Source organism: Halomonas sp. TH-94 (assembly GCF_057473365.1).
Genome location: NZ_JBYCKL010000061.1, coordinates 1 through 42,420, shown reverse-complemented (window position 1 = coordinate 42,420; position 42,420 = coordinate 1). Strand labels below are relative to the sequence as shown.

General features: G+C 63.7%; 41 protein-coding genes and 2 tRNA genes. 22 read left to right on the top strand and 21 right to left on the bottom strand.

Features of this window, described 5'->3' with window-relative positions; all coding sequences use genetic code 11:
• On the top strand, positions 1 to 1,466 hold a 1,466-nt coding region (gene carB, locus AC2VNO_RS12225), incomplete at its 5' end, for a carbamoyl-phosphate synthase large subunit (RefSeq protein ID WP_486934370.1).
• Entirely contained in the window at positions 1,463 to 1,939 is a 477-nt protein-coding gene (gene greA / locus AC2VNO_RS12220) for a transcription elongation factor GreA (protein ID WP_486934369.1), read from the top strand. The genes carB and greA, both read left to right, overlap by 4 nt.
• Positions 1,940 to 2,033: 94 nt before the next feature.
• Here the strand turns inward: greA and yhbY are convergent, their stop codons facing one another.
• On the bottom strand, positions 2,034 to 2,360 hold the full coding sequence (gene yhbY, locus AC2VNO_RS12215; protein ID WP_228579198.1) for a ribosome assembly RNA-binding protein YhbY: 327 nt from the start codon (positions 2,358 to 2,360) through the stop codon (positions 2,034 to 2,036).
• Positions 2,361 to 2,524: 164 nt separating this feature from the next.
• Between yhbY and rlmE the strand changes: the two genes are divergently transcribed.
• From rlmE to pnp, 15 genes are all read left to right on the top strand, one after another.
• Entirely contained in the window at positions 2,525 to 3,202 is a 678-nt protein-coding gene (rlmE, locus tag AC2VNO_RS12210) for a 23S rRNA (uridine(2552)-2'-O)-methyltransferase RlmE (RefSeq protein ID WP_486934368.1), read from the top strand.
• Between the two features lie 222 nt (positions 3,203 to 3,424).
• Positions 3,425 to 5,452 carry an ATP-dependent zinc metalloprotease FtsH gene (gene ftsH / locus AC2VNO_RS12205; protein ID WP_486934367.1) on the top strand — a complete coding sequence of 676 codons (2,028 nt, stop codon included), beginning with the start codon at positions 3,425 to 3,427 and terminating at the stop codon, positions 5,450 to 5,452.
• An 85-nt stretch (positions 5,453 to 5,537) separates the two neighbouring features.
• Positions 5,538 to 6,404: a dihydropteroate synthase gene (folP, locus tag AC2VNO_RS12200; protein WP_486934366.1), complete on the top strand. Its 867-nt coding sequence runs from the start codon at positions 5,538 to 5,540 to the stop codon at positions 6,402 to 6,404.
• Positions 6,397 to 7,746: a phosphoglucosamine mutase gene (glmM, locus tag AC2VNO_RS12195; protein WP_486934365.1), complete on the top strand. Its 1,350-nt coding sequence runs from the start codon at positions 6,397 to 6,399 to the stop codon at positions 7,744 to 7,746. The genes folP and glmM overlap by 8 nt, the downstream gene beginning before the upstream one ends.
• A gap of 71 nt (positions 7,747 to 7,817) precedes the next feature.
• Positions 7,818 to 8,567, top strand: coding sequence for a triose-phosphate isomerase (tpiA, locus tag AC2VNO_RS12190; RefSeq protein ID WP_486934364.1), 750 nt, complete (start codon positions 7,818 to 7,820; stop codon positions 8,565 to 8,567).
• 4 nt (positions 8,568 to 8,571) lie between these two features.
• Positions 8,572 to 8,931: a preprotein translocase subunit SecG gene (secG, locus tag AC2VNO_RS12185; protein ID WP_486934363.1), complete on the top strand. Its 360-nt coding sequence runs from the start codon at positions 8,572 to 8,574 to the stop codon at positions 8,929 to 8,931.
• A 24-nt stretch (positions 8,932 to 8,955) separates the two neighbouring features.
• Positions 8,956 to 9,042 (top strand) — tRNA-Leu (locus tag AC2VNO_RS12180).
• A gap of 136 nt (positions 9,043 to 9,178) precedes the next feature.
• Positions 9,179 to 9,255, top strand: a tRNA-Met gene (locus AC2VNO_RS12175).
• Between the two features lie 212 nt (positions 9,256 to 9,467).
• Positions 9,468 to 9,929 (top strand): ribosome maturation factor RimP, encoded by a 462-nt coding sequence (gene rimP, locus AC2VNO_RS12170; protein WP_228579191.1) that lies wholly within the window; start codon positions 9,468 to 9,470, stop codon positions 9,927 to 9,929.
• 52 nt (positions 9,930 to 9,981) lie between these two features.
• Positions 9,982 to 11,475: a transcription termination factor NusA gene (nusA, locus tag AC2VNO_RS12165; RefSeq protein ID WP_228579190.1), complete on the top strand. Its 1,494-nt coding sequence runs from the start codon at positions 9,982 to 9,984 to the stop codon at positions 11,473 to 11,475.
• A 27-nt stretch (positions 11,476 to 11,502) separates the two neighbouring features.
• Positions 11,503 to 14,040 carry a translation initiation factor IF-2 gene (gene infB, locus AC2VNO_RS12160; protein ID WP_486934362.1) on the top strand — a complete coding sequence of 846 codons (2,538 nt, stop codon included), beginning with the start codon at positions 11,503 to 11,505 and terminating at the stop codon, positions 14,038 to 14,040.
• Between the two features lie 18 nt (positions 14,041 to 14,058).
• The gene (rbfA, locus tag AC2VNO_RS12155) at positions 14,059 to 14,472 is read left to right on the top strand and encodes a 30S ribosome-binding factor RbfA (RefSeq protein WP_486934361.1); all 414 of its coding nucleotides are present in this window, start codon (positions 14,059 to 14,061) and stop codon (positions 14,470 to 14,472) included.
• Complete coding sequence (gene truB / locus AC2VNO_RS12150; protein ID WP_486934360.1) at positions 14,472 to 15,389, top strand: tRNA pseudouridine(55) synthase TruB; 918 nt, start codon at positions 14,472 to 14,474, stop codon at positions 15,387 to 15,389. The genes rbfA and truB overlap by 1 nt, the downstream gene beginning before the upstream one ends.
• Before the next feature lie 100 nt (positions 15,390 to 15,489).
• Positions 15,490 to 15,759, top strand: coding sequence for a 30S ribosomal protein S15 (gene rpsO / locus AC2VNO_RS12145; RefSeq protein WP_228579186.1), 270 nt, complete (start codon positions 15,490 to 15,492; stop codon positions 15,757 to 15,759).
• A gap of 200 nt (positions 15,760 to 15,959) precedes the next feature.
• Positions 15,960 to 18,092, top strand: a complete 2,133-nt coding sequence (pnp, locus tag AC2VNO_RS12140; protein ID WP_486934359.1) for a polyribonucleotide nucleotidyltransferase — start codon at positions 15,960 to 15,962, stop codon at positions 18,090 to 18,092.
• Positions 18,093 to 18,201: 109 nt separating this feature from the next.
• Here the strand turns inward: pnp and AC2VNO_RS12135 are convergent, their stop codons facing one another.
• From AC2VNO_RS12135 to dksA, 11 genes are all read right to left on the bottom strand, one after another.
• A complete protein-coding gene (locus AC2VNO_RS12135; RefSeq protein WP_486934358.1) occupies positions 18,202 to 19,377 on the bottom strand; it encodes an acetyl-CoA C-acetyltransferase in 1,176 nt (391 codons plus the stop codon).
• Between the two features lie 116 nt (positions 19,378 to 19,493).
• Positions 19,494 to 19,874, bottom strand: coding sequence for an aspartate 1-decarboxylase (gene panD, locus AC2VNO_RS12130; protein ID WP_486934357.1), 381 nt, complete (start codon positions 19,872 to 19,874; stop codon positions 19,494 to 19,496).
• 37 nt (positions 19,875 to 19,911) lie between these two features.
• Positions 19,912 to 20,760 (bottom strand): pantoate--beta-alanine ligase, encoded by an 849-nt coding sequence (panC, locus tag AC2VNO_RS12125; protein ID WP_486934356.1) that lies wholly within the window; start codon positions 20,758 to 20,760, stop codon positions 19,912 to 19,914.
• A 29-nt stretch (positions 20,761 to 20,789) separates the two neighbouring features.
• A complete protein-coding gene (gene panB / locus AC2VNO_RS12120) occupies positions 20,790 to 21,581 on the bottom strand; it encodes a 3-methyl-2-oxobutanoate hydroxymethyltransferase (protein WP_228579181.1) in 792 nt (263 codons plus the stop codon).
• Positions 21,582 to 21,691: 110 nt separating this feature from the next.
• Entirely contained in the window at positions 21,692 to 22,195 is a 504-nt protein-coding gene (gene folK / locus AC2VNO_RS12115) for a 2-amino-4-hydroxy-6-hydroxymethyldihydropteridine diphosphokinase (protein ID WP_486934355.1), read from the bottom strand.
• Positions 22,192 to 23,589, bottom strand: coding sequence for a polynucleotide adenylyltransferase PcnB (pcnB, locus tag AC2VNO_RS12110; protein ID WP_486934354.1), 1,398 nt, complete (start codon positions 23,587 to 23,589; stop codon positions 22,192 to 22,194). The genes folK and pcnB overlap by 4 nt, the downstream gene beginning before the upstream one ends.
• 851 nt (positions 23,590 to 24,440) lie before the next feature.
• On the bottom strand, positions 24,441 to 25,832 hold the full coding sequence (locus tag AC2VNO_RS12105) for a sigma-54-dependent transcriptional regulator (protein WP_486934353.1): 1,392 nt from the start codon (positions 25,830 to 25,832) through the stop codon (positions 24,441 to 24,443).
• The gene (locus AC2VNO_RS12100) at positions 25,810 to 28,767 is read right to left on the bottom strand and encodes an ATP-binding protein (RefSeq protein WP_486934352.1); all 2,958 of its coding nucleotides are present in this window, start codon (positions 28,765 to 28,767) and stop codon (positions 25,810 to 25,812) included. The genes AC2VNO_RS12105 and AC2VNO_RS12100 overlap by 23 nt, the downstream gene beginning before the upstream one ends.
• Positions 28,757 to 28,933, bottom strand: a complete 177-nt coding sequence (locus tag AC2VNO_RS12095; RefSeq protein ID WP_197448823.1) for a hypothetical protein — start codon at positions 28,931 to 28,933, stop codon at positions 28,757 to 28,759. The genes AC2VNO_RS12100 and AC2VNO_RS12095 overlap by 11 nt, the downstream gene beginning before the upstream one ends.
• 9 nt (positions 28,934 to 28,942) lie before the next feature.
• Positions 28,943 to 29,821 carry a tRNA glutamyl-Q(34) synthetase GluQRS gene (gene gluQRS, locus AC2VNO_RS12090; RefSeq protein ID WP_486934351.1) on the bottom strand — a complete coding sequence of 293 codons (879 nt, stop codon included), beginning with the start codon at positions 29,819 to 29,821 and terminating at the stop codon, positions 28,943 to 28,945.
• 89 nt (positions 29,822 to 29,910) lie between these two features.
• Complete coding sequence (dksA, locus tag AC2VNO_RS12085) at positions 29,911 to 30,348, bottom strand: RNA polymerase-binding protein DksA (protein ID WP_228579175.1); 438 nt, start codon at positions 30,346 to 30,348, stop codon at positions 29,911 to 29,913.
• A gap of 229 nt (positions 30,349 to 30,577) precedes the next feature.
• Here dksA and AC2VNO_RS12080 point away from each other — a divergent pair, with 229 nt between their 5' ends.
• Together AC2VNO_RS12080 and sfsA are read left to right on the top strand one after the other, a co-directional pair.
• Positions 30,578 to 31,738: an aminotransferase class I/II-fold pyridoxal phosphate-dependent enzyme gene (locus tag AC2VNO_RS12080; protein WP_486934350.1), complete on the top strand. Its 1,161-nt coding sequence runs from the start codon at positions 30,578 to 30,580 to the stop codon at positions 31,736 to 31,738.
• A gap of 10 nt (positions 31,739 to 31,748) precedes the next feature.
• Positions 31,749 to 32,507: a DNA/RNA nuclease SfsA gene (gene sfsA, locus AC2VNO_RS12075; protein ID WP_486934349.1), complete on the top strand. Its 759-nt coding sequence runs from the start codon at positions 31,749 to 31,751 to the stop codon at positions 32,505 to 32,507.
• Here the strand turns inward: sfsA and AC2VNO_RS12070 are convergent.
• The 7 genes from AC2VNO_RS12070 to AC2VNO_RS12040 all read right to left on the bottom strand — a co-directional run bounded on the left by AC2VNO_RS12070 (position 32,466) and on the right by AC2VNO_RS12040 (position 37,409).
• Positions 32,466 to 32,795: a Rieske (2Fe-2S) protein gene (locus AC2VNO_RS12070; RefSeq protein WP_486934348.1), complete on the bottom strand. Its 330-nt coding sequence runs from the start codon at positions 32,793 to 32,795 to the stop codon at positions 32,466 to 32,468. The two genes, sfsA and AC2VNO_RS12070, sit on opposite strands and share 42 nt — an antisense overlap.
• 5 nt (positions 32,796 to 32,800) lie before the next feature.
• A complete protein-coding gene (locus tag AC2VNO_RS12065) occupies positions 32,801 to 33,268 on the bottom strand; it encodes a DUF4426 domain-containing protein (protein ID WP_486934347.1) in 468 nt (155 codons plus the stop codon).
• 82 nt (positions 33,269 to 33,350) lie between these two features.
• Positions 33,351 to 33,956, bottom strand: a complete 606-nt coding sequence (gene metW, locus AC2VNO_RS12060) for a methionine biosynthesis protein MetW (protein ID WP_486934372.1) — start codon at positions 33,954 to 33,956, stop codon at positions 33,351 to 33,353.
• On the bottom strand, positions 33,956 to 35,113 hold the full coding sequence (gene metX, locus AC2VNO_RS12055) for a homoserine O-succinyltransferase MetX (RefSeq protein ID WP_486934346.1): 1,158 nt from the start codon (positions 35,111 to 35,113) through the stop codon (positions 33,956 to 33,958). The genes metW and metX overlap by 1 nt, the downstream gene beginning before the upstream one ends.
• A 50-nt stretch (positions 35,114 to 35,163) precedes the next feature.
• Positions 35,164 to 35,754, bottom strand: a complete 591-nt coding sequence (locus AC2VNO_RS12050; protein ID WP_486934345.1) for a YggT family protein — start codon at positions 35,752 to 35,754, stop codon at positions 35,164 to 35,166.
• Between the two features lie 59 nt (positions 35,755 to 35,813).
• Positions 35,814 to 36,638, bottom strand: a complete 825-nt coding sequence (gene proC, locus AC2VNO_RS12045; protein ID WP_486934344.1) for a pyrroline-5-carboxylate reductase — start codon at positions 36,636 to 36,638, stop codon at positions 35,814 to 35,816.
• Between the two features lie 60 nt (positions 36,639 to 36,698).
• On the bottom strand, positions 36,699 to 37,409 hold the full coding sequence (locus AC2VNO_RS12040; RefSeq protein WP_486934371.1) for a YggS family pyridoxal phosphate-dependent enzyme: 711 nt from the start codon (positions 37,407 to 37,409) through the stop codon (positions 36,699 to 36,701).
• A 78-nt stretch (positions 37,410 to 37,487) separates the two neighbouring features.
• On the opposite strand from AC2VNO_RS12040, the gene AC2VNO_RS12035 reads away from it, so the two are divergent.
• Together AC2VNO_RS12035 and AC2VNO_RS12030 are read left to right on the top strand one after the other, a co-directional pair.
• Positions 37,488 to 38,522: a type IV pilus twitching motility protein PilT gene (locus AC2VNO_RS12035; RefSeq protein WP_228579168.1), complete on the top strand. Its 1,035-nt coding sequence runs from the start codon at positions 37,488 to 37,490 to the stop codon at positions 38,520 to 38,522.
• A gap of 34 nt (positions 38,523 to 38,556) precedes the next feature.
• Positions 38,557 to 39,699 carry a PilT/PilU family type 4a pilus ATPase gene (locus AC2VNO_RS12030; RefSeq protein ID WP_486934343.1) on the top strand — a complete coding sequence of 381 codons (1,143 nt, stop codon included), beginning with the start codon at positions 38,557 to 38,559 and terminating at the stop codon, positions 39,697 to 39,699.
• A 50-nt stretch (positions 39,700 to 39,749) separates the two neighbouring features.
• Here the strand turns inward: AC2VNO_RS12030 and AC2VNO_RS12025 are convergent, their stop codons facing one another.
• Positions 39,750 to 40,880 (bottom strand): anhydro-N-acetylmuramic acid kinase, encoded by a 1,131-nt coding sequence (locus AC2VNO_RS12025; protein ID WP_486934342.1) that lies wholly within the window; start codon positions 40,878 to 40,880, stop codon positions 39,750 to 39,752.
• 112 nt (positions 40,881 to 40,992) lie between these two features.
• Here AC2VNO_RS12025 and tyrS point away from each other — a divergent pair, with 112 nt between their 5' ends.
• Positions 40,993 to 42,192, top strand: coding sequence for a tyrosine--tRNA ligase (tyrS, locus tag AC2VNO_RS12020; RefSeq protein WP_486934341.1), 1,200 nt, complete (start codon positions 40,993 to 40,995; stop codon positions 42,190 to 42,192).
• A gap of 9 nt (positions 42,193 to 42,201) precedes the next feature.
• On the opposite strand, the gene AC2VNO_RS12015 is transcribed toward tyrS, so the two are convergent.
• The coding region (locus AC2VNO_RS12015) for a hypothetical protein (RefSeq protein ID WP_486934340.1) at positions 42,202 to 42,420 on the bottom strand (219 nt) is incomplete at its 5' end.

Sequence of the window (42,420 nt, the reverse complement as noted above, 5' to 3'; positions counted from 1 at the left end):
GCGACGACGGCTATGAAACCATCATGGTCAACTGCAACCCGGAAACCGTCTCCACCGACTACGACACCTCCGACCGCCTCTACTTCGAGCCGGTGACCCTGGAGGACGTGCTGGAGATCGCCGACAAGGAGCGGCCGGTCGGTGTCATCGTCCAGTTCGGCGGCCAGACTCCGCTCAAGCTCGCCCGCGAGCTCGAAGCTGCCGGCGTGCCGATCATTGGCACCACCCCGGACGCCATCGACCGCGCCGAAGACCGCGAGCGCTTCCAGCAGATGATCGACAAGCTGGGCCTCAAGCAGCCGCCCAACGCCACCGCGCGCAGCTTCGACGAGGCCTTTGCCAAGGCCGAGGCGATCGGTTACCCGCTGGTGGTGCGCCCGAGCTACGTGCTCGGTGGTCGCGCCATGGAGATCGTCTATTCCGCCGATGAGCTGGAAAACTACATGACCCACGCGGTCAAGGTTTCCAACGACTCGCCGGTGTTGCTCGACCACTTCCTGAATGCCGCCATCGAGATCGATATCGACGCCGTCTCCGACGGGCATGAGGTGGTGATCGGCGGCATCATGCAGCACATCGAGCAGGCCGGCGTGCACTCCGGCGACTCCGCTTGTGCGTTGCCGCCCTATTCGCTGCCTGCCGATGTGCAGGACGAGATGCGCGAGCAGGTCAAGCGCATGGCGGTCGAGCTGGGCGTGGTCGGTCTGATGAACGTGCAGCTGGCGTGGCAGGACGACGAGATCTACGTCATCGAGGTCAACCCGCGCGCCTCGCGTACCGCCCCCTTCGTCTCCAAGTGTATCGGTACCTCGCTGGCCCAGATCGCTGCCCGCTGCATGGCCGGCAAGACCCTGGCCGAGCAAGGCTTCACCCGCGAGATCGTGCCGCACTTCTACAGCGTCAAGGAGGCGGTGTTCCCGTTCAACAAGTTCCCCGGCGTCGATCCGATTCTGTCGCCTGAGATGAAGTCCACCGGCGAAGTGATGGGCTCTGGCGATACCTTCGCCGAAGCCTTCTACAAGGCGCAGCTGGGGGCCGGCGAGGCGATTCCCAAGCTCGAAGGGGAGCGCAAGGCGTTCCTCTCGGTGCGCGAGCCGGACAAGGCGGGTGTTATCGAGATCGCTCGTTCTCTGCTAGCATTGGGGTTCACCCTTTGCGCGACCCGCGGCACCGCCGCTGCCCTCGAAGCCTCTGGCCTCGAGGTGGAGGTCGTCAACAAGGTCTTTGAGGGTCGTCCGCATATCGTCGATCTACTCAAGAACGATGATATCGCCTATATCGTCAATACCACCGAAGGTCGCCAGGCGATCAATGACTCTTCGGTGATCCGTCGTACTGCGCTGGCTCGCAAGGTGCCCTATGCCACCACCCTGGCAGGGGCGAGTGCCGTTTGCATGGCACTGGAATACGGCAACGAGATCACGGTACGACGGCTTCAGGAACTGCATGCAGGAGCAACGCAATGAACAAGGTCCCGATGACCGTTGCCGGCGAGGCACGCCTGCGCAAGGAACTCGAGGAGCTCAAGGGCGAGGCTCGCCCCAGGGTGATTGCGGCAATCGCCGATGCCCGTGAGCATGGCGATCTCAAGGAGAACGCCGAATATCACGCTGCGCGAGAGGAGCAGGGCTTCATCGAGGGGCGGATCCAGGAGATCGAGAGCAAGCTCTCCAACGCCCAGGTGATCGACGTCCAGAAGCTGCCGCAGACCGGCAAGGTGATCTTCGGTGTCACGGTCGAGCTGATCAACCTCGGCAATGACGAAGAGGTCAGCTATCAGATCGTCGGTGAGGACGAAGCCGAGATCAAGGCCGGCAAGATCTCCGTCACTTCACCCATTGCCCGTGCCCTGATCGGCAAGGAGGAGGGCGACGTGGTGGTGGTCAGCACGCCCGGCGGCGAGGTGGAGTACGAGATTTCCAGCGTCGAGCATCGCTGAGCGCAGCATTGCCTCATGCATGAAAAAGCCCGCGACATGATGTCGCGGGCTTTGCGTTGGCCTCTCGGCGCCCGGCTTGGAGCTGCTGCCCGTATCAGTGCCGCCCGTGGTGATTCTCGAAGCGCTTGACGTTGGAGAGCTTCGGGTTCGCCTGGGGGTTCCTGCGATAGAGCAGCGCCATCTTGCCGATGGTCTGCACGCGCTCGGCGCCGCTGGCCGCGATCAGCTCGTCGAGCATGGCGGCGCGGTCATCGCGCTCCGGCAGGGCCAGCTTCACCTTGATCAGTTCGTGATCCGACAGCGCCCGGTCGAGCTCGGCCAGCACGCCCTCGGAAACGCCGTTCTCCGAAACCGTTACCACCGGATTCAGGTGGTGGCCGATGCTGCGAAATGCTTTCTTTTGTGCCTGTGACAAGCTCATGGTATCTTGCGTCTTCCCGGTTGCGCGTAACCTGTCATGGTACGGTGAAATGCTCGCCGGTGAAAGCATGGCAAGGCCCGTTCGGCCCACGTCCAGCTCCGCTTCATACCGAACCAGGCCGCCGAGCCTGAGCTCAGTTCGGCATCTTCAGTCAAGGTGATCGTGTGGCTCGATCCACTTCCTCCAACCATGACGGTGCGTCCGATAGCCCGCGGCGCCAGCGGGGCGCCAGCAAGACGAGTGCCGGCTGGCTCAAGGAGCATTTTGACGACCGCTTCGTGCAGCAGAGCTGGCAGGACGGCTACCGCAGTCGGGCCAGCTACAAGCTGTTGGCGCTCGACGAGAAGGACCGGCTGTTCAAGCGCGGGATGAGCGTGATCGACCTGGGGGCGGCCCCCGGCGGCTGGAGCCAGGTGGCGGCCGACCGCGTTGGCCCCGAAGGCCTGGTGATAGCCTCGGACATACTCGAGATGGATGCGCTGGCCGGGGTGGAGTTCATTCAGGGCGACTTCACCGAGGAGGCCGTGCTCGAGTCGATCCTGGCCGCTCTCGACGGCCGGCCCGTAGACCTTGTCATGTCGGACATGGCCCCCAATATGAGTGGTATGAGTGCCATCGATCAGCCCCAGGCCATGTATCTGGTGGAATTGGCGCTCGATCTGGCACGCCAGACACTGCCACCCGGCGGCCGGTTTCTGGCCAAGGTGTTTCAGGGCGAGGGCTTCGATGCCTACCTGAAGGAGCTGCGTGAGAGCTTTGCCAAGGTGGTGACACGCAAGCCGGAGGCGTCCCGCGCCCGTTCGCGTGAGGTCTACCTGCTGGCGGAAGGATATCGGGGCTGAGCCTTGGCTCGGCCCCAGCGACACGAGCCAGGGCGCGGCTGTCCCCGTCCTGGGCGATTGATGATAGCTTTAGACTAATAGCGCTATGGCCAGACATGGCCGTTCAACTGTGCCACAGTGTGGAATGGTGCGGCTTGTCTTCGAGGCGGAACATGGCCTCTCCTTTCGTGGTCTTAGAGCCAGGCATCGTTGGCCGGAGTAGCTTGCAATGAGGGTAGACCCTTGAATGATATGGCGAAGAACCTGATCCTCTGGTTGGTCATCGCAGCGGTGCTGCTGACGGTGTTCAACAACTTCACCGTCGACACGGCGCCGCAGACGATGAACTATTCCCAGTTCGTCCAGCAGGTGCAGAACCAGCAGATCCGCAGCGTGACCATCGATGGCTACCGTATTACCGGTGAGCGCGGCGACGGTTCGCAGTTCCAGACCATCCGGCCGGCGGCGGAGGATCCCAAGCTGATCGACGATCTGCTGACCAACAACGTCACCGTTGTCGGCAGGGAGCCGCAGGAGCAGAGCCTGTGGACCCGGTTGTTGATCGCCAGCTTCCCGATCCTGCTGATCCTCGCCATCTTCATGTTCTTCATGCGCCAGATGCAGGGCGGCGCAGGTGGCAAGGGCGGGCCGATGAGCTTCGGCAAGTCCAAGGCCAAGCTGCTCTCCCAGGATCAGATCAAGACCACCTTCGCCGACGTCGCCGGCTGCGACGAGGCCAAGGAGGAAGTCGAGGAGCTGGTCGACTTCCTGCGCGATCCTTCCAAGTTCCAGCGCCTGGGGGGCACCATTCCCCGTGGCGTGTTGATGGTGGGCCCTCCGGGTACCGGTAAGACGCTGCTGGCGAAATCCATCGCCGGCGAGGCCAAGGTACCGTTCTTCTCGATTTCCGGCTCCGACTTCGTCGAGATGTTCGTCGGCGTGGGTGCGTCCCGCGTACGCGACATGTTCGAACAGGCCAAGAAGCAGGCGCCCTGCATCATCTTCATCGACGAAATCGACGCCGTGGGCCGTTCGCGTGGCGCCGGCATGGGCGGCGGCAACGACGAGCGCGAGCAGACCTTGAACCAGCTGCTGGTTGAAATGGACGGCTTCGAGGCCAACGAAGGCATCATCGTCATCGCCGCCACCAACCGTCCCGACGTGCTCGACCCCGCGCTGCTGCGTCCGGGCCGCTTCGACCGCCAGGTAGTGGTGCCGCTGCCCGATATCCGCGGTCGTGAGCACATCCTCAACGTGCACCTGCGCAAGGTGCCGCTGGCCGACGACGTCAAGCCGTCGCTGATCGCTCGCGGTACCCCCGGTTTCTCCGGTGCCGACCTGGCCAACCTGGTCAACGAGGGGGCGCTGTTCGCTGCCCGCCGCAACAAGCGCCTGGTGGGCATGGAAGAGCTGGAGCTGGCCAAGGACAAGATCATGATGGGCGCCGAGCGCCGCTCCATGGTCATGACCGACAAGGAAAAGCTCAACACCGCGTATCACGAGTCGGGTCACGCCATCATCGGCCTGGTGATGCCGGAACACGACCCGGTCTACAAGGTCACCATCATCCCGCGTGGCCGCGCCTTGGGCGTCACCATGTTCCTGCCCGAGCAGGATCGCTACAGCCTGTCGCGTCAGCAGATCATCAGCCAGATCTGCTCACTGTTCGGTGGCCGTATCGCCGAGGAGATGACCCTGGGGCCGAACGGTGTCACCACCGGCGCTTCCAACGACATCAAGCGCGCCACCGAATTGGCCCACAACATGGTCGCCAAGTGGGGTCTCTCCGAGGAGATGGGGCCGATCATGTACGACGAGGACGAGTCGCACCAGTTCCTCGGCGGCCCCGGTCAGGGCGGCGGCAAGCTGAAATCCGGCGAGACCATCTCACGGCTCGACAAGGAAGTGCGCAAGGTCATCGATGAGTGCTATGAACGTGCCAGGGTGATCCTCGAGGAGAATCGCGACAAGCTCGACGCCATGGCCGAAGCGCTGATGCTGTATGAAACCATCGACGCCGACCAGCTCAAGGACATCATGGAGGGTCGCACGCCGCGTCCGCCCAAGGACTGGGAAGACGGTGACTCCGGCACGCCGGCCCCGGTCGGCGGTGAGCCGCAGCCCGAGCCCAAGAGCGAGGAGGCACCGTCGGTCGAGCCGACCGACGGCGGCAGCGACAGCGGCGAGGGCGGGGATCATGGAGACGAAGACGAGGACGAAGAGCCGCGTCGTCGGCCCTCGGACCCGCTGGGCGGCCCTGCCGGGTCGTGATCGCCGATGCTGATTCTCAGGCGCCCCACTGGGGCGCCTTTGCCGTGGGGCGCCCTGGCCCGATCCAAGCGACAGGACTCCTGACATGAAACGCACCTCTGCAGCGACCTGGTTGCCGTGCGGGCGGCACCGCCTCGATCTATCCTTCCCTCGTATCATGGGAATTCTCAACGTTACTCCAGACTCCTTCTCCGACGGTGGCCGGCATATCGCTCTCGACGATGCTCTGCGTCACGCTGAGCGCATGCTGGCGGAAGGAGCGGCGATCATCGATGTGGGGGGTGAGTCGACTCGCCCCGGCTCGCAGGCGGTTTCCACCCAGCAGGAGCTGGATCGTGTAGCCCCGGTGGTCGAACGTCTGGTGTGCGAGCTCGATGCCCTGGTGTCGGTGGATACCAGCAATCCCGAGGTGATGCAGCAGGCCGCAGCGCTCGGTGCCGGCATGATCAATGACGTGCGAGCGCTCACCCGCGAGGGTGCGCTGGAAGCGGCGCTGGGTACCGGCCTGCCGGTGTGCTTGATGCACATGCAGGGTGAGCCCCAGGACATGCAGCAAGCGCCCCATTATGATGAACCCATCGAGGAGGCCGTGGCCGATTTTCTGGCATCACGGGTGGCAGCCTGCGAGGCTGCCGGACTGCGCCGTGAGCGTCTATTGCTCGATCCCGGCTTCGGGTTCGGCAAGACGGTGGAGCACAATTTACGTTTGCTCAATCGCATGGAGCGGCTGAGTGCCCATGAGCTGCCGCTGCTGGTAGGCATGTCGCGCAAGAGCATGATCGGCAAGGTTCTCGGACGGCCGGTGGAGGAGCGGCTGTCCGGCGGGCTGGCGCTGGCATCGCTGGCGATTCAGCGCGGTGCCCGTATCCTTCGCGTTCATGACGTTGGCCCGGTCATGGATGCGGTGAACATGACCTGGGCCGTGCTTAGGGAAGGCTGCGAGAATGACTAGAAAATACTTTGGTACGGATGGCATTCGTGGAACGGTGGGAGAGTACCCCATCACGCCGGATTTCATGCTCAAGCTGGGCTGGGCCATGGGGCGGGTGCTGGCTCGGGAGACAGGTCGCGCTCGCGTACTGATCGGCAAGGATACGCGTATCTCGGGCTACATGTTCGAGTCGGCGCTTGAGGCGGGGCTGTCTGCAGCCGGGGTCGATGTGGCCCTGCTCGGACCGATGCCCACGCCGGGGATCGCCTACCTTACGCGTACCTTCCGCGCCGATGCCGGTATCGTCATATCGGCCTCGCACAATCCGTTCGCCGACAACGGCATCAAGTTCTTCTCCACCGAGGGCACCAAGCTCGCCGACGATATCGAGGAGCGCATCGAGTCGATGCTGGACGAGCCTTTGACCACGGTCGCTGCGGGCAAGCTGGGCAAGGCGGTGCGTATCGATGATGCCGCCGGGCGCTACATCGAATTCTGCAAGTCGACCATTCCCAATCGGCTCAGCCTGCACGGGCTGCGCATGGTGCTCGACTGCGCCCACGGTGCCACCTACCACATCGCACCCAGCGTGTTCCGTGAGCTGGGCGCCGAGGTCAGCCTGGTAGGGGCGAGCCCCGATGGCCTCAACATCAATCGCGAAGTCGGCTCCACCTCGCCGGCCACCCTGCGTGCTGCGGTCATCCAGCAGAGCGCAGACCTGGGCATCGCCTTCGACGGCGACGGTGACCGGGTGCTGATGGTCGACGCCGATGGCCGCGAGATCGATGGCGACGACATCCTCTACCTGATCGCACGCGACCGTCACGAGCGGGGCCAGCTGATAGGTGGTGTGGTCGGAACCCTGATGACCAACCTTGGGCTCGCCATGGCGCTGGAGCGCATGGGAATCCCCTTCGAGCGTGCCAAGGTGGGCGACCGCTACGTGGTGGAGCGGTTGGTGGCCAACGGCTGGCAGCTCGGCGGCGAGTCGTCCGGTCATATCGTCTGTGCCGACGTCCAGAGCACCGGTGACGGTATCGTCTCGGCGCTGCAGGTCCTGGCGATCATGATCAGTGAGGGCAAGCCGCTGAACACGCTGCTTTCCGGCCTGGAGAAGGTGCCTCAGGTGCTGGTCAATGTGCGCCTCACGCCGGGAAGTGATGCCAAGGCGCTGATGGAGAGGCCGGCGGTGAAGGATGCCGTCGCTGCCATGGAGGCTGAGCTGGGCGACGAGGGTCGCATCCTCTTGCGCCCCTCGGGCACCGAGCCGCTGATACGCGTGATGGTCGAAGGGCGCGCGCATCTCGACGTCGAGGCACTGGCACGCCGACTGGCCGCACAGGTAGAGGAAGAGTTGGGTTGACCTTTGCCCAACGGTTGTCTTGACTTGGCGCCTCCTATACCATTTCGCTCCACTTTGAAAGAGGACGCAGCATGCGAACGCCGCTGATTGCCGGGAACTGGAAGATGAACGGTTCGGCCTCTCTGGTCGAGGAGTTCGGACGGAGTTTTGCCGAGCAAGCGCTCCCGGCGTCATTGGATATCGTCATTCTGCCCCCCTTTCCCTATTTGGACGCGGCGCGGCAAGCCTTCGAGGGCACGCCGTTACGTCTGGGGGCGCAGACCCTGAATCCGCTGCACTCCGGCGCTCGCACCGGTGAGGTGAGTGGGCGCATGCTCAAGGAGTTCGGCGTAGCGTTTGCTCTGGTGGGTCACTCCGAGCGTCGTCAGCTCTACCGTGAGGATGACGAAGCCGTGCACGACCGGTTGCTGGCGGCTCTGAATGTCGACATCACACCGATCCTGTGTGTCGGCGAGACCCTGGAAGAGCGCGACGCCGGCAAGACCATGGAGGTGGTGCTGCGCCAGGTGGGCTATGTCATGGCGCGCCTGGAGCCCGATCAGCGCGAGCGTGTCGTGATTGCCTATGAGCCGGTCTGGGCGATCGGCACCGGGCGCACGGCCACGCCGGATCAGGCACAGGAGGTCATGGCCGGTATCCGCCAGTATCAGGCCGGTTTCGACCGTGAACTTGCGGCAGGCCTGCGCCTGCTGTACGGCGGCAGCATGAACGCGGGCAACGCGGCCGAGCTGTTGGCCCAGCCCGACATCGACGGCGGCCTGGTGGGCGGTGCTTCGCTCAAGGTCGACGATTTCCTAGCCATTTGTCAGTCAGCAGGTTGAACTCATGCAAGTTGCGATTCTCATGATCCATGTGGCGATCGCCATCGCCCTGGTCGTACTCATCCTGCTACAGCAGGGCAAGGGCGCCGAAGCCGGTGCCGCCTTCGGTGGTGGCGCCTCGCAGACCGTGTTCGGTTCGCGTGGTACCGGTGGCTTTCTCTCGCGTACCACCGCGGTACTGGCAGCGGCCTTCTTCGCCACCTCGCTGACCTTGGCCTACTTTGCCACCCAGGCGGGGCAGGCCCCGGAAGCGGGTATTCCCGATGCACGCCTGATCGAACAGCAGCGCGGGCTGCCGACGCTTGACGATGAGGCCCGTGATGTGGATAATACCGCGCCAGTGCTGGAAGAAAGGGACGGCTGAGGTCGTCATTCAGCAGTCAAGCAAGCCGAAGTGGTGGAATTGGTAGACACGCTATCTTGAGGGGGTAGTGACCTTACGGTCGTGCGGGTTCAAGTCCCGCCTTCGGCACCATCTGAAGCGCTGCGGTCCATCGGGGTCGCGAGTCGTCAGAAGCAGGATTGGCACCAGAAGGGTTGGGGGTAATGGATGTATGCGAGTCTTCTTGACGCAAGCGCATCCGACGCCTACAATCGCCGACCTGGAATGTTGCGGGGTGGAGCAGTCTGGTAGCTCGTCGGGCTCATAACCCGAAGGTCATCGGTTCAAATCCGGTCCCCGCTACCATTTTTCGATCAGGCATCCATGGGGATGCAAATTGGCGAAAATGGTACTACAGGTTTCTTGTGAAAGGCCCCTTCCTGTGAAGGGGCTTTTTGTTAGCAGCTAACTGCCGGCATTGGCTGGCAGTGCTTATCCGGGCAACGCCAATCAGCCACCTAGCTTTCCTGTTCACTCCCGGCCAGGTGCCTGATGCAACGGCTGTAGGAGCTTTCTCTGTGGCACTCAAGGACGCTGCGCTCTATGCGCTGATCGAACCGGTGGTCACCGCCATGGGATTCGAGCTGTGGGGCATCGACTATCGCTCCCAGGGCAAGCAATCCCGCCTGGTGATCTACATTGATCATGCTGATGGCGTGAGCGTGGATCACTGCGCCGACGTCAGCCGTCAGGTCAGTGCCGTGCTCGACGTGGAGGACCCCGTTCCGGGCGAGTATCGCCTGGAGGTGTCGTCGCCGGGCATGGACCGTCCGCTGTACAGCCTTGACCAGTTCGCCCGCTATGCGGGACACGAGGTGGCGCTGAAGCTGCGCGTGCCGTTCGACGGACGGCGCAAGTTTCAGGGGCTGCTGGCTGGGATCGAGGCAGACGAGGTGCTGCTGCAGCTCGACGGCGAAGAATACTGCTTTCCCATCGAAAGCATCGATCAGGCGCGGGTAGTCCCGCGGTTCAAGGACTGAGGCGCAGGCCAGGTTCGGTGCACAAGAACAGGTTTTCTGGCGAGGCAAAGGCATGAGTAAAGAAATTCTGACGGTCGTCGATGCGATCTCCAACGAGAAGGGCGTTCCCCGCCTAGTGATCTTCGAGGCGGTCGAGGCGGCGCTGGCCAGCGCGTCACGCAAGCGCTTCGAAGGGCGTGAGGTCAGTGTGCGCGTGCACATCGACCGCCAAACGGGTGAATACGAAACCTTCCGCCGCTGGGAGGTGGTAGAGGACGACGAGTTCGAGAATCCCGACGCCGAAATCAAGGAATCCTTCGCCGAGCGTCGCGACCCGCCTCTCAAACTGGGCGATGTGGTCGAGGAACAGATCGAGAATGCCGCCTTCGGCCGTATCGCTGCCCAGACCGCCAAGCAGGTGATCGTGCAGAAAGTGCGCGAGGCCGAGCGCGCCGAGGTGGTACGCCAGTACGCCGAGCGTGAAGGCGAGCTGGTCGCCGGTATCGTCAAGAAGACCACCCGCGACGGCCTGATCATCGACCTGGGCGACAACGCCGAGGCGTTCCTGCCGCGCAGCGAAATGATTCCCGGCGAGCGCTATCGCATGAACGACCGTGTGCGTGCGCTGCTGACCAAGGTCGATGCCGACGCGCGTGGCGCTCAGCTGATCCTGTCGCGCACCTGCCCGGAGCTGATCATCGAGCTGTTCAAGATCGAGGTGCCGGAAATCGCCGAGCAGCTCATCGAGATCAAGGGTGCGGCACGCGATCCCGGCTCCCGGGCCAAGATCGCGGTCAAGACCAACGACCGGCGCATCGATCCGGTCGGCGCCTGTGTCGGCATGCGCGGCTCCCGCGTACAAGCGGTATCCAGCGAGCTGCAGAACGAGCGGGTCGACATCATTCTGTGGGATGACAATCCCGCTCAGCTGGTCATCAACGCCATGGCGCCGGCCGATGTCGGCTCGATCCTCGTCGATGAGGACGCCCACGCCATGGACGTAGCCGTCGCCGAGGACAATCTGGCCCAGGCCATCGGCCGCAGCGGACAGAACGTACGCCTGGCTTCCGAACTCACCGGCTGGCGAATCAACGTCATGACCGAAAACGAGGCGGAAGACAAGCGCGAGCAGGAAATCGACAGCCTGGTCGAGAACTTCATCCAGCATCTGGAGATCGAGGACGACCTCGCTCGACTGCTGGTGGAGGAGGGCTTCACCACGCTGGAGGAGATCGCTTACGTGCCCCTCGAGGAAATGCTCGAGATCGAGGAGCTCGACGAAGAGTTGGTGGAAGAGCTACGTGCTCGCGCCAAGGATGAACTGCTGACCCTGGCCATTGCCTCCGAAGAGGAACTCGACGGCGCTCAGCCGGCCGACGACCTGCTGGAAATGGACGGCATGGAGCGTCATCTGGCCTTTATCCTGGCCAGCCGGGGCATCGTCACCATGGAGGATCTCGCCGAGCAGTCCGTCGACGATTTGATGGACATCGAGGGCATGGACGAGGAGCGCGCTGCAGCACTGATCATGACTGCCCGTGCGCCCTGGTTCGAGAACGAACAGTAAACGGGTCACGGGCTGAGGAGGGTCGAGATGTCAGAAATGACCGTAAAAGATTTTGCAGCGAAGGTAGGGCGCGAAGTGCCTCGCCTGCTGGAACAGATGAAAGAAGCCGGGCTCGAGCACAAGTCGGAGAGCGACGCCGTGTCCGAGGAGGACAAGCGCAAGCTGCTCGACTACCTGACCAAGAGTCATGGTAGTGCCGGTGCCGGGGCGCGCAATCGCATTACGCTGACGCGCAAGACGCGTAGCAAGATCAAGACAGGCGAGCGGGGCAAGACGATCGAGGTGCAGGTTCGCAAGAAACGCACCTACGTCAAGCGTGCCGAAGAGGAAGAAGCGTCCAAGCCGGAGCCGGTTGAAGAGTCCGGGCCGCGCCAGCTGGTAGGCGACATGGCCGACTCACGGGCCAAGCACGAGGCCGAGCAGGCGGAACAGGCACAGCAGGTCGCGCGCGAGGAGGCCGCCAAGGCCGAGACCGCCAAGGCCGAAGCCGCTCAGGCAGAGGTTGCCGAGGTGACTGCCGAGCCCGCGATTGCCGTGCCTGAGCTGCGTCGCAGCCAGGAGGAGCCGGTCGCCGAGCCCGAGCAGCCGGCGCCACCCAAAGAGGGTCGCACCGACCGCCGTACCGCGCCGCCCAAGAAGGCCTCGGCCAAGAAAGGGCGCCACGATCGCGACGAGGAAGATCGCGGTGATCGCGAGGAGCGTCGTCGCGGCGGTGGCAAGAAGGTCAAGCGTGCCGAGCGCCGTGGCGGCCGTCGTGGCTCCAGCCAGGGCGGTGGTGGCAAGCACGGCTTCCAGAAGCCGACGCAGCCCATCGTGCGCGAAGTCTCGATTCCCGAATCGATCAGCGTTGCCGAACTTGCCGACAAGATGTCCATCAAGGCGAACGAGGTCATCAAGACCATGTTCACCATGGGCGCGGCGGTGACCATCAACCAGACCATCGATCAGGACACCGCGGCCATCGTGGTCGAGGAGATGGGCCACAAGCCCAAGCTGATCAAGGACGATGCACTCGAGACCGAAATGCTCGAAGGCATCTCCTACGAGGGCGAGGAGATCACCCGCTCACCGGTGGTTACGGTGATGGGTCACGTCGACCACGGCAAGACCTCGCTGCTCGACTACATCCGCAAGGCCAAGGTGGCTACCGGTGAGGCCGGCGGTATCACCCAGCACATCGGCGCCTACCACGTCGAAGACGAACACGGTGGTGTGACCTTCCTCGACACCCCGGGCCACGCGGCGTTTACCGCCATGCGTGCCCGCGGTGCCAAGGCGACCGACGTGGTCATCCTGGTGGTGGCGGCCGATGACGGCGTGATGCCCCAGACCATCGAGGCGATCGAGCACTCTCGTGCGGCCGAGGTTCCGATGGTGGTGGCGGTCAACAAGATCGACAAGCAGGGCATCGATCTGGACCGGATCAAGAACGAGCTCTCCCAGCACGGCGTGATCTCCGAGGAGTGGGGCGGCGACACTCAGTTCGTCCACGTCTCGGCCAAGACCGGTGAAGGCATCGAGGACCTGCTGGAAGCGATCCAGTTGGTTTCCGAAGTGCTCGAACTCAAGGCAGTGCCTGAAGCGCCCGGCAAGGGCGTGGTGGTCGAATCGCGTCTCGACAAGGGTCGTGGCCCGGTCGCTACCGTACTGGTACAGAACGGTACCCTGAAGCGTGGCGATATCGTGCTTGCCGGCCTGCACTACGGTCGCGTGCGCGCCCTGACCAATGAGCTCGGCCAGCAGGTCGATGAGGTCGGGCCCGCCATGCCGGTGGAGATCCAGGGTCTCGACGGCACGCCTGACGCCGGTGACGACTTCATGGTCGTGACCGACGAGAAGAAGGCCCGTGAGGTTGCCAACTTCCGTCAGGGCAAGTACCGCGAAGTGCGCCTGGCACGCCAGCAGAAGGCCAAGCTGGAGAACATGTTCAGCCAGATGGGCCAGGACGAGGTGGCCAAGGTCAACGTCGTGCTCAAGGCCGACGTGCAGGGCTCGCTGGAAGCGATCAAGGGTGCTCTGGAAGAGCTCTCCACCGACGAGGTCCAGGTGGCAGTGGTCTCCTCCGGCGTGGGCGGCATCACCGGCACCGACGCCAACCTGGCGCTGGCCTCCGAGGCCATCGTGGTCGGCTTCAACGTGCGTGCCGACGCCGCTGCTCGCGAGATCATCGAACGCGAAGGGCTGGATCTGCGCTACTACAGCGTCATCTACCAGCTGATCGACGAGGTCAAGCAGGCCATGAGCGGCATGCTGGCGCCGGAGTGGAAGGAAGAGATCGTCGGTGTGGCCGAGGTTCGCGACGTCTTCCGCGCGCCCAAGATCGGTGCGGTGGCCGGCTGTATGGTGGTCGAGGGCGGCGTCTTCCGTAACAAGAAGATCCGTGTGCTGCGCGACAACGTGGTCATCTACGAGGGCGAACTCGAGTCGCTGCGCCGCTTCAAGGACGACGTCCAGGAAGTGCGCAACGGCATGGAGTGCGGCATCGGCGTGAAGAACTACAACGACGTCCAGGTCGGCGACAAGATCGAGGTCTTCGACCAGGTCAAGGTCGAGCGGACGCTGTAATCGCAGCGGGAGTTGAGCATGCGCGAGTTCAAGCGTACCGACCGGGTCGGCGATCAGATGCAGAAGGAGCTGGCCGTACTGATCCAGCGTGAGGTCAAGGACCCGCGCCTGGGTATGGTCACGGTCAGCGGGGTCACGGTCAGCCGTGACCTGGGCTACGCCGATGTCTACGTGACCCTGCTGGGCGAGGACAGCCCAGAGCACATCAAGGAGAACCTCAAGGTGCTCAAGCAGGCGTCTGGCTTTCTGCGCAGTCAGATCGCCCGTCGCATCAAGCTGCGCCATGTGCCGGAGCTGCGCTTCCACTACGATGAAAGCGTGGTGCGCGGCCAGCGACTCTCTTCGCTGATCGACGAGGCCGTCGAGCGCGACCGCTCTCGGCAGCCGGACGAGGAAGGTGAGCCGGGCAGCGGTGAGGAAGACGGTCGCTGATGGCACGTCGCCGTCGCGGCCTGCCGGTGAACGGCGTGCTGTTGCTCGACAAGCCCAAGGGCGCGTCGAGCAATCACGCGTTGCAGCGAGCCCGGCGCATGCTGCAGGCGCAGAAAGCGGGGCACACCGGCACGCTGGATCCCATGGCGACCGGGCTGTTACCGGTGTGCCTGGGCGAGGCGACCAAGTTCTCGGCCCATCTGCTGGAAGCCGACAAGGTCTACCGTACTCGTGTGCAACTGGGTGCGGTGACCGATACCGGTGATGCAGAAGGCGAGGTCGTGGAGCGCTGTGAGGTGCCGGTGCTCGAGGCCGCGGATGTCGAACGCGTTCTCGAGCAGTTCCGCGGCGAGATCGATCAGGTGCCGCCGATGTATTCGGCACTCAAGCATCAGGGTCGCAAGCTCTACGAGCTGGCTCGCGAGGGCAAGACGATCGAGCGTGCAGTGCGTCGTGTGACGGTGTATGATGCGCGGCTGCTTGCCTTCGAGGGCGATGCCTTCGAACTCGAAGTGCGGGTGAGCAAGGGCACGTACATACGCACCCTGGCCGAAGATATCGGGCGGGTGCTCGGCTGTGGAGCCCACATCACGGCCTTGCGTCGACTCGCTACCGGCCCCTTCGGCAGCGAAGTGATGCTGGAGCTGGATGCCCTCGAAGCGTTGCCGGGACAGCGCGAGCGTGAAGCCACGCTACTGCCGGTCGACGTGCTGGTGGCGCATCTGCCACGGCTCGACGTGAACGAGGCGGCAAGGCAGCGCCTCGTGCATGGTCAGGCGGCCAATGTCGATAGCGTCGACGTGCCGAGCGGCGAAATGGCAAGACTCTACTGCGACGAGGCCTTCATCGGGCTTGGCGTGGTGACGGGGCCACAGGAGGTGGCGCCGAAGCGGCTGCTGAACACGGCGGCCGAATGACGGGCAGCGTGTCTGCCTGTGAGGGAGAGACGTCCGAGACTGCAAATATGCGTGGTCTCATACATTCATGTTTCAGGCATATTGCTTACTGGAGAAACAGATGGCACTTACCGCTGAACAGAAGGCCGAAATCGTCAAGGAATTCGCGCGTGGCGACAACGACACCGGTTCCCCCGAGGTTCAGGTGGCTCTGCTGAGCGCCAACATCGATGGCCTGCAGGATCACTTCAAGACCAACAAGCAGGATCACCACTCGCGTCGTGGCCTGATCCGCATGGTCAACCAGCGCCGCAAGCTGCTGGACTACCTGAAGCGCAAGGATCTGTCGCGCTATCAGGCTCTGATCCAGCGCCTCGGTCTGCGTCGCTAAGAAAAGGGGATTTCGTAACGCGAAATCCACCTTTCTTCGGCCATACGAAACGGGCAGTCCCCTCAGGGGGCTGCCCGTTTTGCGTTTCCGGCGGCGAAAAGGGTGGTATAGGTGGCTCTCGTGCGCGTCAACCCCTAAAATGGTCGCCGAGTCAAAAAACGACCCATACATGAAGTAGAGACAAGTTGAAGGAAGTCGCCGTGAATCCGGTCAAGAAAACATTTCAGTACGGTCGCAGCACCGTCACCCTGGAAACCGGGCGCATCGCTCGCCAGGCCACCGCTGCCGTCATGGTCACCATGGACGACACCGTGGTGCTGTGCACCGTGGTCGCCAAGAAAGATGTCAAGCCAGGTCAGGACTTCTTCCCCCTGGCGGTGTTCTACCAGGAGAAGACCTACGCCGTGGGCAAGATCCCCGGCGGCTTCTTCAAGCGCGAAGGGCGTCCCACCGAGAAGGAGACCCTCACTTCGCGGCTGATCGATCGCCCCATTCGCCCACTCTTTCCCAAGGGCTTCATGAATGAGGTGCAGGTCATCTGTACGGTGCTCTCCACCGACCGCAATCATGATCCGGACATAGCGGCGATGCTCGGCACCTCCGCGGCGCTGTCGATCTCCGGCGTGCCGTTCAACGGCCCCATCGCTGCCGCCCGCGTCGGTTTCAACGAGGACAAGGGCTACTTCCTCAACCCCACGGTGGAAGAGCTCGCCGGCTCTGAGCTGGACATGGTCGTCGCCGGCACCGAGAAGGCCGTGCTGATGGTCGAGTCCGAAGCCGATGAGCTGCTCGAGGACGAAATGCTGGGTGCCGTGCTCTTCGGCCACCAGGAGATGCAGGTCGCCATCTCCGCCATCAATGAGCTGGCTGCCGAAGCCGGCAAGCCGAAGTGGGACTGGCAGCCGCCCGCGGAAAACACCGCGCTGAAGCAGGCCGTTGCCACGGCGTTCGAAGCCAAGATCGGCGAAGCCTATCGCATCACCGACAAGATGGCTCGCCAGGATGCGCTCGCCGCGCTCAAGGAGCAGGCGGTAGAGCAGCTGGTCGGTGAGGAAGAAGGACAGTTCAGTGCCGACGAGGTCAAGGGTGCCTTCGCCGGCCTGGAGAAGCGCGTCGTTCGCAGTCGCGTGGTCAAAGGCGAGCCGCGTATCGACGGCCGTGACCAGAAGACCGTGCGGCCGCTGGCCATCGAGGTGGGCAGCCTGCCCAAGACTCACGGCTCGGCGATCTTCACCCGCGGCGAGACCCAGGCGATCGTCATCGCTACCCTCGGCACCCTGCGTGATGCTCAGCTGATCGAGTCGCTGGAAGGCGAGCGCAAGGATCGTTTTCTGCTGCACTACAACTTCCCTCCCTACTGCGTGGGCGAGGCCGGTTTCATGGGCGGTCCCAAGCGCCGCGAGATCGGGCACGGCCGCCTGGCGCGCCGCGGTGTCGAAGCAATGCTGCCTGACGAGGCGGATTTCCCCTACACCATCCGCGTGGTTTCCGAAATCACCGAGTCCAACGGCTCGAGCTCCATGGCTTCGGTGTGTGGTGCCTCCCTGGCGCTGATGGATGCCGGTGTACCGATGAAGGCACCGGTGGCGGGTATCGCCATGGGTCTGGTCAAGGACGACGAAGGCTTCGCCGTGCTTACCGACATCCTCGGCGACGAGGATCACCTCGGCGATATGGATTTCAAGGTGGCCGGCAGCGCGGCTGGCGTCACCGCCCTGCAGATGGACATCAAGATCGAAGGCATCAACGAGGAGATCATGGAGATCGCCCTGCAGCAGGCCAACGAGGCCCGCCTGCATATTCTCGAGCAGATGAATACGGTGATCGCGCAGAGTCGTTCCGAGGTTTCCGAGAACGCACCCTCCATGGCCACCATCAAGATCGACCCGGACAAGATCCGCGACGTCATCGGCAAGGGCGGCGCCACCATCCGCAAGATCTGCGAAGATACCGGCGCGTCCATCGACCTGGACGATGACGGCACCGTGCGCATCTACGCCGAGGACAAGGCGGCGGCGAAGAAGGCCATCGACATCGTGCTGTCGATCACGGCAGAGGCCGAAATCGGCAAGCTCTACCAAGGCAAGGTGGTGCGCATCGCCGACTTCGGGGCCTTCGTCAACATCATGCCGGGGACGGATGGTCTGGTGCACATCTCCCAGATCGTGCCCGAGCGGGTCAATGATGTGCGCGATTTCCTCAACGAGGGTGACGAGGTGGTGGTCAAGGTGCTCGACATCGATAACCGCAACCGCGTGAAGCTCTCCATCAAGGAGATCACCCCGGAAGAGAAGGCGGCGTTCGAAGCCGAGCAGGCCGAGACCGCGCTGTAAGCCGCACTCGACGCCGAAACGCGAACCGCCCCCATGGCCAGGCCATGGGGGCGGTTTTTTTTGGGTGCTGCCACGCTAGCGAAAGCCAGCGAGGCAGCGGCTTTACCCCTTATCGCTCGATGGCGAGGGCAACACCCTGCCCACCGCCAATACACAGCGTGGCCAGACCCTTCTTGGCGTCGCGGTCGATCATCTCGTGCAGCAGACTGATCAGCACACGGCAGCCGGAAGCGCCGATGGGATGGCCCAGGGCGATAGCACCGCCGTTGACGTTGACCTTGGAGGTATCCCAGCCGAGCTCCTTGTTGACCGAAAGCGCCTGGGCGGCGAAAGCCTCGTTGGCCTCGATCAGGTCGAGATCTTCCAGGCTCCAGCCGGCTTTTTCCAGGCAGCGGCGAGTGGCCGGAGCCGGGCCGATGCCCATGATGGCCGGATCGACGCCGGCATTGCTGTAGGCGGCAATGCGTGCCAGCGGCTCGAGGCCGAGCTCCTTGGCCTTCTCGGCGGAGCAGATCATCACCGCGGCGGCGCCGTCGTTGAGGGAAGAGGCGTTACCGGCTGTGACGGAACCGTCCTTCTTGAACGCCGGCTTCATGCCGCCGAGCTTGTCGGCACTGACTTCGCGGGGGTTCTCGTCGGTGTCGAAGATCACCGGATCGCCCTTGCGCTGAGGGATTTCCACCGGGACGATCTGGCTCTTGAAGCGGCCTTCCTTGATGGCGGCGGCGGCCTTCTGCTGTGAAGCGGCGGCATATTCGTCCATGGCCTCGCGAGTGATGCCGTACTTCTCGGCCAGATTCTCGGCGGTAATGCCCATGTGGATGTTGTTGAAGGCATCCCACAGTCCGTCGTGCACCATGGTGTCGATGGCCTTCCAGTCGCCCATGCGCTGTCCGTTACGTGAATTGGGCAGAACGTGGGGAGAGGCGGACATGTTCTCCTGGCCGCCGGCGATGATCAGCTCGGCATCGCCGCAGCGGATGGCCTGAGTGGCCAGGTGGATGGCCTTGAGGCCGGATCCACACACCTTGTTGATGGTCATGGCAGGTACGGTGTGCGGCAGGCCGGCCTTGATGGCGGCCTGGCGTGCCGGGTTCTGGCCCACACCGGCGGTGAGCACCTGGCCTAGGAGTACCTCGTCGACCTGGTCGGGAGCCACACCGGTGGAAGCCAGAATGTCCTTTATCACCAGCGCACCGAGATCGCTGGCAGGTATGCCGGCAAGCGATCCTCCGAAGGCGCCGATGGCTGTACGACGAGCGGCGACAATCACCACATCTTGCATTGTAATTCTCCTGAGTCGTTCACTGACGTTATCCGAACCAGCATAGGCGACTCTTGTGCACTGCGACAATCCCCCTCGAGGAAACGGCAGGCGCCGCCGCTGAGGTCCCTGACCGGTCAGGCAAACTGGACGGGAATGGCGTTGCTGGTATGGCTGACGATATTGCCTTCCTGCAAATAGACGAGGCTGGGCTGGTGGTTTTCCAGTTCGGCCTCGCTGTAATGAGCATAGCTGCAAATGATCACACGGTCGCCGGGACCGGCCAGATGCGCAGCGGCACCGTTGATCGAGATGACCCGGGAGCCCTCTTCGGCACGAATGGCATAGGTGGTGAAACGCTGTCCGTTCTCGACGTTATAGATTTGAATCTGCTCGTTTTCGCGGATGCCGGACATGTCCAGCAGCTCGCCGTCGATGGCACAGGAGCCTTCATAATTGAGCACGGCATGGGTAACGCGGGCCATGTGCAGCTTGGCCTTGAGCATGACGGTGAACATGCGGGCTTCATACCTCCGGAATGCTAAAGGAGCCGCTTCACTGCGGCAGGGTAAGGGTCAGATTGTCGATCAGGCGAGTCTTGCCCAGGCGGGCGGCGGCGAGCAGCACGGCCTCGTGAGTCGTTGCCGTTGCCGGCCCCAGGTCTGCGGCGCGCAGTTCCAGATAGTCGGGATCGAAACCGGCCTCTTGCAGCCGCTGCCGGCCAGTGTCAAGCGTTGCCTCGATGGGTTCGCCGGCCTCGAGCGCCTCGCGCAAGGCGGCCAGGGTGCGATGCAGCTCGGGGGCGGTGGCGCGTTCGGCCTGGTCGAGATAGCCGTTGCGCGACGAGAGCGCCAGGCCGTCTTCGGCGCGGACGATGGGCACGCCGACGATCTCGATGGGAAAGTGCAGATCCGCCACCAGCTTGCGGATGACGGCCAGCTGCTGGTAGTCCTTTTCGCCGAAACAGGCGACATCGGGCTGCACCAGATTGAAGAGAATGCTGACCACGGTCGAGACGCCGTCGAAATGGCCGGGACGCGAGCCGCCACAAAGCCCCTCGCTCACGGTCGGTACGCACACGCGGGTCTGGTTCACCAGGCCGCGGGGATAGAGTGTCGCTTCGGTGGGCGTGAACAGCAGGTCGCAGCCGGCAGCTTCGAGCTTGGCCTGGTCGTCGGCCAGCGTGCGCGGGTAGGCGTCGAGGTCCTCTCCCGCGCCGAACTGAAGCGGATTGACGAAAACGGTGGCCACCACCACATCGGCATGCCGCCTGGCGGTCTCCACCAGAGCCAGGTGCCCGGCGTGCAGATTGCCCATGGTCGGCACCAGCCCGATGCGCTGGTCACGGCGGCGGTGCTCGCCGAGCGCCTGACGTAGCGCCGGTATGTCTCGCAGAGTACGCATCAGCAGGACTCCTGGAAGGAAAGACGGAGCTAGAAACTGTGTTCCTTGGCAGGGAATCGACGTGCCTTGACCTCTTCATGGTAGCGGCGGAACGCGCCGGAGATGTCGTCGGCCTCGGCCATGAAATTCTTGACGAAGCGAGGCGTGCGTCCGTGAGTGACGCCGAGCACGTCATGCATGACCAGGATCTGGCCGTCGGTATCGGGACCGGCGCCGATGCCGATCACCGGCACGTCCAGGGCTTCGGTAATGGCACGCCCGAGGCTTGCCGGCACACACTCCAGCAGTATGACCGAGGCGCCGGCGTCAGCCAGGGTACGAGCATCCTCGAGAATCTGCGCCGCGCGCTCGGCATCCCGGCCCTGGACCTTGTAGCCGCCGAGTTGATGAACGGTCTGCGGGGTCAGGCCAAGGTGAGCGCAAACGGGGACGCCGCGCCGGGTCAGTTCGCGAATGCCATCGGCCATCCAGGCTTCGCCTTCAACCTTGACCAGTTCGGCGCCGGCGCGCATCAGCTCGCCGGCGTCGTTCAGCATGCGCTCGGTAGTGGCGTTGCTCATGAAGGGCAGGTCGACCATCAGCAGGCTCGTGCCCTTGGCGCGCGCCACGCAGCGCGTGTGGTAACAGATGTCGTCGAGGGTTACCGGCAGGGTGCTGTCGTGCCCCTGCAGTACCATGCCGAGGGAGTCGCCGACCAGCAGCACCTCGATGCCCGCCTCCGTGGCGGTACGGGCAAAGGACGCATCATAGGCGGTCAGGCAGCTGAAGGTTTCACCTGCGCGCTTGTAGGCTTGCAGAGTGCTTAGCGTGACGGTTTTCATGGCGTGCTCTCGTTGTGTCTCGGGCAAGCGGCGTTGAGCCCCTGGCGCCTGTGCTGCGCGTGATTGTTACCAGAATACTACGGTCGTGTCGACTGGTAACACCTGGCGCCTCAGCCTAGGTTATCGGGTAACACTTCGACCCCGTCGGTTGTCCCGAGCGCTGTCGCCAGCGCACCGACATGGCGTCCATCCGGGAGTCGCAGCCGTGGTGCAAGCTCTGCCAGCGGCAGCAGAACGAAGCCACGCACTGTCATTTGCGGGTGTGGCACGTTCAGGCGTGGCAACTGCAGGGTCTCGTTTCCGTACACTAGCAGGTCGAGGTCGAGGGTGCGGGGGCCCCAGTGACGAAGGCGCCTTCGACGGTGCCGCTGCTCAAGTGCCTGGAGTTGATCCAGCAGGGCGAGAGGAGAAAGGTGCGTGCGCAGGTGGGCGACGGCGTTGATGAAATCGGGTTGATCCTGGGGTCCGACCGGACGGGTGACGTATAGCCGCGATGCGCCGATGCTCTCGGTCAGCGGCAGCTTGCCGAGCTCGTCGAGTGCCCGGCGCACCTGAGCGATGGGAGCGTCCAGATTGCTGCCCAGACCGACATAGGCATCGACGCGACAGATCATGAAGGGCCGGGTGAGCTGCGCCGTCGCCGTTTGCGTGGCCGCTTACGGCGTACGTTTCCGCCTGGCCCGGCATCGGCACCGGCTTTCTCGAGCAAACGGCGCTGATCATGTTCGTCGCCTTCCTGGTAGGCGGTCCACCACTCGCCCAGGCCGGGCTCGATCTCGCCCGAGGCCTCGCGGAGCAGCAGGAAGTCGTACGCGGCCCGAAAGCGCGGGTGCTCACGGTTCTGCTGGGCGCGTTTTCCGCGCCGCTGAGGCAAGCGCTGCTGTAGATCCCAGATATCGCGCATCGGCATGCTGAAGCGCTTGGGAATCGAGATATGCTGCAGCTGGCGCGCTAGCACCTGCTGCGAGGCGAGCTGCAGCGCCGGGATGGGCGGCATGTCTTCCTCTTCCAGAGCGGTCTGGCGGCGCTGTACGGGAGCCCACAGTAGAGCGGCGAAGAGGAAAGCCGGCGTCACCGGTCGCTCCTCGCGAATTCGCGTATCGGTGCTGGCCAGGGCGTGCTCGATGAGCGACTCGGCCCATGGCTGTCCGGCCATGGCTTCATCGGTTTCGGGGAAGAGCATGGCGAACAGGCCGTACCGGCGCAGCAGGCGGAAGGTTTCGACGCCATGGCCGGCCATGAACAGCTTGAGCACTTCATCGAAGAGCCGGGCGGGCGGGATCTGCAATAGCAGCGGGGCCATCTCGGCGATCGGCTTTTCCGACGCCGGCGCGATATGAAAGCCCAGCTTGGCGGCGAAGCGCACGGCACGCAGCATGCGTACCGGGTCCTCGCGATAGCGTACGGCCGGGTCGCCGATCAGGCGCAGCGTGCGGGACTCGATGTCGCGCATGCCATCGGCAAAGTCGTGAATCGAGAAGTCCGCGATGCTGTAGTAAAGGGCATTCACCGTGAAATCGCGACGAATGGCATCTTCCTGAATGCTGCCCCATACGTTGTCGCGAAGCAGGAGCCCCTGATCCGACTGTTGGGCGATGTGGTCGCCGTGGTCGTCGTTGTGGGTGCCGCGAAAAGTGGTGACCTCGATCACTTCACGGCCGAAGCGAACGTGAACGATACGAAAGCGTCGGCCGATGATGCGCGAGTTGCGAAACAGCTCACGCACTTGCTCCGGTGTCGCATCGGTGGCGACATCGAAGTCCTTGGGCATCTTGCCCAGCAGCGAATCGCGGATACAGCCGCCGACCAGGTAGGCCTCGAATCCGGCATTGTGCAGGCGGTAGAGTACCTTGAGCGCCGATTCGCTGAAGTGCTGGCGCGACACGGGGTGCTGATCGCGAGGAATGATACGTGGTCCTGTCTGCCCCCCGGGAGCGTCCTGGGGACCGAAAAGCGTCCTCAAGTGCGTGCCAGGGCTCTGCAGAAAGCGGGTAAATCCTTTGAACATGCGGCGATTTCGACTCGCAGTGTGCGAAAGTACTAGAGTGTAGCGGACCGCCGACACCTTGCAAAGCGGCCTGCGATTTCCGCGGCGGGGAAAGACAGCATCGATATAGCAAAAGAGGAGGCACATGGGCCTCCTCTGACAAGCTAAATGGTGCTGCGTCCTTGCGGCTGTTTCTTCTTCGTGATGGCGCATCGCCTTGAATACGCACCACAGTCACCAAGATTCACAGGCAACAATGTTGTTGTGATTGTTGACGTTCCTGGTTGCGACCGCCTCGTATTCAAAACAATAATCCAACCACGACGGCATAGGAGATATGCCACCCTTCGGCTTGTTGATATTGTTGCCGAAGGTGCGCTCTTGCGGCCGTTGTCGTTGTTCTGGGCCGGGGTTGGCGCGTCGCGTCCTGATGGATCCGGTGCTTCGCTCATGTCTTGTTGTTGTTGCACTCGTAGCGAAGGGCGGCTCTCTCCGGGGCATCTTGTTGTTGTGGCCCCTAGCCGCATCCTCTTCACAGCCTGCCGTTATTGTTGTTGGCGCAGGCCCTGTCTCTCCAATGCCTTGTTCTTGTTGTTGGCTCGGGTGACAGCCGGATGTTGTTTTTCTTGTCATGAATGTTGCACGGCATGTGCCAAGGCTCTTTAATTCCATGAAAAACAGTCACCTGCTGTTTCGCTCCGAATGCGCCCCAGCGAGGAAAGACGAATGTGTTACCCGACTTGCGCCAAGTCGGGGCAAGTTCTGGGTGGGAAGGTAACACCTGGTGCAGAATTGACTGGCTGGGCATAAAAAAGCGCCTTCGACCGCTCGTCGAAGGCGCTTGGACATTAGTCTTAGAGCTCACGCGTTTTTCATGCACTGCTGCGCCGGGTCTGCTTCTTGCGCGGGATCCCCAGGCGCTGGCGGCGTTCCCACAGACACTTGCGGCTGATCCCCAGCTTCTGGGCGAGCTCCGTCTCGCTCATGTGATCCTGGTGCTCGAGCACGAAATGCTGGAAATAGTCCTCCAGCGACAGGTCCTCTTCGGTACTCGACTCTTCGCTTTCGATGGGGCTGGGTGCCGGCTTTGGCTCGACACCGTTGCGGGGCGTCGGTGTCCTGCCTGGCCTGAGGCCCAGGTCGTCGGGATGAATCAGGTGGCCTTCGGCGAGGATCACGCCACGCTCGAGGGCATTCTCCAGTTCCCGCACGTTGCCGGGCCAGGGATAGTCGTGTATCTCGCGCCGCGCCGCTCGCGACAGCCGCAGCCCTTCACGATGGTGGCGGCGACAGGCCTTCTCCAGCAGGACATCGGCAATCAACAGGATGTCGTCCTCGCGCTCGCGTAGAGCGGGCAGGTCGATCTGCATTACGTTGAGCCGGTAATACAGGTCGAGGCGAAACTCGCCGGTCTTCGACAGCGCACGCAGGTCACGATGGGTCGCGGCGATCAAGCGCACGTCGACATGGCGGGTCTCCACCGAGCCGATACGGCGAATCTCACCTTCCTGCAGCACGCGCAGCAGGCGCGCCTGGGCGTCCAGCGGTAGCTCGCCGATCTCGTCGAGAAACAGCGTGCCGCCATCGGCGGCTTCCACCAGGCCTGTACGAGCGGCACTGGCGCCGGTAAAAGCGCCCTTCTCATGGCCGAACAGCTCCGACTCGATCAGCGTTTCCGGTATGGCCGCACAGTTGACGCAGATGAGAGGAGCGTGAGCGCGCTGGCTCTGCTGATGGATCGCTCGCGCCACCAGTTCCTTGCCGGTCCCCGACTCGCCCTGGATCAACACGGTGACATCGGCCGGAGCGGTCTTGCGGATACGTGTATAGACGGCCTGCATTGCCGGGCATTCACCGATCATTTGCTGGCGCGAACCACCGGCATCGGTGATGTCGGGCGGCGTGGAGCGATGCGACATCTGCTGGTGAAGAACGCGGGCCACGGTTTCCAGCAGTTCGTCATGATCGAAAGGCTTGGCCACGTAATCCACGGCCCCCTGTTTCAGCGAATCCACCGCCGAACGCATGCTGGCATAGCTGGTCATGATCAGAACCGGGGCCGGTGCTGCGTGCTCGATGAGGTCGGTGCCGGGCTCGCCGGGCAGGCGCAGATCGCTTATCACCAGATCGAAGGTGCGCGGCTCCAGCGCCAGTGCCTCATCTACGCTGCCGGCCTCGCTGATCTGGTAGTCATGGCGCTCCAGCAGCCTGCGTAGCGCAGTGCGAATGATGGCTTCGTCTTCAACGATCAGAATCCGGCTCATCGGTATGTTCACCATCCTCTCGTACGGTGGGCAGCCACAGGCAGATGCGGCTGCCGCATTCCAGCCCAGGGGGCGGGGATTCGATTTCGATCCTGCCATGGTGTTCGGCAACGATGCCGTAGACCAGCGGCAGGCCGAGGCCCGTGCCTTCGCCAGGCGGCTTGGTCGTGGTGAAGGGCTCGAAGAGATGCTCGCGCACGCGGTCGTCGAGCCCATGTCCCTCGTCGGTGACGGTGATCTTGAGCATGTCGCCCGCCGGCTCGGCGTCGATGACGACCTCTCCGCCCGGCTCGCTGGCATCGCGAGCATTGCTCAGCAGGTTGATCATTACCTGCTGTAGTCGTTGGGCATCACCGAGCACCGTCAGTTCGACTGGGCAACGATTACGGTAACGGACATCCTCGCCCGAGCGTGCCAGTTGGATCAAGTGCAGCGCCTCATCGGTGATGGCAGCGATGGCCACCGGGACCATGTGCGTGTCCTTGACGTGCCTGCCGCTGTGAGCGAAGCCCACCAGCGAGTTGACGATACGCGAGATGCGATCGGTCAGCTGCTGGATCTGGCGCGCGGTTTCCAGCACCTCGGGGTCGTCGGTGTCATAGCGCAAGTTCTGGGCCAGCGAGGAAATGCCGGTTACCGGGTTGCCGATCTCGTGGGCCACGCCTGCCGCCAACTGGCCGATCGAGGCCAGTCGCGCGGCATGCATCAGTTCGTCCTCTAGCCACTTCATCTCACTGTGATCCTCGATCAGGATCACGACCCCGCCGCGCACATCGTCGTCGGCCTGCAGTTCGGCGCGATGAAAGGTCAGGTAGCGTGTGCTGCCCTTGAGTTCGACCTGGCGCTTGTAGAGACGCTCCTTGGGCTCGACCAGGGCCCGGCCAAGCAGTTCGGCCCAGGGGGCCGGCAGGCCATCGCGACGCGCCCCCACGACGCTGCCGCCGTCGATACCGGACAGTTCGGCCAAGGCGTCGTTCCACATCAGCAGCTCATCGTCGACGCCGAAGGCACACAGCCCCACCGGCAGCCGAGTCAGGATGCGGCGATGATAACGGCGCAGGCCGTCGAGTTCGCGGGCCAGCCCGGTGAGCCGCGAGCGGTAGGCCTCGAGACGGCTCTCGACGAAATGGATGTCGTCCGTGGGTTCCTGGACGCCGCGGCGGTATGGCAGGTAGCGGTCGACGATGTCCTGTGCCACCGAGGGACCCATCAAGCCGGACAGATTGGCCTGGATGCGATCACGCAGCCGGCGCAGGGCGTAGGGGCGCCCATCGAGAGGAGACATGCCGAGATCGGTGAGGGCGCGCTCGACTTCACGCTGGGCTACTTCCTCGCCCAGCACCTGGGCCAGCGGCTGCTTGAACTCCTCGCCCGTGGTGGCGACCAGCGGCAGGCGCTTGGGTCGGATAACCGCATCCACCGAGCATGCCTCGGCGGCGGCGCGCTCGCCCTCGGAGGTTCGCGTGGCCAGCGAAACGATGATGAAGACGAGCACGTTGAGCGCCAGTGAAACCAGCGTTACCACGTACCAGTCGGGCTCGCCGGCGAGAAGCTCCAGCCCTGGCGGGATAAGAATCAAGGTGGGCAGGCCGGTCAGCAGCGGCAACCACAGGCCGGCGAGCCAGATCAGCACGCCGACCACCAGGCCCGAGACCATGCCCTTGCGGTTGGCCCCCGGCCAGTAGAGCAGCGCCAGCAGGCCCGGCAGGCACTGGCTCATGCCGACGAAAGCCGCCAGTGCCAGGGTGGTGAGATCGTGATTGACGCCAACCGTACGATAGAACAGCCAGCCACTCAGGATGACGGCGGCCATCAGCCCCCGGCGCAACCAGCGCAGCCAGCGATAGAGGTTGGGCTGAGCCTCGGGCGGATGGGCCACCAGCAACATGTGGTTGAGGATCATGCCGGAAAGCGCCATGGCGATGATCACCATGGTGCCGCTGGTGGCGGCAAGTCCAGCGAGAAAGGCCAGGGCCTGGACCCAGAACGCATCGGAAAGCCCGAACGCCACATAGGCGGCGCCCACGACATCGTGGCTACCCAGGCGTTGCCCCGCCCAGAGTATCAGCGGCACCGGAATCGCCATCAGCAGGAGAAACAGCGGTAGCGACCAGCTCGCTTGCAGCAGCGTATGCCGTGACAGGGTCTCGGCGAAGGTGATGTGGAAAATATGCGGCATCAGCAGGGCGGCGGCAAAGAACAGCAGCAGCAGGGTGCGCCAGTGAGCGGCATCCGGCTGCACGACGCTTGCCTGGTAGACCTGGCCAGGGCCGTCGAGCCAGGTCTGCAGGTCTGCGGGACCGTCGAAAATGACGAACAGAGCGATGGCTCCCAGCGCCAGCATGGCCACCAGCTTCACCACCGACGTCAGGGCTATTACCGCCAACAGGGTGTCGTGCCGGGCCGACCCCTTGCCATGGCGCGTGCCGAAGATCATCGCGAACAGTGCGATCAGCACGCACAGAGCCAAGGCCAGTAGCGCCGGCGAGGCGGTGCCGGTCATCAGCGAGATGGCATCGCCCAGCGTCTGGATCTGAAGCGCCAGCAGAGGCATGACCGCCAGCAGGCTGATCACGGTGATCATGGTACCGACCCAGCGCGAGCGGAAGCGAAAGGCGAACAGGTCGGCCAGTGAGGAGAGCTGGTGGGTGCGGGTCATGCGCTGGATGGGAACCAGCAATACCGGGGCCAGCAGGAAGGCTCCCGCTACGCCCAGGTAGTAGGCGAGAAAGCCGTAGCCAGAGCTGGCAGCCAGCTCCAGGCTGCCGTAGATCGCCCAGGCGCTGGCATAGACACCAAGCGCCAGCGTGTAGACGGCTGGGTGCCGGGTCACGCGGCGGCTGACCCAGCCTCGCTCCACCGCCAGGGCGCAGAGGAACATCAGCATCAGGAAGCCGGCGCCGAGAGCGAAGACGCTGGCCAGGCTAGCGTTCATCGAGCTTCCTCTTCTGCTCCAGCCACAGCGTCAGGGCGATCAGTACCCCCCAGATGGCGAACGGGCGGTACCAGGCGACGCCGGGGCTCGACCAGCCGCTCATCAGCAGCGGCGACAGCAGGTAGCCGCCGAAAACCAGAAACAGCATGATGCGATAGACGTACATGGGCGCTCCTCACTCCCGGCGATGGGCCTCGGGGCGGATTCCGTTCGGTTCCCAGCGGTCTGTGGCCCAGGCCAATTGCTCATTCACAGGTGCCAGCTGCAGCTCGTCGGGGGGTGCCTGATCGAGCGCCACCAAGGCGCGATGGAGCACGGGGCGCACGGCGCGATCATCGCATGGCAGTGCCGGGGCCAGGTTCTGCTTGGACAGCTTCTGGCCATCGCGATTGATGATCAGGGGCAGATGCAGATAGCGTGGCTCCGGCAGTCTCAGGGCATGCTGCAATTGGCGCTGCCAGGGCGTGTTGTCGAGCAGGTCGTAGCCCCTGACCACGTCACTGATGCCTTGCTCGGCATCGTCGACCACCACAGCGATCTGATAGGCCCACAGGCCGTCTTTGCGTTTGAGTACCACGTCGCCGAGGGCTGCCGGGTCGAAGCGCTGCTCGCCGAACAGCCGGTCCTGCCATACCACAGGGCGCAGGCCGAGATCGCTGCGCAGCCGCCAGGCGACTGGTTTGCCCGGTTCACGCAGCCCTTCGCGGCACCAGCCGGGATAGATCGGATATTCCCGCCACTGCTTGCGTGAGCAGCTGCAAGGGTAGGCCAGGCCCAGGGCCTGGAGCGTATCCAGTGCGGCGGCGTAGGCCGCATCGCGTCCCTGCTGCCACAGCACTGGGCCATCCCAGTGCAGGCCGAAGGCCTCGAGCTGGCGCAGGATGGTGTCGGCTGCCCCCGCCGGGCAGCGCGGCGGGTCGATGTCTTCGATACGCAGCAGCCATTCGCCTTCGGCCCGGCGAGCATCGAGAAAGCTGGCCAAGGCGGCGATCAGCGAGCCGAAGTGCAGGGCTCCCGAAGGCGTTGGCGCGAAGCGACCGCGGTAGCCTGTCATGGCGCGCTCCCGGGCTCGGTGGCCGACATGCGAACGGGCACCCAGAGGTGCCCGTTGCGGGGTGACTTGGCCGCCACTGCTGAGAGGCCTCAGCCGCCGAGCTGCTTTTCCTTGAGTTCTGCCAGGGTCTTGCAGTCGACGCACAGGGTCGCAGTGGGGCGTGCCTCCAGGCGACGAATACCGATCTCGACGCCACATGCCTCACAGAAGCCGTAGTCGTCTTCGTCGATCTTCTCGAGCGTTTCATTGATTTTCTTGAGCAGTTTGCGCTCGCGGTCGCGGGTGCGCAGCTCCAGGCTGAACCCCTCTTCCTGGGTAGCCCGGTCCGCAGGGTCGGCGTAGTTGTTCGCCTCTTCCTGCAGGTGGCGTACCGTGCGATCCACTTCTTCCATGAGCTCCTGTTTCCAGCCCAGCAGGATCTGTCGGAAGTGCTCAAGCTGCTGCTCGTTCATATACTCTTCACCCGGCGCTGACTCGTACGGGGTGAATTTTTTGGGCGCTTCCGCTTTCTTGTCTGCTACTGGCATGGGTCTGCCTCATTGCTTGAGTGACTGCTGATCAATACCCGCCGCAACGTGGTGCAAGGTATCTCACGCCAAAGGCATGCTTGTTTATCGGAATTTTGCAAACTTTGCAATACCTGAGCGAAACGGCCGGTGCCTCCCGGTGAGTCAAATCAATGGTATGGTTTTTTGACCGCAGAGACGGAAAAAGTGCCCTTCGCCGGTCATCTATCTTGTGTTTCAGGAGTTCGTCATGTCATGGAATTCTCGCGTTGATCGTGTCGCGTCCTTTCGGGTGATGAGTCTGCTGGAGGCCGCCCAGGCACGCGAAGCGGCAGGCCATGACGTCATCCATCTCGAGGTGGGCGAGCCCGACTTTCCCACTCCCGAGCCGGTAGTGACGGCAGGCTGCGCGGCGCTGGCGGCAGGGCATACCCGCTACAGCCCTGCGGCGGGGCTGCCGGCGCTACGTGAGGCGATTGCCGGCCATTACCGTGAGCACTTCGGTGCCCATGTCGACCCGAAGCGCATTCTGGTCACCCCGGGAGCTTCAGGTGCCCTGCTGCTGGCCAGCCAGCTCCTGGTCGGCCCAGGCGATCGCGTCCTGATGGCCGATCCCAACTATCCCTGCAACCGCCACTTCATGGCGCTCGCAGGCGCCGAGGTGGACACCGTTCCCGTCGGTCTGGAGAGTGGCTGGCAGCTCGACGCCGGGTTGGTCGAACGACACTGGCGAGAGGCCACGCGTCTGGCGATGCTTGCCACGCCTTCGAACCCCACCGGGCACATGCTCGATTCGGCACAGCTGAAAGCGGTGGCCGACAGCGTATCGGCAAGAGGAGGACATCTGCTGGTGGATGAGATCTACCAGGGGCTGAGCTACGACATCGCGCCGTTGTCGGTGGCTGCGCTCACCCCGGATGTGTTCGTGGTCAACAGCTTCTCAAAGTATTTTGGGATGACCGGCTGGCGTCTGGGCTGGCTGCTGGCGCCGGAGGCGGCCGTGGAACCGCTGACCCGGCTGGCACAGAACGTCTTTCTCGCCGCGCCCACCCCGGCCCAGCATGCGGCACTTGCCGCTTTCACTCCCGAGTGCCGAGACCTGCTCGAGAGCCGCCGGGTCGAGCTCGGCCGTCGCCGCGATGCACTGCTGGCCGGGCTCGCTCGCTTGGGACTGGCACCGTCGTTGCCGCCTCAGGGCGCCTTCTACCTGTGGCTCGACATCTCCCGCTACAGCCGCGACAGCCAAGCCTTCTGCTGGCGACTGCTCGAGGAGGAGAATGTCGCCATCACGCCCGGGATGGATTTCGCGGTGACAGGGGGTGAGCACCACGTGCGTATCGCCTTCACCACCGGCATCGCGCGTCTGGAAGAGGCGGTAAGCCGGCTCGAGCGCTTTCTGGCGCGGCAGTAGGGAGCGAAACGTGGACTACCCCACCCTGGTGCCGGGCATACTGCTGCGTCGCTACAAACGGTTCCTGGCCGACGTGCGCCTCGACGATGGACGCGAAGTGCTGGCGCACTGCCCCAACACCGGTTCGATGCGGGCGGTCAACGTACCCGGCTGCCGGGTATGGCTGTCGCCGAGCGACAACCCGGCGCGCAAGCTGGCATGGACCTGGGAGCTGATCGAGCTGCCCCAGCCCGACGGCAGCGTGGCGCTGGCCTCGGTGCATACCGGGCGCACCAATCGCATCGTCGAGGAAGCGCTGAGGGTGGGGCGAGTGGCGGGGCTAGACGAGTATGCGACGCTCAAGCGCGAGGCCAAAGTAGCGGGCGCGCGGCTCGATTTTCGCCTCGACGACCCCGTGCGTGGAACGGCCTTCGTCGAGGTCAAGCAGGTGACGCTCAAGGAGAGCGATGGCCACGGCTACTTTCCCGATGCGGTGAGTGAGCGCGGGCGCAAGCATCTGGAGGCGCTGTCCGTGTTGGCGGAGCAGGGGCAGCGCGCCGTGCTGCTTTTCTGCGTGGCACACACCGGCATTGGCGACGTGGCGCCAGCGGCTCATCTCGACCCCCGCTACACCGCCACGCTGAAGGCTGTGGCGGCACGCGGTGTCGAGGTGCTGGCCTATGGCTGCGACTTCGGCTGGCATGCTGGGCGGCCGGTGTCGGTCACGCTGGGGGAGCGGCTGCCGGTATCATTCACTCGCCAAGTCAATGTTGCCCTCGGCGTCGATTGAAAGCGCCACCGGTTCCAGGAAGCGACCCTGGCAAGGGCCGAACACGCACTCGCCGCTCTCCGGCAGGAACAGTGCGCCATGCATGCCGCACTGGATCAGTTCACCCCCCGGCTCCAGGAAGTCGCCGTCCGGCAGGTTCAGCGGCACGCCCTGGTGGGGGCAGCGGTTGATGAAGGCGCTGACTTTTCCGTGAACGCACACCAGGAATACCTTGCGGCCATCGGCAAGTGTCGCGCCACGCGATGACCTGGTGTCGAACTGTTCGAGACGGGCAAGGGGAGCTGGCATGCGTATCAGCGGTCGATATGGAAGCGCTGGATGAAGTTCACCTCGGCAGGCTCCAGGTTGCGGTCATAGCGCACTTCGATAGTGAAGTGCATGGGCTCGTCGTCACGAATGCGAAAAACCGCGATTTGCGACTGGGTATCGCCCTCGCGCAAGGTGCGAAACTCCAGAGCGGTTCGGGCGCTGCCCTGAACCTCGCCGACGGTACCGCTGACCGGAGCGTTCACCGGGCGCAGCTCGCCGTCGACCTCTTCCAGTACGCTGACGTTGAGCAGTGCCATGGCCGGACTGCGCTGAATACCGTGAGCCTCGGCCACGGACTGAGGCAGGAAGCTGGTGCTCACCGCACTGTAATGAAGCTGGTAATCGCCAACCTGCTCGTACTGCTGGGCATGGGCTGGCAAGAAGATCATGCCAAGCCCCAGTAGCAGGACGGCGACCCATTGGCGCAGGGGCAGGGGGCGTGTGTTCAGCATGGCGCTCTCCTCGATGTAGGGGCTTGCACCTTGTGGCATGGCGCGATATTTCAGGCCCCGGATGCCGGGGCCTGCGTCTCGCTCATTTGCGGCGGCTCTGGCGTTCGACACGAAAGATGGCGATTTCGCCAAACAGGTTGGGCCATAGCCGCGTGGCCCAGTGTCCTTCGTGATCGCCGATGCCAACGGCACGATCGGTGATGAGTAGGCCCTTCTCACGGCACAAGTGCTCGAAGTCGTTGAAGGTCGAGAGATGAATGTTGGGAGTATCGTACCAGGCGTAGGGCAGCGATTTGGAAACCGGCATGTAGCCGCGAATCCCAAGGTGCACCCGATGACGCCAGTAGGCGAAGTTGGGAAAGGTGATGATGCACTCATCGGCCACTCGTAGCATTTCGTCGAGCATGCGGTCGGGGCGACGCAGGGCTTGCAAGGCCTGTGTCATGACCACCAGGTCGTAAGTGTCGTCCTCGAAGTGGACCAGGCCCTCGTCGAGGTTCTGCTCGATGACATTGACCCCCTTGGCAATGCACGCCGTGATGCCGGCCGGATCGATCTCCAGGCCGTAACCGGTGACGCCCTTGTCGCGGGCCAGGGCTTCGAGCAGGGTCCCGTCGCCACATGCCAGGTCTAGGATGTGCGCGCCCTCGGGCACCCAACGGTGAATCAGCTTCAGGTCGGCGCGCATCATGCCGCTTCCTCCAGGCCCAGCTCGCGAGCGGCGCGGGACATGAACGCAGCGAACACCGCCTGATAGCGCGGCTCCGGCAACAGGAAGGCGTCGTGGCCATGGGGCGAGTCGATGTTGACGTAGCTCACCTGCTTGCCGGCGCGTATCAGCGCGTTGGCCAGCTCGCGAGAGCGCGACGGTGGAAAGCGCCAGTCGCTGGTGAAACTCACCACCAGGAAGGGGCACTGCCCGGGAGCGACGGCATCGGCAAGCACGCCGCCGTGCTCCGCCGCCGGGTCGAAGTAGTCCAGCGCCTTGGTCATGAGCAGATAGGTATTGGCATCAAAGGCAGTGGAAAAGGTATCGCCCTGGTAACGCAGGTAGGACTCGACCTGAAACTCCACGTCATAGCCGAAGTTCAAATCTTCACTGCGCAGGTCGCGACCGAACTTGCTGCCCATGGCATCTTCCGAGAGGTAGGTGATATGCCCCACCATGCGCGCCAGTTTGAGTCCGCGGCGCGGCACGGTGCCATGTTCGGCATACCAGCCGTCGTGGAAGTCCGGGTCGGAGCGTATCGCCTGACGTGCCACCTCGTTGAAGGCGATATTCTGTGCCGAGAGCTTGGGCGTGGCGGCGATGATCACCGCGTTGGCGACCCGCTCGGGATAGATCCGGGTCCACTGCAGCACCTGCATGCCACCGAGGCTACCGCCGATCACCGCGGCAAAACGCTCGATACCCAGGCGCTCGGCCAGGCGTGCCTGGCTGTGCACCCAGTCGCTCACCGTGACCATGGGAAAGTCGGGCCCCCACAGCCGCCCGGTAGCGGGATTCTCGCTGATCGGCCCGGTGCTGCCATGACAGCCGCCCAGGTTGTTCAGCGACACCACGAAGAAGCGATTGGTGTCGATGGACTTGCCCGGACCGATATGTGCATCCCACCAGCCGGGCTTGCGTTCGTCATGCTCATGGTAGCCGGCGGCATGATGATGTCCCGACAGGGCGTGGCAGATCAGCACCGCATTGGAGCGCTCGGCATTGAGCGTGCCGTAGGTCTCGTAGATGAGATCGTAGGCCGGCAGCGTTCTGCCGCAGGCCAGGGCCAGGGGGTCGTCGAAGTGCGCCGTCTGAGGCGTCACCAGGCCGACCGAGTCTTCGGGAAACTCGAGCATTTTGTCGTTCTATGTCCAGTCGTTGAGGTCCGTCACTCACGGACAGGGGCTCACATTCCCACCAGGGCGCCGGCGACACCGGCGGCTCGAGTCAGCGCGCCCACCACGATACCATCGATGATGCTGATACCGATGAAGACCACGATCGGTGACAGATCGATCATGCCGAGCGGCGGTATGACCTTGCGTACCGGCGCCATGATCGGCTCCACCAGCTGCATGACGAGCAGTGCCCCGGGATGGCTGGCATTGGGCGCGACCCAGCTCAGGATGATCATCACGATCAGGGCGAAGAAATAGATCTTGAGAATGGCGTTGGCGATTGCCGCCAGGGCACCGATCGCCACCTGAGTGATCGGCGGCATGCCGATACCGGCGATCTGCAGAATCACCACGATACTGACCGCCTTGAGGACGAAGGCGGCGGCCAGGGTGGCCAGGTCGAAGCGCCCCATGACCGGGCCGAGGAAGGCCTGGAAGGGCCGCACCACCGGCTGGGTGATCTTCACCACCGACTGGCTGATCGGATTGTAGTAGTCGGCCTGGGATGCCTGCAGCAGGAAACGCAGCATCATCAGGAACAGGTAGATGTTGATCAGGGTGTTCACCAGCAGCAGGCCGGCATTTCCCATCTGGCCCATGTGGGCTCCTCCATATCGTCAAGATGGCCATTGCCGCTTGGCGCGGGCGACCGGAAAGACTATCGCTTGCCCAGTTCCTCGGACATTTCCCGGGCACGGGCAACGCAGGCATCCATGGCATCGGTCAGGATGCCGCGCAAGCCGGCCTGTTCCATATGTTCCACGGCGCGCTCCGTGGTACCGCCAGGCGACATCACGTTGCGCTTGAGCCGATCCGGGGTCAGCTCACTCTGCTTTGCCATGCTGGCCGCGCCGAGTGCCGTCTGGATGGCCAGTCGGCGAGCCGTCTCGGTCGGCAGGCCAAGCTTGGTGCCAGCCTCCTCCATGGCTTCGAGCATCAGGAAGAAGTAAGCCGGGCCGCTGCCGGATACGGCGGTCACGGCATCCAGCAGGGCTTCCTGATCGACCCATTCGACGATACCTACGGCTTCGAGCAGCTCAGTGGCCTGGGCGCGCTGTTCACTGCTCACTTCGGCCGTGGCGTACAGCCCGGCGGCGCCGGCGCCGACTAGCGAGGGTGTGTTGGGCATGCAGCGTATCAGCGGCAGGCCACCGCCCATCCACTCCTGCAGCGACTCGGCGGAGAGCCCGGCTGCCACGGAAATGATCAAGGGTCGCTGGCGCTGGAGGGTATCGCGTAACCCCTCACAGACCTCGCGCATCACTTGCGGTTTAACCGCCAGTACCACGATATCCGCCTCGCGTACCGCTGCGACGTTATCGGTATTGGTGCGGATACCGAAGCGCTCGTGAACCGGTGCCAGGAAGGCATCGCTGGGCGAGGTGGCAGTGATGGCGTTGGCCGGGTGGCCGTTATCGATCATGCCGCCGATGATTGCGCTGGCCATGTTGCCGGCGCCAATGAAGGTGACTCTGCTGGCCATTACGCTCTGTCCTTCTTCCGTCATGGTGCAACCGGCGCGAAGCCGGTGCGAGTGCCTCGTTCAGCGAGGCGAATTGTTCCTTGCGCCAAAGATGGCCGTACCCAATCTCACCAGGGTGGCCCCCTCGTGCACGGCGGCTTCCAGGTCATCGCTCATCCCCATCGACAGGGTATCCAGCGGCGCCTCGGGGAAGCGTTCCTGCAGCGCTTCCAGCGCCTGGCGCAGTCGAGCCAAGGGGGCTCGCTGCTCCGCCAGGGTCGCGGCCGGGGCCGGAATGGCCATCAGGCCGCGCAGCCGTAGCCTGGGCATGGCAAGCACCGCTTGCGCCAGATCGTGTAGTTCGTCCACGGCAATGCCCGACTTGCTCTCCTCATCGCTGATATTCACCTGCAGACAGACCTCGAGAGGCCCCAGCTCCTCAGAACGCTGGTCGTTGAGCCGTCGGGCGATTTTCTCGCGGTCGACGCTGTGGACCCAATCGAAGTGCTCGGCTACGGCGCGGGTCTTGTTCCCCTGCAGTGGACCGATGAAGTGCCACACGATGTCCGCCAGGTCGGCAAGTTCGGCCTGTTTTTCCAGCGCCTCCTGCACATAGTTCTCGCCGAACTCACGCTGGCCCAGCTGCCAGGCCTCGCGGATCATGCCGGCCGGCTTGGTCTTGCTGACCGCCAGCAGTTGGGCTGCATCGGGCGCTCGCCCGGCTGCCGCCAGGGCATCGGCCAAACGCCGGCGTGCACTGGTCAACGACTCGGAAAGCATGGTATCCGTCATCTCGGCCACATGAAGTCCTTCATGTCCGCAAGGTCTGTCATACTCGCTGGAACCTTAATCGGGGAGCAGGGGAACCGCATGGATATTACCGAACTGCTGGCGTTCTCGGCAAAGCAGAACGCTTCCGACCTGCATCTGTCGGCCGGCCTGCCGCCGATGATTCGCGTCGATGGCGACATTCGTCGTCTCAATGTGCCGGCGATGGAGGACAAGGAAGTTCGCAAGCTGATCTACGACATCATGGGCGATCGGCAGCGTCGTGACTACGAGGAGTTCTTCGAGACCGACTTCTCCTTCGAGATTCCAGGTGTGGCGCGTTTTCGCGTCAACGCCTTCAACCAGGCGCGTGGCGCCGGTGCCGTTTTCCGTACCATCCCCAGTGAAGTGTTGACCATGGAGGACCTGGGGCTCGGCGATGTCTTCCGTCGGCTGGCGCTTCTCCCGCGCGGACTGGTGCTGGTCACCGGCCCTACCGGCTCGGGCAAGAGCACGACCCTTGCTGCCATGATCGACTATATCAACGATCACCGTTATGACCATATTCTCACCATCGAGGATCCGGTGGAATTCGTGCACCGCAGCAAGCGCTGTCTGATCAACCAGCGCGAGGTGCATCGCGACACCCATGGCTTCGCCCAGGCGCTGCGCAGTGCTCTGCGTGAAGACCCTGACGTGATTCTGGTCGGAGAAATGCGCGACCTGGAAACCATCCGGCTGGCGCTTACCGCCGCCGAAACCGGGCACCTTGTATTCGGCACTTTGCACACCACTTCGGCCGCCAAGACCATCGACCGTATCATTGACGTCTTCCCCGGCGAGGAGAAGGCCATGGTGCGCTCGATGCTGTCGGAGTCGCTGCAGGCAGTGATTTCCCAGACGCTGCTCAAGCGGCGCAGCGGTGGGCGAGTGGCAGCCCACGAGATATTGATCGCCAATGCGGCGGTGCGGAATCTGATCCGCGAAGACAAGGTGGCGCAGATCTACTCCGCCATCCAGACCGGCGGCAATATCGGCATGCAGACTCTCGACGCGGCACTGGCCAAGCTGGTGGCGGAGAACGTGGTCAATCGCGACGAGGCCCAGGCGCGCGCCAAGAGTGCGCTGACGAGCTGAGTGCTGCCTGGGATAACGTTAAGGGGACGGGGTGATGAAAGCGCAAGAATGGCTGGAGCAGTTGCTCGACATCATGGCCCAGCAGGAGGCTTCCGATCTGCTGATCTCGGTGCAGGCGCCGCCCACCATCAAGACCGCCGGCAAGCTCACGGCTCTGGGCGACCAGCGCCTTTCGGTGGAGCAGGTGCGCGAGCTGGTCAATGTGGCGGTGCCGGAGGGGCTCAAGGAGCGCTTCCTGCAGGAGCGCGAGGCCAACTTTGCCCTGAGCCTCAGCGGGCGCGGACGCTTCCGGGTCAGTGCCTTCCAGCAGCGCAACCAACTGGCGATGGTCATTCGCCGCATCGCCTACGAGATCCCTCATCTCGAGGAGCTCTCGTTGCCGCCGCAACTGGGTGAACTGGCCAACCTCAAGCGTGGCCTGGTGTTCGTGGTGGGCGGAACCGGCACTGGCAAGTCGACAACGCTGGCCTCGATGATTCAGCAGCGCAACGAGACCGTTGGCGGCCATATCATCAGCGTCGAAGACCCGATCGAGTACGTGCATCCGCACAAGAAGGCGATCATCAATCAGCGGGAGGTGGGGATCGATACCGAGTCGTTCGAGGTGGCGCTGAAGAACACCCTGCGTCAGGCGCCGGATGTGGTGCTGATCGGTGAGGTGCGTACCCGCGAAACCATGGAGCATGCGTTGACCTTCGCCGAAACGGGGCACCTGTGTCTGGCGACGCTGCATGCCAACAACGCCAACCAGGCGTTGGACCGCATCATCCATTTCTTCCCCCATGAGCGCCACGAGCAGATCTGGCTCGACCTGTCACTCAACCTGCATGCCATCGTTGCCCAGCAGCTGCTGCCTACCCGTGACGGCGGCCGCTGCCCGGCCATCGAGATACTGCAGCGCACGCCGCTGATCGCCGACCTGATCCGCAAAGGCGACGTGGGGGAAATAAAGAACGTGATGGCTCGCTCCCGCGACCAGGGCATGCAGACCTTCGACCAGGCGCTCTACGAGCTCTTCAAGGCCGGCAAGATCAGCGAGGAAGTAGCCCTGGTCCACGCCGATTCGGCCAATGAGCTGCGCATGATGATCAAGTACGGCGACGAGAAGAGCGACGTGCTGGCGAAAGCGCAGGCGTCCGCGCAGCGGCTATCGCTGCGCGATGACGACGATTTTTAGTAAGCGCTGAATCATTGCCTGCACGGTCGAATCGCTGCGTTGAGCGGAATTTAGGGAGAGTAGACGCCGCCGAGGATGCGTGGGCCATCGGCGCCGGTGACGCTGGGCAGGTTGCCGGGCAGCCCCTCCAGGCGACGCCAGGCGAGCCAGGCGAAGGCGCCGGCCTCGAGCCAGTCGGCCGGCCAGCCCCAATCGCTACTGGCCATCAGGGGAGTTTCGGGGAGATGGCGAGCCAAGCGACCGAGCAGGTCATGGTTGTGGGCGCCACCACCGCATGGGATCAGCGCCGACGCCGCGGGAGCGGCGACGAGCTCACGCGCCATCTCGATGCCAAGCGCCACGCTGGTGGCGGTCAATTCCGCTAGAGTCGCCTGTACATCGGCGGGCTTCTCCTCTCCCGTGAGATGCCCGTCGAGCCAGCCGAGGTGAAAAACTTCGCGACCGGTGCTGCGTGGCGGCGGGCGGTGGAAAAACGGCTCGCCCAACAAGCGTTCGAGCAAGGCGTCGTCCACCTTGCCTGAAGCCGCCCAGGCGCCGTCAGGGTCGAAGCGGCCGCCACGATGGCGGGCGTGCCAGGCGTCCAGCAGGGCATTGGCCGGGCCGGTATCGAAGCCGATGACCTCAGCCTCGCTTTGCGCTGGCGGCAACAGGGTCAAATTGGCGAAACCGCCCAGGTTGAGCACCAGTTGCCACTCCCCAGCCCGGCGGAACAGCGCTTCGTGAAAGGCCGGCGCCAACGGGGCGGCCTGACCACCGGCGGCCAGGTCGCGGCGACGGAAGTCGGCCACTACCGTACAACCGCACAGCTCCGCCAGCAGGCTCGGGTTGTCGAGCTGGAGTGTATACGCGGGCCCACCGGCGTGGCCCCAAGGCGCGTGCTCGATGGTCTGGCCGTGGCTACCGACTGCGGTAATCTGCTTTGCGGTGACGCCGTTGTCTTCGAGCAGTTGCTGAACGGCAGTGGCCTGGAGACGGCAGAAGGCGTCCTCGGCGCCGGCAAGCTCGGCAAAGGCAGGGCGTTCGGCCTGGCATAACTGCAACAGCTGCTCGCGTAGCGTGTCGGGCATCGCCTGCGCATATGTGCCCAGTAACTGCGCGCTTCCGGCCGTGTCGATTTCGACCAGCGCGGCATCGATGCCGTCCAGGCTGGTGCCGGACATCAAGCCCACGAATAGTGCCATCTCTTCTCTCCCTAACGTGGTCGCCCCGCACGGCGTTAAGTCATGCTAACATCGTGCCCCATTTAATGGACCTTGCCCGCACGGGCGAACAACGTATTTGGAGTGGGAGAAGATGACCGACGTCGCGAGCGCGCTGGCGCTGCTCAAGCGAGGCACCCAGGAGATCCTGCTGGAGGACGAGCTGGTCAAGAAGCTCGAGTCCGGCCGTAAGCTGCGCATCAAGGCGGGTTTCGACCCCACGGCTCCCGACCTGCACCTCGGCCACAGCGTGCTGCTGACCAAGATGCGCCAGTTCCAGGATCTGGGCCACCAGATCATCTTCCTGATTGGCGACTTCACCGGGCGTATCGGCGACCCCACCGGTAAGAACGTCACTCGCAAGCCGCTCACCGAAGAGGAAGTTCGCGCCAACGCCCAGACCTACAAGGAGCAGGTGTTCAAGATCCTCGATCCCGACAAGACCGAGGTGCGCTTCAACTCCGAGTGGTTCGGCGAACTCACGGCGGCCAAGATGATCGAGCTGGCGGCGCAGAGTACCGTGGCACGAATGCTCGAGCGCGACGACTTCGATAAGCGCTACAAGTCCGGTCAGCCGATCTCCATTCATGAATTCCTTTACCCCCTGGTGCAGGGCTACGACTCCGTGGCCCTCGAAGCCGACATCGAGATGGGCGGCACCGACCAGAAGTTCAACCTGCTGATGGGTCGTGAGATACAGAAGCACTTCGGCATGGAGCCTCAGGTGGTCATCACCATGCCGCTGCTCGAAGGTCTCGACGGCGTGCAGAAGATGTCCAAATCGCTGGGCAACTACGTCGGTGTGGATGAGGCCCCGGGTGCGATGTTCAACAAGCTCGTCTCCATGCCTGACAGCCTGATGTGGCGCTACTTCGAGCTGCTCTCGCTTAAGTCGAACGAGGAGATCGAAACGCTCAAGCGTGACGTCGAGGCCGGTGCCAACCCGCGCGACGTCAAGATGGTCCTTGCGCGTGAGCTGATCGGGCGCTATCACGGCGAAGAGGCTGCGACCAATGCCCACAAGTCGGCTGGCAATCGCCTGGCCGAGGGCGAGCTGCCAGAGGACCTGCCCGAGGTTGAAGTCGATTTCGAAGGCAGTGCCCAGGCCCCCATCGCCGCGGTGCTCAACCGAGCCGGGTTGGCCAACAACAGTGCCCAGGCCAAGGACATGCTCGGCAACGGCCGAGTCAAAGTCGACGGCGAGGTAGCGGCCAAGGATCTCATGCTCGACACGGGCAAGAGCTACGTGATCCAGGCGGGCAAGAAGCGCCATGCCCGGGTGACCCTCAGCTGAATACAGCATTCAAGCGAAAGTGACAGCGCCCGCCTTGAGCGGGCGCTGTCGTTTCTGGGCCAGGGTTTCTATCCACAGGCGCCCGCCTTCCGGCGCCTGTGGATAGTTTGGCGGCCATCGTTTTGTCGCCGCCCCGTCACCGGCGTGAAACTTTTTTACAAGCGCCCCTTGCAGGGGCCGGATGAAAACCGTAAAGTACGCATCCGCTGCCGGTGACGGGCAACGTTG

What these genes read in the sequence shown, in the direction of transcription:
- greA (WP_486934369.1), top strand. Translation starts at nt 1,463, where the DNA reads ATGAACAAGGTCCCGATGACCGTTGCCGGCGAGGCACGCCTGCGCAAG.
- yhbY (WP_228579198.1), bottom strand. Translation starts at nt 2,360, where the DNA reads ATGAGCTTGTCACAGGCACAAAAGAAAGCATTTCGCAGCATCGGCCAC.
- folP (WP_486934366.1), top strand. Translation starts at nt 5,538, where the DNA reads ATGAAACGCACCTCTGCAGCGACCTGGTTGCCGTGCGGGCGGCACCGC.
- glmM (WP_486934365.1), top strand. Translation starts at nt 6,397, where the DNA reads ATGACTAGAAAATACTTTGGTACGGATGGCATTCGTGGAACGGTGGGA.
- tpiA (WP_486934364.1), top strand. Translation starts at nt 7,818, where the DNA reads ATGCGAACGCCGCTGATTGCCGGGAACTGGAAGATGAACGGTTCGGCC.
- secG (WP_486934363.1), top strand. Translation starts at nt 8,572, where the DNA reads ATGCAAGTTGCGATTCTCATGATCCATGTGGCGATCGCCATCGCCCTG.
- nusA (WP_228579190.1), top strand. Translation starts at nt 9,982, where the DNA reads ATGAGTAAAGAAATTCTGACGGTCGTCGATGCGATCTCCAACGAGAAG.
- infB (WP_486934362.1), top strand. Translation starts at nt 11,503, where the DNA reads ATGTCAGAAATGACCGTAAAAGATTTTGCAGCGAAGGTAGGGCGCGAA.
- rbfA (WP_486934361.1), top strand. Translation starts at nt 14,059, where the DNA reads ATGCGCGAGTTCAAGCGTACCGACCGGGTCGGCGATCAGATGCAGAAG.
- truB (WP_486934360.1), top strand. Translation starts at nt 14,472, where the DNA reads ATGGCACGTCGCCGTCGCGGCCTGCCGGTGAACGGCGTGCTGTTGCTC.
- rpsO (WP_228579186.1), top strand. Translation starts at nt 15,490, where the DNA reads ATGGCACTTACCGCTGAACAGAAGGCCGAAATCGTCAAGGAATTCGCG.
- AC2VNO_RS12135 (WP_486934358.1), bottom strand. Translation starts at nt 19,377, where the DNA reads ATGCAAGATGTGGTGATTGTCGCCGCTCGTCGTACAGCCATCGGCGCC.
- panD (WP_486934357.1), bottom strand. Translation starts at nt 19,874, where the DNA reads ATGTTCACCGTCATGCTCAAGGCCAAGCTGCACATGGCCCGCGTTACC.
- panC (WP_486934356.1), bottom strand. Translation starts at nt 20,760, where the DNA reads ATGCGTACTCTGCGAGACATACCGGCGCTACGTCAGGCGCTCGGCGAG.
- panB (WP_228579181.1), bottom strand. Translation starts at nt 21,581, where the DNA reads ATGAAAACCGTCACGCTAAGCACTCTGCAAGCCTACAAGCGCGCAGGT.
- folK (WP_486934355.1), bottom strand. Translation starts at nt 22,195, where the DNA reads ATGATCTGTCGCGTCGATGCCTATGTCGGTCTGGGCAGCAATCTGGAC.
- pcnB (WP_486934354.1), bottom strand. Translation starts at nt 23,589, where the DNA reads ATGTTCAAAGGATTTACCCGCTTTCTGCAGAGCCCTGGCACGCACTTG.
- AC2VNO_RS12105 (WP_486934353.1), bottom strand. Translation starts at nt 25,832, where the DNA reads ATGAGCCGGATTCTGATCGTTGAAGACGAAGCCATCATTCGCACTGCG.
- AC2VNO_RS12100 (WP_486934352.1), bottom strand. Translation starts at nt 28,767, where the DNA reads ATGAACGCTAGCCTGGCCAGCGTCTTCGCTCTCGGCGCCGGCTTCCTG.
- AC2VNO_RS12095 (WP_197448823.1), bottom strand. Translation starts at nt 28,933, where the DNA reads ATGTACGTCTATCGCATCATGCTGTTTCTGGTTTTCGGCGGCTACCTG.
- gluQRS (WP_486934351.1), bottom strand. Translation starts at nt 29,821, where the DNA reads ATGACAGGCTACCGCGGTCGCTTCGCGCCAACGCCTTCGGGAGCCCTG.
- dksA (WP_228579175.1), bottom strand. Translation starts at nt 30,348, where the DNA reads ATGCCAGTAGCAGACAAGAAAGCGGAAGCGCCCAAAAAATTCACCCCG.
- AC2VNO_RS12080 (WP_486934350.1), top strand. Translation starts at nt 30,578, where the DNA reads ATGTCATGGAATTCTCGCGTTGATCGTGTCGCGTCCTTTCGGGTGATG.
- AC2VNO_RS12070 (WP_486934348.1), bottom strand. Translation starts at nt 32,795, where the DNA reads ATGCCAGCTCCCCTTGCCCGTCTCGAACAGTTCGACACCAGGTCATCG.
- AC2VNO_RS12065 (WP_486934347.1), bottom strand. Translation starts at nt 33,268, where the DNA reads ATGCTGAACACACGCCCCCTGCCCCTGCGCCAATGGGTCGCCGTCCTG.
- metW (WP_486934372.1), bottom strand. Translation starts at nt 33,956, where the DNA reads ATGCGCGCCGACCTGAAGCTGATTCACCGTTGGGTGCCCGAGGGCGCG.
- metX (WP_486934346.1), bottom strand. Translation starts at nt 35,113, where the DNA reads ATGCTCGAGTTTCCCGAAGACTCGGTCGGCCTGGTGACGCCTCAGACG.
- AC2VNO_RS12050 (WP_486934345.1), bottom strand. Translation starts at nt 35,754, where the DNA reads ATGGGCCAGATGGGAAATGCCGGCCTGCTGCTGGTGAACACCCTGATC.
- proC (WP_486934344.1), bottom strand. Translation starts at nt 36,638, where the DNA reads ATGGCCAGCAGAGTCACCTTCATTGGCGCCGGCAACATGGCCAGCGCA.
- AC2VNO_RS12040 (WP_486934371.1), bottom strand. Translation starts at nt 37,409, where the DNA reads ATGACGGATACCATGCTTTCCGAGTCGTTGACCAGTGCACGCCGGCGT.
- AC2VNO_RS12035 (WP_228579168.1), top strand. Translation starts at nt 37,488, where the DNA reads ATGGATATTACCGAACTGCTGGCGTTCTCGGCAAAGCAGAACGCTTCC.
- AC2VNO_RS12030 (WP_486934343.1), top strand. Translation starts at nt 38,557, where the DNA reads ATGAAAGCGCAAGAATGGCTGGAGCAGTTGCTCGACATCATGGCCCAG.
- AC2VNO_RS12025 (WP_486934342.1), bottom strand. Translation starts at nt 40,880, where the DNA reads ATGGCACTATTCGTGGGCTTGATGTCCGGCACCAGCCTGGACGGCATC.
- tyrS (WP_486934341.1), top strand. Translation starts at nt 40,993, where the DNA reads ATGACCGACGTCGCGAGCGCGCTGGCGCTGCTCAAGCGAGGCACCCAG.